The organism is Streptomyces herbicida (genome assembly GCF_032656585.1).
In the GTDB taxonomy this organism is placed as follows: Bacteria; Actinomycetota; Actinomycetes; order Streptomycetales; family Streptomycetaceae; genus Streptomyces; species Streptomyces herbicida.
This window is the reverse complement of record NZ_JAUYWJ010000006.1, coordinates 115,344-171,670: the sequence shown is the minus strand read 5'-3', so window position 1 is coordinate 171,670 and position 56,327 is coordinate 115,344. Positions and strand designations below refer to the sequence as shown.

Genomic DNA, 56,327 nt, shown 5'->3' with positions numbered 1-56,327 from the left:
TGGGCCGTCCGGGGCGCGGGCGGCAACTTCGGCATCGTCACGGCCGTGGAACTGGAGGCGTCGCAGACCGGTGACGTCGTCTTCGCCAACCTGGTCTTCGACGCGCGCGACGCGGCTGCGCTGGTGGAACAGTGGGGCGCCGTCCTTGAAACCGCGCCGCGGGAGCTGACCAGCTTCCTTACGCTCATGCCCGCCGGACCCGGCCGCCCGGCCATCGCGCATGTCGCGGCGGTGTACGCCGGTGACCAGCCGGACGCCGCCCAGCGGGTGCTGGCGCCCCTGCTGGGCCTGGGCCCACTGCTGCAGCAGGAGGCGGTCCTCGCCCCGTATCCGGTGCTGGTGCCGGTCGGGGGCGCGGCCCACCACGGGCAGGGGCTGGGCGCCACGCGTTCCGGGCTGCTCGACCAGGTCTCCGCGCGCACCGCACGGTCGGTCGCGGCGGCGCTGGCGTCGGGAGAGGTGCTGATGGAGCAGTTCCGCTCGGTGGGCGGCGCGGTCAACGACGTCGATCCGGCCGCCACCGCCTACGCCCATCGCAGCCAGAACTTCCAACTGCTGTCCGCGACCGTGCCCGAGCTGGAAGGCGCACTGGACACCCACTGGGCGCAGCTCGCCCCGGAGGTGAGCGGCATGTACCTCAGCTTCGACAGCCGCCGCTCCCCCGACGTTCTCGCCGAGGCGTTCCCCGGGCCGACCCTGGCCCGGCTGCGCAAGCTCAAGGCACGGTACGACCCGGAGAACGTCTTCGACCGCAACTTCCCGCTGCGCTGAGTGCGTCGGGAAGGTGCGGTGGCAGCGAAAGACCTCTGCGGGTTCGGATGTGTCCGGTGGGTTCCCCCGGCGGTCACACCCCGCCGTGCGCGCGGGCGCCGTCGAGCGCCGTCTGGTACGAGGTGGCCGCCACGTCCTTCAAGTGGGCGAGCCGGGGCACGTGCGCCGACTTGGTCAGCTCCGCGTGCAGGAATGTCAGGTCGGAAGCGAGGCCCACCATGCCGAGGGCCGCCTTCAGGTACGGCTCCTGGTGGTCACAGTCGTGGCGGGGGGTGCCCGGACCGTAGGCGCCGCCGCGCGCGGAGGCCACCACGACCTTCTTGCCCCGCAGCGGCCCCTCGCCGGAAGCCGGGTCGAGGATCAGCGGCGCGATCAGGACGCGGTCGAACCACGCCTTGAACGTCGACGGCACCGAGAAGTTGTACATCGGCACGCCGAGGAGGATGGTGTCGGCCGCGAGAAGCTCCTCGACCAGCGGCCACGTAACGGCCCAACTGGCCTTCTCCTCCGGCGCCTTCGCTGCCTCACGGGCCACTGCGAGGTCGCGGACCCCCTCCGTCTCCAGGCGGTGCATGACCTCGATCTGCGCGCTGTCGACGTGCGGGACGGGGTCGGCGGCCAGGTCGCGGTAGACGTACTCGCCCTCGGGGTTGGTCTTGCGCCAGGTCTCCGCGAACTCGCCCGAGATCCGGCGGGAAACCGAGCCCTGGCGGGGGCTGGAGTCTAGATGGAGGAGTGTGGGCATGGCGTAAATCCCTTGTCTGATCGGCGTGTTGGACAGGAGTCGATCTCTATTGAAATCACCGGACGGGCCCATGTCCCGTAATCTGACGTGATACTTCGTAACCGGAAGCGTTAGCGAGGATGACAGTGCTGGACGTACGGAAACTTGTGCTGCTGCGCGAGGTCGAAGCCCGGGGGTCGATCGCCGCGGCAGCGCAGTCGCTCAACTACACGCGTTCGGCGGTCTCCCAGCAGCTGTCCGCCCTGGAGGCGGAGACCGGCACCGCGCTCCTGGACCGCGGCAGCAAGCGGGCCGAACTCACCGCGGCCGGACGTCTGTTGGTGGCCAACACCGAGCGGGTCCTCGCCGCACTCGAAACGGCGGAGGCGCAGTTACTGGCCCGGGAGGACGGCCAAGTCACCGGCGAGCTGCGGGTCGGCGTGCCGCTGCACGAGGGCCCGGCGCTGCTGGTGCCGGCGCTGAACCGGCTGCGCGAGCGCCATCCGGGGCTGCGCATCACCCTGCACGGAGTCGATCCCGACGAAGGCCGGCAGACGGTCCGGCTGGGGCGGCTCGACGCCGTCCTGGCCTCCGGTTATCCGCAGGTGCCCGAGCCCAGCGTGCCGGGGCTGTACGAGGAGGAGGTCATCAGCGACCGCATCCGCCTCGCCATCGCCCCGGATCACCCCCTGGCCCGGGCCGAGGGGACGTGCGCTCTCGCCGAGTTCGCGGAGCAGCCATGGCTGCTGGACCGCACCTCCAGGCTCGGACGGTTGGCCCTGCACCTGTGTGCCGGCGCCGGTTTCGTCCCCGACATCGTCTCCGACATCGGGGACATGCAGGCCGTCTTCGGGCTGGTCTCCCTGGGCTGGGGCGTCGCGCTGGTCCCCGACCTGGTTCCGGACCGCCCGGGTCACCCGGTCACCCGGGTCGCCCTGGAAGGAATCCGGCCCATCCGCCGGGTCACTCTCGTGGTACGCGAAGGCGCCCTGGCCAGCCCCCCGATGGCCGCCCTGCTCCCGGCCGTCCGAGAGGCAGCGGACGACCTGCGCCAACCCACGCCCCGGGAACCCGACAGCCAATCCCCCGGCGTCCCGTCGACCACGGCACGCCTGCCCGGCGGCCACAGCGCCTCCGCCGCCGGGCAGGCGTGTCAGGCCGCGGCGGGCCTGTGCGGGTAGCTGCCCAGGAAGCGCACTTCAGGCCCATGGACCCGACGGCCGCCAGGGCCAGGCGCAGGGGGCGGGCATCGAGGCCGGTGGCGAGGATCCACAGCCCGTACAGGCCGGCTGCCTCCGCCGCGGCGACCGCCGCGTGGCCGGGGACGCCCGCGTCGGCGACCCCACGAGGGGCCGCGGCGGTGGCGGTGCGGGTACGGGCCCCGGGCAGCCGGGTGCGCAGCCAGTCCTCGCACTGGCCTCGCGCGCGGGTGGCCGTGCACCACGGTCACCTTCTCCAGCGGGACGCCCTCGGTTGCCACGAGCACGAAGGACACCGGTACCTCGACCTCGGCGTTGATGTGCATCTTCGCCGAGGCCGGCTGTCCCATGGTGGCGGGGACGACGCCGCGCACCGAGCTCTCCAGCGGCACCGCCGCCGCTTCGCGGCCGTCGCGGCGCGCGCTGGGTGAAGGTCCCCTCCGGTCCGATCCAGGCGTACGCCGTCGTCGCCCGTCAGCTCTCGATCACTCGGTGGAAGGCGACGGTGTCGAAGATGTCCTCCATCCGCACCGCCCTGCCGTCCCGCAGCACCCAGGAGTGCACGAACCGCTGGGTCTCGGTACGACCGCTCCGGGAGACGATGTCCCGGTGGCCGAAGACCACCACGCGGTCGCCGTCGCGGACGAACTCCGTCGGATGCAGCCGCATGCCACCGAGGACGGTGGGGACGTGCGCAAGGAACTCCTTGACGCCGGCGTGCCCGTGCTTGGTGCCGCCGAGGCCGTAGACCGCCATGCCCTCGGGGTGCACCCACTCGATGTCCGGGTCCAGCGCGTCCAGGAGCGCGCCCACGTCGCGGGCCGCGAAGGCGGCGTAGGCGGCATGGATCGGTGCCAGCGGATCGGTGCTCTCGGTCATGCCCTGTCTGCTCCTTCAGGTTTGAGGTACTCGGGGTACATGGCCGCGAGGGTGCGCCGGATGCCCTCGCGCCAGGGGACCTTGCACGGTCCGGTGAGCGAACGGCGCAGGGTCGGGTCGAACTGGTAGGTCTCGCGGGTGACTTCACTCGGTGCGAGGATCGCCGTCACCCCGGTCAGCTCCTCCAGGTAGCGGACGCAGTCGGTCATGCCGACGGACTCGTCGCCGCCCCAGTTGGTCAGGGTCACCGGGACGCTCGCCGCGTTCCACAGGTGCGGGACCTGCTCGATGAGGTCGTCGGTGTACAGCAGCGAGGTCCAGTTCTGGCCCTCCACGGGCACCGCGATCGGCTCGCCCGCGAGCATGCGCTTGAAGTAGAGCATCGGCACACCGCCGTAGCCGCCCGGCCCGTAGGCGATGTTGAGGCGGGCGATGACGGTCGGCAGGTCGAGGGTCCGGGCGAAGGCCCGGACCGTGCCCTCCGCCGCGATCTTGACCACGGGGTAGGCGGGCAGCCAGTCGGCCTTGCCGTCCAGCGGATCCGTCTCGGTGTACTTGTGGTCGAGAGTCTGGCGGGCGTACAGCGCGCCGGTGGAGACGTACAGGAACGCCTCCGCCGTGCGGCAGTGCGTCATCAGGCGTCCCGCGGCCACGGAGTTGGCCTCGACGGCGGAGTTGAAGTCGCCGTCCTCGCCGCGCCGTACGGCGGAGTGGAAGACATGAGTGAAGTCCTCCGGCAGGCCCTTGAGGGAGCCGGAGCTCGTGTCGTTCATGTCCCAGCGGAAGGTGTGGATGCCGTGGCGGTTCAGCTCCTCTTCCGCCCCGGGGGCGCCGAAGCGGCCCAGCGCCCATACCTCGTTGCCGTCGGCCAGCGCCCTGGCCACGGGTCCGGCTACCTGCCCGGTGGCACCGGTCACCAGGATCTTCTTGCCGTTCAAGGGGTTTCCCTCCCAGGGGTGGTGGCGGTCAGGCGTCGCCGAGGGCGCGGTCGAGCTCCTTGCGCAGGATCGACTGGAAGGTCGCCACGTGCGCCGGGCCCATCAGTGTGTAGTGCTCGCCGGGAACGTCGATGTAGCGGTTCTCGCCGGTGACGTGCTCGTCCCAACGGCGCAGCTCGTTGTTGAGCCAGTCCTCCTTGGTGCCGCGCAGCGGGATGGCGTAGAAGACGCTCATCGAGCGGACCTTGCCGGCGGGCGAGTAGCGGCGGCCGAGGTCGGTGAGGCTGTCGGCGAGTTCCGCCCATGCCTTGAACTTCTCGAAGGTCAGGTCGAGTTCCGCCAGCCGTCCCTCGGGCGCGTGGTCGAGGAAGTGGGCGAGCTGTTCGTCCTTCGGCAACGGGCGCAGCTGGGCAGGCAGTTCGAGGGACTGCTTCTTGTCGATGAGCTCGAGGAAGAACGCCAGGTTGGCCGCCGTCTCGATGAAGTCCAGTTCGTTCATGCGGTACTTGATGTGCGGCGGCAGGTTGAAACTGCCGACGAAGTCGACACGCTCGCCCTGTTCCTCGAGCACCTTGGCTATTTCGAAGGCGACGGCACCGCCGTACGAGTACCCCGCGACGGCGTACGGGCCGTGCGGCCGGCGGGAGCGTATGGCCGCAACGTAGGTGTCGACCATCTCGGCGAAGCTCTCGAAGGGCTTTTCGCCGGGGTTGAAGCCGCGGGCGCGCAGGGCGTAGAAGGGCCGGTCACCCACGAAGTACTTGGCGAGGTTGACGAAGACGAGGACCTCTCCCACGCCGGGGTGCACGCAGAACAGCGGGGTCTTGTCGCCGGTGGTCTGCATCGGGACGATCGGGTCGTACTCCTTCCCGCCGTCCTCGGCCCGGTCGAGGTGGGCGGCCAGCGCCCGTACGCTGGGGGCTCGCAGGACCGTGATGATCTGCAGGTCGTGTGCGCCGAGTCGCTGGGCGACCAGGGAGCGCAGGCGCAGGATGTCGAGCGAGGTGCCGCCCAGGTCGAAGAAGTTGGCGGTGGCGCTCAGCCGGTCCGGGTCGGTGTCGAACATCTCGGCGTAGATCCTGGCGAGGACCAGCTCCGTGTCACCCTCGGGGGCGGAGTAGCCGCCGAGCCGGCGCAGCACGAGGTCGTCGACCCGTGCCCGCACGTCGTCGTACGCTCCCGCCTCCAGCCGCTTGCGCATCAGCGCACGTTGGATCTTGCCCAGACTGGTCTTGGGGAAGGCCTCCTTCGGCAGCGGAAGGACGAGCGCGGGCCTGAATCCCCAGTGCATGACGACGGTGCTGCGTATCGCGCTGAGCACCCGGTACAAGGCGAGTTCGTCGCCCTCTGCGCACTCCGGGTGAAAGGCGATGACGAGCTGCTCGGTGTCGCTGCCGGGGGCGCGGGTCGGGAAGGCGGCGACATAGGAGCGGGCCACGTCGTCGAGGCCTTCGAGGAGGGTCTCGATGTCGTGACTGAAGTAGTTGACGCCATTGACGATGACGCTGTCCTTGCTGCGGCCGACCAGGGTCAGCCGACCGTCGTCGATCCGCCCGAGGTCACCGCTGCGGAACCAGCCGTCGGGAGTGAACGCGTCCTGGGTGGCCTGTTCGTTGTTGTGGTAACCAGCCGTGATCATCGGCCCGTTGAGCTGCAGTTCGCCCACTTGGCCCGCGGGCAGTTCGCCGTGCTCGTCATCGGCGACCCGGATGCTCAGCCCCTCGACGGGCCGGCCCAGGTTGGCGAACTCCTGCCCCTGGTCGGCGGCCGGAAAGTCGGTGGAGTAGATACTGCCCGCGCAGGTCTCCGACATGCCGAAGGCGGGCCACAGGGCGTCGGCGCGCAGCCCGTAGGGGGCGAAGCGGCTGAGGAAGCTCTCGCCGGTGGTCCGTACGACGGCCTCGCCGCCGCTGATGATGTGCCGCAGCCGGGACAGGTCGATCCCGTCGCCCTCCTCCTCGTCGAGCCGGTCCGCCTGCGGATTGATCAGCCCCAGCAGGAAGTTGGGGGTGAAGGTCATGGTGACGCCGAAGCGGGAGATGACGCGCAGGAAGTTCAGCGGCTCCTGGAGTACCAGGGGCGCCTCGACGTGCAATTGGGTGCTGCCCGCGGACAGCGGCAGCAGATGACATTCGAGGAGGGCGGCGACATGGTCGAAGGAGACCCAGTTGAGGCTGGTGTCCTCTGCGGTCAGCCGGTGGTAGCCGTTCTTGGCGGCCATGGACGCGAGGAGATTGGCGTGGCTGAGCATCACCGCCTTGGAGTTGCCGGTCGAACCGGAGGTCAGCACGAGGACGGCGGTGTCCTTGGGGTCGGCCTCGTGGAAGGAGTCGGCGGGCCGCTTCGCGGGCAGCTCCTCCAGGGGAACTACGGACAGGCCCTGGGCGGCGGGGAGTTCGGCGGCGAGCGTGGCGCTGGTGACGACCAGCGGATGGTCGAGAAGGGTGTCGACATGGGTGAGCTGGGCGGCCCAGCGCTCCGGGTCGCCGCCGAGTGCGGCCATCGGGCAGGGTATGAACCCGCCGAGCTGGCAGGCCCAGAACACGGTGAGGAACTCCCGTGGTTTCTCCAGCAGCAGGACGACTTTGTCCCCGGGCGCAAGACCGTGTTCGCGCAGGCCGGAGAGGACCGAGCGGGCCGCGTCGAGAAGTTCGGGATAGCTCTGCAGGGGTGCGTCGCGGTCGTCCGCGCTCCGTGGGTAGCGAAGCCCGGACCCCGCGTTGTCCCGGGCGGCGTCGCGCAGCAGGTCCACGATGGTCCGCGTCGTCACGGCTGTGGTCATGTGGGTGCTTTCCTCCTCTGCGTCGGCCACCGCACCCGGGATCACCGGGACGGCATGCCGAACCATGTACGGAATTTCGTTCACCACGAAGGTGGGGCGCACAAGCGAAAGGGGCGATGGATGCCGGGGGAATCAATCCCCGGAGCCACGACACTGGGGCTCCGAATACCCGCCGACGATAAGAACCGGTGGACCGCGTTGTCAAAGCCTTAATAGAGCGACAGGAACACCAGAAAAGAGGGAGACGCCTCTGTCAAACATGACACGACGTGAGAGCGAACACACTGGTCAGGGGGGTGTGACCATAATCTTCCGAGGTGTCGCCTTTCTGACCTGCCCCGCCTCGACTTCAGCAACTTCGCCGAAACAAAACACCACCCAATAGGCTTGCAAAATCACACGGCGGCAATTTTTCTGACGGTGTGCGTAAGCGATTGAGACAGATACGGGAAAGGCGGAATGCCGCGACGGACGGCCTCGCGGCACTGGGCGGGCTGTCACCAGCTGTTCCCACTCGCGTACAGTCCGTGGTGACGGCGCTCCGACACAGCCGAGCGCAGCCGTTGACCAGGAGAAGGAACATGGAGACCGAAGCAAGCCCCGGCCCTCTTTCCTACGTTCCCGGAACGGGGCGGCCGGTTCCCGAAGCCGAGCCTGCACTCGTGGAGCGGTGGCGTTCGGGCGGAGGGGAACTGGTCGAGCTGCTGTCCCAGGTGCGCGAACGGTTCGGCGGCGTCGCCGCGTTCCGGCTCGGGCCGGCCCCCACCATCCTCGTCACCGGCCCTCAGGCGGTCCAGCACGTTCTCGCCCGGCACCCGGAGCAGTACGTCAAGCGCTCCCACCGCGCCCGTGTGCTGATCGGCGACGGCGTGCTCGCCGCCACCGGCGCGGCGTGGAAGCGCCAACGCCGTTTGCTGCAGTCCCAGTTCACCGGCACCGGGATGCGCCGCTACGAACAGCGCATCACCGGGGCCGCCCGGACCACCGCCGGCCGCTGGAGCGAGTACGCCCGTACCGGACGGACCCTCGATGTCGGGCAAGAGATGCGCCGTTTCGCCCTGGACGCCATCTGGCGCTCTCTCACCGGGCACCCCCTCGATGACGACACCGAGCGCGAACTGGCCGCCGTGGCAGCCGTGGCGGCCGCCCTTCCGACGCTTCCCACTGGTGTCACCGACGCCCGGGACGCCGTCGCCACCGATCTCGCCCGGATCGATGCGGTCGCCCGGCATGCCATCGAGGCCGCCCGCGGCGGGGCGGCCGGCCCCGACGGCCCGGGCCTGCTGCGCGTACTGACCGACGCCGCCACCGAGCGCCCCGAGTACACCGACCGGCTGATCCGCGACGAGTTGGTCACGCTGCTCGTGGCCGGGCACGAGACCACCGCCACCACCCTGACCTGGCTCTATCTGCTCCTCGACCAGCATCCCGCCGCCCGCGATCAAGCTCTCGCCGCCGGCCACGAAGGATCGGCCCAACGCCGCCAGGCCATCCAGGCTCTGGTCCACGAGACGCTCCGGCTCTACCCGTCCGCCTGGATCCTGCCCCGCCACGCCACCGAGGACGACACCCTCGCCGGCTATGCCGTCGAAGCGGGCACCGACATCCTGGTCTGCCCCTACCTCACCCACCGCGATCCCGAACTATGGCCAGACCCGGAGCACTTCGACCCCCGGCGCTTCATCACCCCGGACGGCCGGCCCACCCACCCGGGCGCCTACTATCCGTTCGGTGTCGGTCCCCGCGCCTGCCTCGGACTGCAATTCGCGCTCCGCGAATCGACCGTCCTGCTCGAACACCTGCTGCCGGTCCACATCCCGGCCTTCTCCTCCGCCCCCACAAAGGCGGCGTACGGCATCACCGTCCGCCCCGATGGCCCAACCCCCGCAACCTTGAAGGCTGGTCGTCGAGATCCCTGATGCGCCGACCGTCCGCCGCGGTCACCGGCATCCGGCCCGCCCCTCATCGCGGCTCAGCGGGGAGCAGATCGCGATCCCCGGTCCGCTCGGGCTGTGCCGGCGGGCTGGTCCGCCGCAGGACGTTGAGGGCGATGAGGACGATGAGGACGGCGACGACCCGGAGCGCGGCTCCGAGGTCAGGCCGAGCGCACATCCATCGTTGAGGGTCTCAGGTGTGACGGTCCGACCCGTGCGATGGTGAGCCGCGGCGCCGAGTGCGGCGGGTCCGAGTGAGGCGCCGATCCGGCGTGAGCTGTTGAGCAAGCCCGAGGTCGTGCCGGTCTCATGGGGCGCGAGGCCGATGGTGACGGTGGAGACGACCGGTCCGGGGCCGAGCCCGAAGCGGACGCTCGCGACGATCGAGGGCCCGAGGATGTCGACGGTGAAGGCGCCGCCGGGGCTGATCAGACCGAACCAGCGAGCCGCGAATCACCGTGATGACTGTGAGGCCCATGGAAAGTCAACCTGCGCTATCAAGCCACCGGCACCGCTGCTTATCGAGGCCGAAATGAGCTCATGCTTTTCGGGTGGGAGCTAGTAGTGTCCCGAACCGCAGCATCCCGCGCCAGCAGATCACGCTTTCCGGAGGAGAGGCTTCCATGCGATTCAGATTCCGTTCTCTGGCACATGCAAGCACCCGTGCATTCGCGGTACTCGCACTGCTGGTGGGTTTATCCGGCGGCTTTACGGCAACCGCAACCGCCACAGAGACCGGTCAGACCGGACTGGACAACACCTGGGCATGCTCCGTGCCGTCGGGATACACCTACGACCGCGTGACCAGCCAGCTAAATACTTGCGGATCCGGATTCCATTCCTACTACCATTTGCGCGCACCTCAAGACAACATCTGGGTGTGCTACGTCCTGCCCGGTTACACCTACGACCAGGCAAGCAACCAACTGAACGTCTGCAACTCGTCGGGATTCGCCAACAGTTACCGCATGCGAATCGGCCAGGACAACATCTGGGCCTGTTCCCTCCCCAACAGCAACCTCACCTACGATCGAGTTGCAAACCAATTGAACGTGTGCAACCCCTCCGGCTTCGCAAACAGCTACCACCTTCGCAGCCCCGTGAATGGCCTTTGGGCATGCAGCATCCCTCCGGGGTGGACCTACGACCAGGTCTCCAACCAATTGAACGTCTGCAATCCTTCCGGCTTCGCAAACAGTTACCGCCTGCGGGGCTGACACCGTGAGCGCATTCCCGACGGCACGACACCGCGGGACATAGAAGCATCCGGATCCGCTCCGGGTGTCCCCCATACCGGTCCCCACGGCTCAATTGCAGCCTTGGGGACCTCGCATTTACCCCGTCGCTGCAACCCTGGGAAGCCGCCATCCCGTGGCAGCGGAGCGTCGCCGGGGTGACTCTGAAAGGTGGGCGGCAAGAGAGCTCGGACGCAGGAGGCGCCGTGGGCGGTCTGGTGGTCGTGGGCGTGGACGGGTCGGCGTCGAGTCTTGCCGCGGTGGAGGCGGCTGCGCGCGAGGCACGCTGAGGCGAGCAGCGCTCAAGGTGGTGCACGCCTTTCTCTGGCCTGCGATGCATGTGCCCCTGGGTCCGTCTCCCCTTGGTGCGGCGGAGGGCGGGATCCGGAACATGGTCGAGCGCCTGGTGACCGAGGCGGTGGAGCGCGCCAGGGCAACGGCACCGGAGGTGGAGGTGTCACACGCGGTGGTGATGGGGGAGCCGTTGACGGTGTTGGAGGCGCAGTCACGTGCCGCCGAGCTCGTGGTCGTCGGGTCCCGGGGGATGGGCGGGTTCGTCGGGCTCCTGGTGGGCTCGACGGCGGTGCATCTGGCCGCACACGGCCGGTGCCCGGTGCTGGTGGTACGACAGGAAGCCCACACCGATGGTCCCATCGTGCTGGGTGTCGACGGCTCCGCTGCGGGTGGGCAAGCGGTGGACTTCGCCTTCGCCGAGGCGGCCCTGCGGACTGCGCCATTGGTGGCACTGCACGCCTGGACCACGTGGAATGCGCCGCTGCCCGCACCGCAGGTTGCGTCGATGCCGTACGCGAACCCGCCGGGAGCGCTCGACCAGGAGGAAGAGACCCTGCTCTCGGCGGCGCTGGCCGGCCGTCAGGAGCAGTATCCGGATGTGACGGTGGAGCACAAGGTCGTACATGCTCAGACGCGAGAAACCCTGATCGACGCGAGCCGGTCCGCCCAACTGGTGGTGGTCGGGGCTCGGGGGCGCGGCGGCTTCGCCGGGTTGTTGCTGGGGTCGGTGAGTCAGGCTCTGCTGCATCACGCGCACTGTCCGGTCGCGGTGGTACGGGGAGCGGGCACCCGCCCTTGACGTGATGGGCGCCTGGATGGGTGTCACGGCCGCAGATGTGCCCGGATGAAGGCAGTGGCGGCAGGCCGGTCAGGTCGGCGTGGACGGGGTTAAGGCCAGGGGCCTTGAGATCGGTGTCGCCCGCGTAGTCGCGAGCACGAGCGCGCAGGGCGTCGACGGTGACGGACGGGTCCACACCTGCATTGGAGGTGTAGCTGTCGCCGACTCTTCCAGCAGTCCCCCGATTCCCGGCTGACGTTCAGGGCCTGGCACGACGACGCCTTCGGAGCTCTCGAACGCGGCTTGACCCACCTGGTGTTCACCGCGATTCCCGAAGAGCGCTACGTCTGCCTCCTCTCCGCCGGGCGTCCACTCGCCGCCCGTACGAGACTGTCCCTGGACGAGTACCTGAGCTGCTCGCACATCGAGGTGACCGTCGTCGAGGGGCGCCAAGGGCTGCTCGACCGGCGCCTGTCCGATCTGGCCGCGCCACGCCGCGTCAGTCCGAGCGTGCCCCACCACGCCATTGCGCCCTCGGCCGTCCCCGGCACACGGCTGGTGGCCACGCTTCCCTTGCGGCTCGTGGCACAGCACGTCGCCGATCCCGGTCTACGGTGTGGGCGAGCGCCCCGCGCCACCGAGTCCGTGACCTACCGCATGGCCTGGAACCCGCGCCTGGAGAACGACCCCGCCCAGAACTGGCTGCGCGAGCATCCGCGCCGTCACGGCCGAACTGCCCGCCATATCATTCACCGTTGAATCACATGCTTGACAATTTCCGTTTCCCCGGCGTTCACCGCACTCTCCTGTAACCCCGGAACTGCAATTGGGGTACGCCTCTCAATTTGCAGACGAGACACAACCATTCGGAAACAAGGCCCGTCTAAGACTGCGAATCAAACAATGCACGGGGAGTAACGCCCCCGGACGAGACGCTCTGCGTCCCACTTCGCCTGGGGGCCAGCAAAGAATGCACCAATCGATCCTGCCCATCACCATTTCCTGCGGCACTCCTCACAGGAACGCACACCGCCGGCCACACAGGAACAAGGTGTGAAACCGACGACCCGTCCGGCGCCGGAGGCCACACCCGCGCCGCCCGCAGATCCGCCGTCCGACCATGCGCACGAGCGCCGTCCGTGGCCCCGGCTGCCACGCCCGGCGGTAGGACCCGGACAGGCCGCGGCCCTGCTCGCGGCGGCCATCACCGTCCTCGCGTTGTGTGCCGCCGACGCCGTCGCGCGCAGCTACCCCTTCGGGCCCCGCACCCGCAACGTCAACGACCTGGGCAACCAGTACGTGCCGTTCCACGCACACCTGTGGGACCTGCTGCACGGACGGGCCGACGGCGGTCTCCTGGTCAACTGGCAATCAGGATTCGGCGCCAGCTTCCTGCCCGACGTCGGTACGTACCTGAGCAGCCCGTTCGCGCTGCTCGTCGCGGTGTTCCCGAGAGACGAGATCGACCTCGCGGTCTACGTGATCACGGTGCTGAAGACGGCGTCCGCCGGTGCGGCCATGGCCTGGCTGCTGCTCGCCCTTCGCCCCGGCCGCTGGTGGACGGCGGGACTGCTCGGCGCCTCCTACGCGCTGTGCGGCTGGAGCGTGGCGATGGGCGCGTACAACCTCATGTGGCTCGACGGACTCATCGCCCTGCCTCTGCTGTGCCTGGTCGGCGAGTGGGCGCTGAGCGGACGGCGGCCGGTCCTCGGGGTGCTGGTCGTGGCGGTCGCCTGGATCGCCAACTTCTACACCGCGTACATGGCCACCCTCGGCGCCGGTCTGGTGCTGCTGCTCCGGCTGTGGCTCTGTGACCTCCCGCGCCGGCGACGGCTCACGGCAGTCGGCCGGGCAGGCCTGACCGTCGCCCTCGGCGTCGGTCTCGCCGCGCCGCTGGTGACGGTCGTGTACTTCGGGACCAAGCACGCATATCGCGGCCGGGTCAGGCAGTTCGTGCCGGTGCCGGCCGAGGACCTACTGGCCCGCCTGCTGCCGACGACGTACAGCTTCAGCAGCCCGGCCGTGTACGTGGGCACCACTGCGCTGCTGCTCGCCCTCGCCGTGCCCTTCCACCGAGCGGTTCCGCGGCGGGTGCGCACGGGGTGGACGCTGCTGGTGGCGGTGGTGACGGTGTCGATGCAGTGGGGGCCGACCCATCTGGTCTGGCACGCCTTCACCACCCCGCAGGGCAGCGCGTACCGCCAGACCTTCGTGCTGTGCGGGCTGCTGGTGATCGCCGCGTGGACCTCGCTCTCGTACGGCCCGCCCGACCGGCTCGCGCTGGGAGCGGCGGCCGGACTGCTCGCGCTCATCATGGCCGCCGCGAGCGCAAGCAAACTGACGCACCGCGCCTTCACGCTGCCGCTCGCGCTGCTCGCCGCCCTGGCCGCGCTGGCCGGACTGGCCCTGCTGGGCCGCACGGACGGCAGGCGCCGCACCGCCCTCGCCACGCTCGCCGTGGTCCTGCTCCTCGGCGGGCAGCTGGGCGAGGCCGCCGCCACCTCCGCCGTGGCGACGCGGCTGCGGCTGGCGCACATGGACGACTACGCCCCCTGGGGCGCACGCCAGCAGCGGCAGACGGAGGCGATCGCCGACGCCGACGACTGGCCCCGGTACCGCACCGAACCGGGCCGGGAGCAGACCGTCGGCAACGACCCGCTGGAGGTGGGCGGCCAGGGCGCCCAGTACTACAGCAGCCTCACCTCCGACGTCCTCAGCCGCACGCTCACCGCCCTCGGTGACGGCTGGACGTCGCGCGGCCGCAACCTGCAGAGCCTGGACAACGCCGTCACGGACGCGATCTTCTCCGTCGGCGCGCGGCTGCACTCCCCGCCGGACCCGCACCAGAACTGGTTCCCGCAGGACGGCCGCCGGACGACCGTGTCCCGGCAGGAGGTGCCGCCCCTGGTCACGGTGCGGCCGCCCGGCGCCCACGGCCGCACGGATGTCTCCGACTTCGGCCCGTCTCCGTACCGCAACCAGGAGCTGCTGCTGGGCAGCCGGGTCTACACCGTGCCCCGCCTCACCGTGCGCACCAGCGCCGGGAAGACACCGGACCGCAGCGACGACGCACGGCCCGGCCTGCGCCTCGGCGCCCTGCCCGCCGGTACCGCCGCACGGCAGCCGACGATCACGGCCCGCTGTCCGGCCGGCAACGAGGTGTACCTGTGGGCGCCGTACTTCTCGGGCTCCGCGCGCCTCGCCGGCGACTCGGCCCACGGCCTGACCGGGCGATTCCGGTCGGACCATCCCGTCACCAAGATCGCAGCCATGCAGCGGCTCGGCACGGTCCCCCCTTCCGGACGCCTGCGGATCGACCTGTCCCCCGACCGGACGGGCCTCGTCCCGGACGGCGCGGTCGGCTGCCTGGACACCGCCCGGCTGCGCACCGCCGTCGCACGGCTCAGGACCACCGGCGCCACCGAAGTGACCGTCTCCGACGGCACCATCCGGGCCCAACTGCCCGCAGGCAGCAAGGGAACCGCCGTCGTAGCGGCTCCCCGGATCGCCGGCTGGCGCTGCGCCACGGGCGACGCGACCGCCGTACCCGCCCGGGCGTACTACGGGCTGATCGCCGTGCCCCTCGACGGCTCCTCGACCAGCCTCACCTGTACGTTCCACCCACCCGGCCTGCGGCTGGGCGCGGTGGTCGGAGGTGCCTCGCTGCTGACCCTCACCCTGCTGGGCGCCTTCGCCGCCGTCCGCCGACGGCGTGCCGGGGCACCTGCGACGACCACACGACCTTGCGACTTCACGAGCGCGTGACCGGCGCTCCGAGACCGACCCAGGGGGAGAACCATGCTCATCTCGATCGTCGCACCCTGCTACAACGAAGAAGACGTCATCGAGCGCTTCCACGACGAGGTCCAGAAGGTCGCGGAGGAACTGCTGCCGCTCGGCCACGACATGGAGTTCGTGTACGTCGACGACGGCAGCCGCGACCGCACCCTCGCCGCCCTGAAGCGGCTCGCCGACCGCGACGCGCGCGTGCGGTACGTCTCCTTCAGCCGCAACTTCGGCAAGGAGGCGGCGCTGCTCGCCGGTCTGCGGCACGCCTCGGGAGACTCCGTGGTCGTCATGGACTCGGACCTCCAGCATCCGCCGGAACTGATCAAACGCATGGTGGACCTGCGTGGACAGGGCTACGACCAGGTCATCGCCCGGCGCACCAGGAACGGCGACCCGATCACCCGCACCGTCACGGCGCGCCTGTACTACCGGCTCATCAACCGTCTCGTCGACGTGGAACTCATGGACGGCGTCGGCGACTTCCGGCTGCTGTCGCGTCGCGTGGTGGACGCCGTCCTGGGCCTCACGGAGTACAACCGCTTCTCCAAGGGCCTGTTCGCGTGGGTGGGGTTCCCCAGCACCACCTTCGAGTACGAGAACGCCGCGCGCGAACACGGCCGCAGCTCGTGGACCTTCCGCGGTCTGCTCAACTACGGACTCGACGGACTGCTGTCCTTCAACAACCGACCGCTGCGCGCCGCCCTCTACCTCGGTATGGGACTTCTGTTGTGTGCGGGGCTGTACACCGCGTGGATCGTGGGCGCGGCGCTCGTCAACGGTGTGGAGACGCCTGGCTACGTCACGATCATCACCGCCGTCACCGCCTTGGCGGGCGTTCAGATGATCATGCTCGGGGTCATCGGTGAGTACACGGGCCGGATCTACTACGAGGTCAAGGGGCGGCCGCACTTCCTGGTGAAGGCGACCAACGTGGAACGAGCGAAGGACCTCATTCCGTGATGCGCATCGCTACGCCGCGCCCCGTGCCGAGGCAGATACTCACCTTCGCCGTGGTCGGCCTGATCAACACGGCCACGTACTACGGCCTTTACTTGCTCTTTCTCAATGCCTTGCCTTATCTCGGTGCCCATGTCCTTGCATTCCTGCTCAGCATGACCGGGTCCTTCTTCCTGAATGCGCGCTTCACGTACCGGACGCGGCCGACCCTGCGGAAATTCCTGATGTTTCCCCTGACGAACGCAGCCAATTTCCTGATCACCACGGCGGGTGTGTATGTGATCGTCGGCGTCCTGCACGCCGGAAGCCGGTTCGCTCCCCTCCTCGCGTCCATGGCGGCGATTCCGGTGACCTTCGTCGTCTCCCGGTGGATCATGCTCACCGGGCCGGACACAGCCGGATAGAACTCCTTCGCTCCTTCACTCCCGGCTCAGGTCGTGGACGTGCCCTCGGCGGTCGTCGCGTCCTCGTGGGCCACGCCATGCGTCATGGCAAGGACGGGCGCCATGACTGCGTGGTTGCGGCGATCACCAGCGCCGTACCCAGTACGACAACCGCTCCGGCGCACAGCGCCCAGACCGTCGCGGCAGGGGTCCGTCCATCGTGCGCGTGCTCGACGAGGCCCACCCTCGCAGCACCGATGACAGTCACCGCGGCCGTGAGCGGCACATGTGCCAGCACCATTGCGCTGTGGCCGCGCGGACGGTCCGGGGTAAGCGGTGGCCGGCGAAGTCGAAGTACGTCCACCAGGCTCCGAAGCCGACGACGATGGCGACAAGACCGACGGCAAGGGTGAGCGCGCAGGCCGGCACATCGACCAGCCCGTCGACAACGCCCGTCACGGTTTCTCCGAGCCCGACCGGCCGACGCAGCGGCTGGCCGAGCACCGGGTGGCGGTCGTCGAGGCCGCGCGCCGCATCACGGCTCCGGACGCAGCCACCTCCCGGACTCGCGCACAGCTGCCCGACGTCATCGTGGGGGGCGCGGAGCGCCGACTCGCCCTCGCCCCACGCCGACCGGCTCGGCGGGCAGCTCACTCCCGTACGGCGGATACTCCTGCGTAGGGACCTGTGAGAACCAGGAGACCGAACAGGGAGCGCCATGTCTGGGCAGTTCGAAGCAGAGGTCGAGATCGACCGCCCCATCGAGCAAGTGTTTGAATTTCTCGCCGATGGCGAGAACGACCCGAAGTTCAGCCCTCGCGTGCTGGCGATCAAGAAGACCACGGGCGGGCCGACAGCCGTCGGCACGGTCTATCGGAGCATCGTCAAGGACGCCGGCATGAAGACCCGGCGCGAGTTCCAGATCACCACTTACGCCCCGCCCACGCGGATCCGCTGGAAAGAGACGTCGAAAAACCTGATCACAGGTGCGGAGGGCGGCTACGACCTCACACCACTCCCCGACGGGCACACCCAGCTGAGGGTCTACAACGTTCTGGAGGGCCACGGCGTCGGCAAACTTCTCGAAGGACTCGCTCTTGGCGCGGCCCGCAAGGACGCCGACGCATTCGCCCAGCGGATCAAGACGGCCGTCGAAACCGGCTGACCCCGCAGCCCCTGCCGCCCCCGGCGCGCCGGCGATCCGATCGCTTGCGCAGCGTCAGCATCAGGCGGACTCTGGACCTGATGAGGCAGGCCGGTGAGGGCGTCATGAGCTACGCGGAAAAGGCGACCAGGGACGCCGACTTCCGCGGCCCGCTGGACGTGACAACGGCTGCCACATTCGTGGTCGACAGCCAGGACATCGTGATCGGCTGGAGCCCCGCGGCGCAGGAGCTCCTCGGATACCCGCCGTCCGAGATCGTCGGGCGTCCCTTGACCACGTTCCTGGTGACGGCAGCCGAAACCGGGACCGGACCGTCATCCGCCCGCGAGCAGCCATCGGCGGAGCGGCCCGCGGACGTTCCGGTCCTGCCCTTGCGGCAGCGAGGCGTGCAGACGGCCGTCCACCGCGACGGCCACCTGCTGCAACTCGTCACCAGGGACTGCCACCTGTCCGGTACCGGGTCCGCACGGCGGCTCGTGGTGGCGGCCGACTGCGGCCGACTCGGCGACTGGGAGTCCCGGCTGGCCATGCTGGACGGGCTGGCCACCCAGTCGCCGCTGGCTTTCGCCATCTACGACACCCAGCTGCGTCTCGTCTGGTGCAACGCCGCCTCCGAGATGGAGCTCGGCCGGACGAGCGCGGAGGTCCGGGGCAGGCCGGCCGACGAGCTGTACCCCGGTGGGAGGTTCGTGACACCGGGCTACCCGGAGACCCTGGACGCGGTCATGCGCAGGGTGCTGGACACCGGAGAGCCCATCATCGACCTGCACTTCCGTGGACAGCAGCCCAGTGACCCCGGGAGGGAACACCTGTGGTCCTGTTCGTACTACCGGCTGCAGGACCAGAACGGCCATGTGCTCGGGGTGTGCGAGGACGCGTTCGACATCTCCGACCGCCACGAGGCGCAGCGTCAGCTCAATCTGCTGGTGGAGGCCGGCCGTCGCGTCGGCACGACGCTGGACGTGATCGCCACGACGGACGAGCTGGCCGCGGTGGCGGTTCCCGAGTTCGCCGACCTCGTCGAGGTGGACCTCGCTCCGGCCGTGCTGAGCGGCGAGGTGCCGGACATCGGGGGTCCGGCGGGCAGCGAGCTGATCCGCGCCTCCTTCCGCTCGGCCTCCCCCGGGGACACGGCGGCCCCGGCGGGCGCCACGGCGCACTCCGCGGGAGCGCCGCGCCGCGAGCCTCATCCGGTGGAATACGCGGACGACTCGCCCCAGCACCGCAGCCTCGCCTCGGGCGGGCTCGTGCTCGAGGACGACACACTCGTCGTGCCGCTGCGCGCAGGTGGCAGCTCCTTCGGCCTCGTCACCTTCGTGCGCCGCGGGGGGTCGGGGATCTTCGACAAGGCTGCCGTCGCGGTGGCGGACGAACTGGCCGCCCGGGCCGCGGTGTCCATCGACAACGCCCGCCGCTACACGCGCGAACGCGCCGCGGCCCTTGCGCTGCAGCGCCAGCTCCTGCCGCAGTACCTGCCGCCCAACTCGGCGGTCGAAGTGGCCCATCGCTATCTGCCGACGGACGCTCTGAGCGGCGTCGGCGGCGACTGGTTCGACGTCATCCCGCTCTCCGGAGCACGCGTCGGGCTGGTGGTCGGAGACGTGGTGGGACATGGGCTCCATGCGGCGGCCACCATGGGGCGGCTGCGTACGACCGTACGTGCCCTCGCCCCCATGGACATTCCCCCCGACGAGCTGCTGAAGCGGCTGGACGACCTCGTGGGGCAGTCGGCGGAGGCCGGCACGGACCCTCTCGGAGCGGTCGCCGATGACGATGTCGCGGCCGGGGCCACCTGCCTCTACGCGGTCTACGATCCCGTGTCGCGACGCTGCACCATGGCTCGCGCAGGCCATCTGCCGCCCGCGGTCGTGGAACCCGATGGACGAGTCGGCTTCCCGGACCTGCCGGCCGGTCCGCCCCTGGGCCTTGGCGGGCTTCCCTTCGAGTCCCTCGAGATCGAACTGCCGGCGGGCAGTCTGCTGGCCCTCTTCACCGATGGACTGGTCGAGTTGCGCAACCGGGACATCGACAAGGGCCTGGAGACCCTCCGGAAGGTTCTCAGCGAAGACGCGAGTTCTCTGGAGGATCTCTGCGACCGTGTCATCACCGAGCTCCTCCCCGACAGCACGACCACCGATGACACGGCCCTCCTGCTGGTCCGCACCCGCGAGCTCGACAGCCGCGGGGTCGCCGTCTGGAATCTGCCCGCTGAGCCGACGGCCGCCGGCCGCGCGCGGGAACTGGTCGCCGGCCGGCTCACGGACTGGGGCCTCGAGGAGCTCGTGTTCTCCACCGAGCTGATCGTCAGCGAGTTGGTCACGAACGCCATCAGGTACGCCGAAGGCCCGTTGCACCTACGGCTCATCCGTGACCGCACCCTTGTGTGCGAGGTCGCGGACGCCGGCCACACCGCCCCCCACCTGCGCCACAGCGCGGACGACGACGAAGGCGGCCGCGGGCTGTTCATCGTCGCCCAGCTCGTACTGCGGTGGGGAACCCGATACACCCACGAGGGCAAGACCATCTGGGCGGAACAGGCACTGCCCACGGACTGACAGAGGTCTTCCGCGCCCCGGGAGGGGCCCGTGCGGGCTCAGGAACAGAATTCCGCGATGGTGTCGGCGAGAATGCCGGTCAGGCGCTCCAGCGAGGCCAGATCGACGTACTCGGTGGCCGCATGGGCACCCGCGCCGTCGACGCCGAAGAGCAGGCAGGGGATGCCCGCGCGGGCGAGGAGGGCGCAGTCGGTCCAGAACGGTTCGGCGCGCGCCACGGGCGGGTGCCCGAGCGACTTTTCGGCGTGGCGGGCCAGGGTGCGGACGACCGGATGCCGGGGTTCGGCCTCGAAGGGCTCGCGGTACAGCCCACGGGTCAGCCGGTACTGGAAGTCCGGTACCATGGTGACGAGTTGGTCGAGTACGGCGGTCAGCTCCCCTTCGACACTGTCGGCGCTCTCGCCGGGCACGGTGCGGCGTTCGAGGGTGATGCGGCAGTGCGCCGGGTAGGTGGAGGGCTCCTCGCCGCCACGGATCACGGAGGCGTGCACGGTGCCGGTACCCAGGAGCGGGTGGGCCGGGCCCAGTGCGAGGCGCCGCCCCAACTCCTCCAGCGCGACCAGGAAGTGGCCGGACTTGGCGATGGCGTCGATGCCCAGTTCGGGGCGTGATCCGTGGGCGGCGCGCCCCACGATCTCCACGTCGAACCACGCAAAGCCCTTGTGGGCCAAGGTGAGTTCGAGATGGCTCGGCTCGGTGACGATCGCCGCGTCGGCAGTGAAGGACCCCAGTACCTCCTCGGTGCCGGAGCTGGCGTGCTCCTCGTCGGCGACGCAGGCGACGATGACGTCGCCGCGCAGGGAACCCTCGGCGGTGGCGCGTGCGGCGGCGACCATCATGGCGGCAATGCCGCTCTTCATGTCGAAGGTACCGCGGCCGAACATCTTGCCGTCGCGGATCTCTGGGTCGAGGGGGTCCCCGTCGTAGCCGGCGAGGCCGACCGTGTCGAGGTGGCCGTTGAGCATGAGTGACCGGCCGCCTCCGACACCGCGGGCGATCGCTACGAGCGAGGGACGCCCCGGACGGTCTTCCAGGCGGTGCACCTCGAAACCGTGGGCGGCAAGCCATGCGCCGCAGAAGTCGGCGACGGCGGTCTCGCCGGCCCCGCCGGTCACGAGGTCGGGGTTGACGGAGTCAAGGGCCGTCAGCCGGGCGAGGAGACGAACGGGGTCGAGGTCCAGGAGCTCGGAAGCCGTTGGGGTTGCGGGTGGTTGGGGCAGCATGGGGAGCCTTCCGGCGCGTTGACGCGCCCTTGGAGGGCGCGGCGGGGGGCGGGTTTCGACGGCGGATGCGTGATGTGAGCACCGTGCCCCAGGCCGATCACGTCGGTCCAGCGAAGGTTTCCGAGGATGAGTCATCGGAAATTCCGAACGCTCGCGGGGCTCCTGGCCTTGTCCGTGCCGTTCAGGCGCCGGTCCGGGCCGTACGTTCCGTCACCGCGCCCTGGAGAGCATGACGGGCGGCGATGATCGCGGGGTGCCGGCTGCGGCCCTGGCGTACGGCGGTGAAGATGCGGCGGGTGCGTTGGCCGCGCGGGAGCTTCTGCAGGGTGAGCGTCGGCGATTGCCCGTTCCACACGAGGTCGGGCAGCAGGGCGACGGCGTGGCCCTGTTCGACGAGGCGGAGCTGGAGCAGCAGATCAGTGGTCTCGAACCGCACGTCGGGCTCGAAGCCGGCGTTGCGGCACAGGGTCATGGCCCAGTGGCGGGCGGCCGTGCCCTCGGGCTCCATGGCCCAGGGCCGATCGGCGAGCGCGCGCAGCGACGCCGTGGGGCCGCTCCTGTCCCCGGACGGCTTTTCGGGCAGGGCAAGGTGAAGGGGGTCGTCCAGCAGATCCTCCTGCTCGACGCCCGACGGCCGGGGGTTGGGATTGCCCGGGTACTCCTCAGCGACGACCCGGTCGAAGTCGCGGGCCTGGAGGGCGGGCAGGGCCGCTTCCGGAGGCATCTGTGTCACATGCACCCGCAGGCCCGGGTGCCGGTCGCGCAGCAGGCTGAGCGCAGGTGGCACCAAGGTGAGGGCAGCGGTCTGGAAGGAGGCGATGCGCAGCATGCCGGTGAGGTCGGTCAGGGAGGTGGCGATGTCCGCCTCGGCGCGTTCCAGCCGCTCCAGCACCGCCTCGGTGTGCGAGACCAGTATCTCCGCCTGCTCGGTGAGCCTTACCCGCCGGCCCACCGGCTCCAGCAGCGGGACACCCGCCTCCGCCTCCAGCTGGGAGAGCTGCTGGGAAACGGAGGACGGGCTGTACGACAGGGCCGTGGCCACGGCAGCGAGGGTGCCGCGGTGCTTGAGCTCGCGCAGCAGGCGCAGTCGGTGCAGGTCGAACATCGGCAGTTCGCTCGCTTCCCGCGGAGGCTTCATTCATCGGTCTCACTAATGAATATAGGTCCGAAAGTTTCGCTGGACCGACGATGGGAGAGGGCCGCAGGCTGAGGGCGTGCTTGAGAACGCTTCTTCGACGAGGGCGCTGCCCTGGTACGCCCGGCCCGCTGCCCGGTCCTGGACCTGCGCACCCGCTCCTGCCGGGGTGCGGGACTTCCACGCCGCCCTGCCCGGCTACTCCCCCACCCCGCTGACGGAACTTCCCTCCCTGGCCACCGAGTTGGCCGTCGGCCGGGTTTTCGTCAAGGACGAGTCGTCCCGGCTGGGCCTGCCGGCCTTCAAGGCGCTGGGCGCGTCCTGGGCGGTACACCGCGCGCTGGCGGAGCAGGCTGCCCGCAACCCGGGAGCGGCGCCCGCCACGCTGGTCAGTGCCACCGACGGCAACCACGGTCGCGCCGTGGCCCGGTCGGCGCGGCTGCTGGGCCGGCGCGCGCACATATTCGTTCCCCGAGGTGTCCATCCGGCGGCCGTCGCGGCCATCGCCTCCGAGGGGGCGGACATCACCCGGGTTCCGGGCTCGTACGACGACGCCGTACGGCAGGCGGCCGAGGTTGCGGCAGCCGCTGCGGACGCGGTCCTGATCCAGGACACCGCCTGGCCGGGCTATGAGACGATCCCGGGCTGGATCGTCGAGGGCTACTCCACGCTGTGCGCCGAAATCGACGAGCAGCTCGCCGCCGCGGGAGCCTCGGCGCCGGGGCTCGTCGCCGTCCCGGTGGGCGTCGGGTCTCTGGCCCAGGCCGTGATCACCCACTACCGCAGCCGTCCCTCCGCACCGGGTCCGGCCCTGCTCTCGGTCGAACCGGAGGCCGCGGCCTGCGTCATCGAGAGTCTCCGTCGCGGTGCACCCGTCAGCGTCCTCACCGGTCACACCGCCATGGCGGGGCTGAACTGCGGCACCCCCTCCAGCATCGCCTGGCCCTATCTGCACGGCGGGCTCGACGCCGCGGTCGCCGTCACCGACACCGCGGGTGCCTGCGCCGCCGGTGACCTCGCGGAGCTCGGTGTCTCCTCGGGCCCGTGCGGGGCCGCCGCTCTCGCCGGTGTCCGTGCGGTGCTCACCGAAAAGGGCGCCGCAGAGCGCCGTGCGGCACTCGGGCTCGGCCCAGCCTCGGTGGTCGTACTGCTCAGCACCGAGGGCACGGCCGCCAACGCGCACGCCACCGTCGATCAGTAACCGCCCCGTGCTGATACGGCACTGCCCACCCCTTATGACTCATGGGAGACCGACCATGACCGGCACCCCCGACACCATCACCGTCAACGGCGACCGTCTGTGGCAGTCCCTCATGGACCTCGCCGAGATCGGTGCCTACGACGACGAACGCACCGGGCTGCGCGGCGTCGACCGACTGGCCCTCACCGACGCCGACGCGGCCGGCCGCCGCCAGGTCATTGCTTGGATGGAGCAGGCGGGACTGACCGTCCGCGTCGACGGGATGGGCAACATCTACGGCCGCCGCGAAGGCACCGACCCCGACGCGCCCCCCGTCCTGACGGGCTCGCACATCGACAGCGTGGCCACCGCCGGTGCCTTCGACGGCTGTCTCGGCGTCCTGGGCGGCATCGAGGTCGTACGGACCCTGAACGAGCGGGGTATCAGCACCCGCCGCCCCATCGAGGTCGGAATCTTCACCGAGGAGGAGGGCGTCCGCTTCGGCACCGACATGCTCGGCAGCGCCGTTGCCGCCGGCCGACTGACCCTGGAGTACGCCCATGCCCTGACCGACCGCGACGGCCACACCCTCCGCGGCGAACTCGCCCGCACCGGCTTCGACGGCCCGGCCGACGTGCGCCTCGCCCCGCCGCACGCCTATGTGGAGTGCCACATCGAACAGGGCCCCGTGCTCGCCGGGCACAACGTCCCTGTCGGTGTCGTCACCGGGGTGCAGGGGATCTCCTGGCAGGAGATCACCATCCACGGCCGCGCCGCACATGCCGGCACCACTCCAACCCACCTGCGGTCCGACGCCGGTCTCGCTGCCGCGCAGATCATCGTCCACCTGCGGGCCATGGTCGACTCCGGCTCGTACGGCGACCTGCACGCCACCGTCGGCCATCTGGTCGTGCACCCGGACCTGACCAACATCGTCCCGGCCCGCGCGGAGATGACCGTCGACCTGCGCAACCCCGACGACGCCCAGATGGCCCGTGCCGAGCAGGACTTGGCCGCGTTCCTGCACGACTTGGAGGGCAGTGGGCCGGGTCTGTCCCTGACCACCCGGCGGATGGCCAAGACCTCCCATGTCCCCTTCGACGAGGAGGTGCAGAAAGTCATCGCCCAAGCCGCCGACGACCACGGCTTGCCGCACATCTCCCTGATCTCGGGGGCCGGCCACGACGCCCAGGAGATCGCCGCGCTCTGCCCCACCGCCATGGTCTTCGTGCGGGGCGAGTACGACGGCATCAGCCACAACCCTCGCGAATACTCCACCCCCGAGGCCTGCGCCAACGGGGTCGACGTTCTCGCGACGACCCTCCTGCGTCTCGCCGACCAGGACTGACCGGGTGCGGCACTGTCACCGTGGGCGACCGGCCCACTCCGCGCCCGAGGGGAACGTCGGGGTCTCGCCGGCCACGGGCATCAGGCAGGGATGCCGCTCCCCGCACGAGAGGTCTGCAGCAAGGTGCGCGCGGCGTCCTTGGCCTGGCGGGCCGGCTCGGGGGAACCATGGATCGCCGCCGTGGTCATCGCGCCCTCGGCGAGAAGAACGAGGTGGTCGGTGAGCCAGTTGGGAGCTTCCGCGGCAGCCACCAAGTCGGCGACGTACTGCCGGAACGCCTGCTTGTGAGCCTTCGCGATGTCGGCCACGGCGGGGGACGTCGCCCCCATCTCCCCAAAGGAGTTGATGAAACCGCAGCCACGGAAGTCCGGCTCGCTGAACCAGCTGTACAACCAGTCGAACACCGCCAGGATGCGCTGCGTCGGCGATTCCGTGGTCTCCACATACTGGGCCAGATCACTCAACCAACGAGTGTCCCGCCGTCGCAGATAGGCCTCGACCAGAGAGTCCTTGGAGGGAAAGAGCTGGTAGAGACGCTTCAGTGGGACGGCGGACGCGGACCGTATCGCGTCCATCCCCACAGCCCGGATGCCCTGGCCGTAGAACAGCTCTTCGGCTGCGTCGAGAACTCGCTTCTCGGCCTCTTCGCGTTCCACTTCAGTCACATCCTCCGGGGGAACTATCGTTCTCCTACGATACCGCGCGCGTAGCCGGGCCGGACGTGTCCTGCTCCGTGCTGCCCGGCAGCGCGGCCTCGGTGGAGGCGAGAGGGAAGCCGGCGCGGGCCTGCCATCCGTCCCGTCCCGTGCGCGTCTCGGACCACTGCGCCAGGCACTCGACGATGCCCAGCCCCCGGCCGTGTTCGTCACAGGAGCCGAAGCGCTTGGAACGGACGGGGGTGGGACCGGCTCCACAGTCGGCGACCTGTATCCGCACGCTCCGCTCCTCCAGCGTGAGGCCGACGGTCATGTCGGCGTGCCCGTGCTGGGCCGCATTGGCCGCAAGCTCACCGATGATCAACAGGATGGAGTCCCGGTCGTCCTCGGCGACGCCCCAGTGCATCAGCAGAGCCGTCGCGAAGCGGCGGGCCACGCAGACCCAGCGGTCTTCGGCCGGGAGAGCGATCATGCCCTGTCGGGCAATCCGAGGGTGAAGGAGAAGTGGCACAGAAGCTTGCGAGAGGATCATGGGAATGCCCCGCGGAACTACAGGCCCCTGAGCGGGGCCGGCTCACGTCGTGCGACTGCTACGGGTGCCCCTGGACGTCGACGCCAGGGTCCCGGCCGGGCCGCAGAGAATCATCGTTCTAGCAAGCTGCTGAACAACGACTCTCCGCGCCGCAGCCACCGGGTGGCCGACCTGGACCGTCGGCCGACCTCGGCAACGAGACTCTACAGACCCAGGTCACTCAAGCCCGGGTGCCCATCGGGTCGGCGCCCCAGGGGCCAGTGGAACAAGCGCTCCGACTCCTTGATGGGCAGTTCGTTGATGCAGGCGTAACGGTGGTGCATCAGCCCGTCATCACCGAATTCCCAGTTTTCGTTGCCGTAGGCGCGAAACCAGTTGCCCGAGTCGTCGTGGTACTCGTAGGCGAACCGCACCGCGATGCGACTGCCGTCGAAGGCCCACAACTCCTTGATGAGCCGGTAGTCGAGCTCCCGATTCCACTTGCGGGTGAGGAAGGAGACGATCTCGTCGTAGCCGGTGGCGAACTCCGCGCGGTTTCGCCAGTGAGAGTCCGCGGTGTAGGCGAGGGCGACCTTTTCCGGGTCGCGGGAGTTCCAGCCGTCCTCCGCCAGCCGGACCTTCTCCACCGCGGAGTCACGGGTGAACGGGGGGAACGGACGGCGCGGTTCGTGTGTCATGTCATTTCCTTTGGTCAGGCTCAGGTTCACGCCATGAGCAACTGCCACTTCCGCGGCGGCGCCCCAGTCGGACGACGGATCCACCGCCTGGCGAGAACGTACGCTCTCCGCTTCCAGCACACTAGCGAGAACGATGGTTCTCCCGCAAGGGCGGAGCGGTCGGAGGTCGTCGGCGAGACCACCATGGGCAGCGGGTTCAGTCCGCGCAGTGAACGAGACCGGCCGCCCTCTTGGCCGCCAGGATCCGCCGTAGGCTCGCCTCGACATGCGCCCGGAGTGCGGGATCGTCGTGTTCGGCGTTCAGGACCGCGGATGTCATCGCGGGGATGTGGTCGGCATTCACGGTGAGCACGAGGTCCCCACCAGCCCGGAGGAAGGCCAGAGCGCGCCGGGTCGGAGGCATGGACTGCACCGCGGCCGCGTTCCCCAGGTCGTCCGAGATGACGACCCCGTCGAATCCGAGGTCCTTGCGCAGCGCACCTTCGATGACGTCCGGCGAGAAGACCGCCTGATGCGCTGGATCGATACGGGTGTACGTCGCCAGGGAGACCATGACGAACCGGGCACCGGCCGCTATGCCCTCTCGAAAGACGCTGAGGTCTCGGGAATCGCGGCCCACTACGGTATCCGTGACCTGCGGACTCGTGTCGGTGTTGCCGCGGACGCCGCCCAGACCGGGGAAGTGCTTGAGGGTGGTCAGCACGCCCGCCTGCCGGAATCCCTTGATGAACGCGGCACTGTGACCGGAAACGGTTTCAGCGGTGTTCCCGAACTGGCGGTCGTAGCGACCGATGGGGCCATTGGCCCGCCCCATGTCCGAGGAGACGACGTCGGCGACCGGGGCCAGGTCGAGGTTGATGCCTGCTCCGTGCAGTTCGGCCGCCCATTCTGCCGCCTTCCGGCGCAGTCGCTGCTCGCTCCAGCTGCCCTGGTCCAGAGCAGTCGGGAGGTCGGTGAAGCCGGGCCCGCGCAGCGGCTGCACCTGGCCGCCTTCCTGGTCGGTCGAGACCAGAGGGGCGATGCGGTTCTCTCCGACGGTCTGGCCGAGCAGACCCACACGCTCCGTCACGGCCTTGATCGCCGACGCGCCGGCGTCATTCGGTCCCATGAGGATCACCGAGCCGACGTGATGGTTACCCAGGGCGCCCAGGCTCTCCGCCATGGTTCCTTCTCTGCCCGGCCTGACACGCACCCCCGCCACGAACAACTGCCCCACCTTCTGGGCGGGTGTCATCCGCGAGCTGATGCGGTCGAGGCAGGTCGTCGTCGAGGGCCTGGGGGCCGCGGAGGAAGGCCTGGTGCCCTGTTCGGCCTGCGTGGTGCCCTGTCGGGGCGACGCCCCGGTCATGTTCGGAGCGGGGTCGGCTGCCGAGTCGGTCCCGATGCCGCAGCCTGAGAGGAACGCTGCGCAGGCAGCTGCCAGAACGATGAGCCGAGAACCTGTGGACCGAGTCCTTCGACCGTGCCGGCGAATGGGAGCCGTTGCCCGTCCCATGGTGTCACCCCTCCAGTGGTTGAACCCGGGAGTCAACCCGGGCGCCGCTTTCGGTGGGTGAGTGGCACGGGAAGCGCGAAGAGTTCGCAGGGCCTTGCGTGACATGAGCCACAAGGACAAGGCCCGGCTGGTGGCAGTGAGCCGTGGTCAGGCTGCCACGGCTTCTCGGTCACTCTCGGCGGGCGCTGCCTCGCCCAGGCCGCCGTGCCGACCGAGCGGGCTGTAGACAAGTCCCAGGTGCAGGCCGTAGACCCAGTGCCAGAGGAACACACCCACGATGTACTTCCAGCCGAAGCCCAGGCTGAGAAAGCCCGGGTGCAGGCCGCGAGCGGGCGCGAAGACGAACGGCGTCATGAAGCTGATGCTGATGCACGCCAGAAGAGTGCCGAACAACAGGCCCTTGACCAGATTGCCGCGCACGGTGTTCTGCCACCGCAGCAGGGGGTGCAACGCGCAAGCGAAGAGCACGGCGAACACAATGCCGTCGACGTAGTGCGACAGCCCTCCCACAAGGAACTTCTCCAGAGGGGTGCCGAAGGGGATGAAGACCCAGCCTTGTGAGGTGTTCCAGTCGAGCCTCATCATCCCCAGCCCACCGAGCCAGAAGCCGAAGACCGTCGCGAGATGGGTGGCCACCAGACCCGCGAGCACGGCCGCCGCGACTCTGTGCTGCGTGGCCCATCGCCGCCACCAGGAAGGGTGCTCCGCTGCGTAGGACATGTGACTCCTATGGAAGACGTGTGCCTGATCTGCGCGGCTCACAGAAGACCTTTTCAACTGCCTTCTGTCCGCCCAGTGAACTTCACTTCAATCCGCGGACCGCAGTTTGTAGTTACTCAGTTGTTGTGTCAACCCCCGAGAGAGGTTCAGTGGGTGAGCACTCAACTCAGCCGGGCGAACTGTCCGTGCACACTGTGAACACAATTCGCCCATGACCTAGCCACAACCGCGGGACTGTGACACCGTGCGCGGTACGGAACACGCCCCCACCTGCGGTACCTCATAGTTCGTCCGCGCATCCTCCAGCATGAGGAGGGACTGCATGACCTCCCTCGGCCAACACCCCGGCCAGGACTCGGAGCACGTCGCCGCGCTGTACCTGAGCAGCCTCGACCACACGTCGTTGTACTCCGACACGGAACTGCGTGAGGCGATCGCCGAGACGTTGACCGCCCTGGACGACCCGGCCGACTTGGCTCCGGTCTACGAGGAATGCCTCTGGGGGCCGGGGGCCGTGGGGGACGATGTGCGGCGAGCCCGTCGCCGTTGGGCCCGGCAGATGGCGGACGACCTCGCGAGGCCCGCGGTCGGATCCGCAGCCCTGGAACCTTCTCCGGATCCCGACCGCTCGGTCCGTTGACTCTTCGGGATGCTTGTCACATCCCTCAGCACCTTCATCCTCTTGGCAACTGACCGACCCTTGTGGAAAGTTGACCGGCATCAGCCCAGCCCGCCGGTCGCGGAACGGAAGACGCCTTTCCTCCTCTCCCCCGGCAGGATCAAGGGTGAGCGCGAGCCTCCGTGGCTCGGCGGCGTAGATCAACGGCTACTCATCCCCGGGACCGGCCATGGGCACACGGGCGATGCGCTACCTTTGGAGAACGTTGGTTCTCCCCGAAGGGTTCCGGCCATGAAACATGGAGCAGATCTCGGCATCCTCCGCACATTCCTGTGCGTCTATCGATGTGGAGGCGTGGCCAAAGCCGCGGGCCTGCTCGGCCTGTCCCAGCCCGCCGTCTCACGTCACCTGAAGACGCTGGAAGGCATCATGGGGCGGCCGCTCTTCGACCGGCTGGGGCGAGGGGTCGCCCCGACCCAGGCGGGAGTCCTCCTCGCCACTCAGATCGCCGCTCACCTCGACGCGCTGGAAGGCGCGATGGACGCGCTACCTTCTCCCAGCGCCACTGCTCCTGTACTGCTGGGTGCCCCGAGTGACCTGCTCTCCGTCCATGTACTGCCCAAGCTGACCCCGCTGCTGGCACGCGGTGTCGACGTGCACTGCCGCATCGGCCTGTCTCCCGAGCTCGCCCAGACACTCCTGCACGACGAGCTGGATCTCGTCGTAGTGACGAAGATCGAGCAGGCTCCCACCAAGCAACTCCACCTGAGGCATCTGTGCGAGGAGGAGTTCGTACTGGTCGGCCGGGCCGGAGAAGCCCCGTACGCGCCGGAGAACGACACTCGTCGCTTCATCGGCTACTCCCCTGCCATGCCGATGGCCCGGCGCTATTTCCGCACGTGCTGGGGCATACAGCCACCGACACCGGCTCTGACGGTCGCCGATCTTCGCACCGTGGTGGCTGCCGTCGCGGCGGGGACCGGTCTGAGCGTCGTACCCCGCTATCTCGCGCAGGAGGCCCTGGACGACGGCAGGCTGAGTCTGCTGCACACGCCGGTCACTCCCGTCAGCAACTCGATATACCTGGCCACGCGACGCGGACGGGAGCATCTGCCCCAGATCAAGGCCGCGTTCGAGTTGCTCTGCCCGGCGGCCTGACCGCGCGGAAGCGAAGCCGACCGGCGCGGCGCCACGGCGGACGGCTTGCCACCCGAGCCCGAGAATTTACGTTCTCTCACTGCTCGAGGTGGCGCGGTCAATCGCTCTCGGGTTGGTCGGCAGCGAGGTGAAGATGTGCGGCGTGAGCGACGTGTTCCGACGGAGCGTCGGCCGCGCCGCCCGGCAGGTGCGGACGGCGCGGCCTTGGGTGGGTCGTCCGGCGATACCGGACGGGGCTAGGAGTCAGCGGCCGCCAGTGCCGTAGCGGCAGGCGCGATGCCGGTCGTCCTGCCCCGGCCGGCCAACGGCACCAGGGAGATGGCCACGGCACCCAGCACGGCGGCCACGGCGAAGGTGGTGAAACCCAGACCTGCATTGCCACCAGCCACAACAGCGCCACCGAGCGTCGGCCCCACCACCGCTCCGGTGCGGCCCACTCCGGTCACCCAGCCAAGGCCCGTAGCCCGCTCACTGGGGGCGTACGTCCTGGCAGTGGCGGCATACACCATCACCTGGGCGCTGAAGAGCCAGATGCCCGTGACGAAGACGATCGTGTAGGCGGCCGCGAGCGGCAGGTGCGCCTTGAGCAGGAAGGTTCCGCAGGCGGTCAGCAGGAACCAGATCGCGGAGACCTTCACGGGGCCGAACCGGTCGGCCGTGCGCCCCGCCACGAGCATGCCGACGATCCCGCCCGCGTTGATGAGCATCAGGAAGGTCACCGACGAGGACAGGGAGTAGCCCGAGGCGCGCATGAGCTCCGGCAGCCAGGTGGAAACGCCGTACACCAGCAGCAGTCCGGCGAAGGAGGCGATCCACAGCAGGGGTGTCGCCCAGCGGGTCCCGGGAGCGAAGAGGCTGGTCACTGCGGACAGGCGCCCCCTGGCACCGGCCTTGGGCGCCAGGGCTTCCTCCGGGCGGGGAAGCCCGTACTTGGCGGCGACGGCGCCCGCAGCCTGCCGCTGTCCTCGCGCGAAGAGCACGCCGGGCGATTCCGGCAGCCACTTGACCACAAATGGAACCGCGATCAGGGCGGGCAGGACCCCGGCCCAGAACACCCAGCGCCAGCCGTGTTCGGGGGCGACGGCAAGGCCGATGCCCGTGGCCGTCATGCCGCCGGCGTGGTACGACGTCATCATCACGCCCGTCGCCAGGGCAGCCCGGCGCGGGGGCGCGAACTCGGCGACGATCGCGAGGCCGATGGGCATGAGCCCGCCGAGCCCGAGTCCCGAGACGAACCGGCCGGCGCCGAAGGTGGCGACACCCGGCGCCGTCGCGCACACCGCACTGCCGAGCGAGAAGAGGACGATACTGCCGACCACCAGCGGTTTGCGCCCCAGCAAGTCCGTGAGGGTACCGGCGGCAAGAGCGCCCAGGAGCATGCCGAACGTGGTCCAGCTGCCGACGGTCCCGGCCAGGGCCGGAGAGAAGCCCAGGCCGGGGTCGTCGAGCAGGTGGGGCATCACGGCGCCGTAGATGTTGACGTCCATACCGTCGAAGAAGACGGCCAGCCAGCACAGGGCGATGACGCCGGCGACCAATGTGAAGGAGCGGTCTTTTCGGGGAGCGAGGGGGACGGGCATGGCTCTCTCGTTTCACGGGAGTGCGGGTGCGGGACGGGTCGAGTGGTTGATCCGACGGCGGGGGTCCATATCCGGAACACCCCAGACTTGTCCGCCTGGTGAACTGTGGTTCATAATTGCGATGGCTGTGAGTGTCCGACCGCGCCCCGCGCTTGTCAACGGGTTCGGGTGAACCGGTTGACTGATGTGTGAGGTGAATCCCATGCCCGAGGAATCCGTGCGTCCCCTGGAACGTGGTCTTGCCGTGCTGCGGAGTCTGGCCGCACCTGGTCACTCGCAGCAGATGCGAGCCAGTGACCTGGTGCACGCCACAGGTTTGGCGCGCTCCACCGTCGACCGCATCGTCGCCACCCTGGCCCACCTCGGCTACATCCGGCAGCAGGGGGCGGAACTGCATCTGACGCCCCAGCTGATGAAGTTGGGCAACGCCTATCTGGCGGCCGCCGCCCCTGCCCGGGAGATCACTCAGCAGGTGGCCGCGCTCGCGGACGAGCTGGACGAGTCGGTTTCCCTGGCGGCACTCGACGGTGACGCAGTGCGTTTCATCGCGCAGTCACCCCGGCGTCGCGCAATGTCCGTGGCCTTCCAGGTCGGTGACCTGCTCCCGGCGGAACGCTGTGCCGCCGGAGCGGTGTTCGCAGCCGACTGGGACGACGAGCAGTGGTCGGTCTGGCGTCGCAGCGCCGCTTCGGATCCCCATGGCACGGCATTCCCCCGGCTGCGGCCGCGGCCGGTCACGGAGGAGGACTTCGCCCGGCGGGCCGAGCAGGCCCGTACGCGCGGATGGGCCCTGGACGATCAACTGGTGGAGCCGGGGCTGGTGGCCATCGCGGTGCCTGTCGCAGGCGACGGCCGTACCCGATACGCGCTCAGCCTGGTGAGCCATGTCAGCAGGCACTCGGCACAGGAACTGGCCGACATCGCGCTGCCCCGGCTCCAGCGGGAGAGCGAGGTCCTCGCCGGCCTGTTCCGCCGGGACGCGACCCGGCCGGCGGCCGGGCGGGAGCACACGGTGCCATGGTCGGCCCATGCCGTCGGCGAAGCCAAGAACGAACTGGGTTCCGGCTTCCTGCAGTCACTCGCGCGCGGCCTCGCGGTCCTGGAGGCGCTCGAAGCCGCAAGCGGTGACGGCCTTCCCGTGTCCGCCGTCGCACAGATCACGGGCCTGCCACGCACGACCGTCAGGCGCTGCCTGGTCGCGCTGGAGCAGGAGGGCTACGCCGAGCACAGCGACGGCCTCTACCGTCTCCTCCCGCGCGTCCTCGAACTCGGACACTCACGCATTGCCGCCATGCCGTTCGGCGACCTGCTGACCCCGCATCTGCGCGCCCTGGTCGACCGCGTCCAGGAGTCGGCTTCCGTCACGGTTCTCGACGACACCAGCATTCTGTACGTGGCGCGCGTGCCGACCGTACGGATCATGACGGTCCATATCGCCCTCGGCACGCGGTTTCCCGCGTATGCCACAGCCATGGGCCGTGTCCTGCTGTCGGGCCTTCCCGATGCCGAACGGGAAAGGATCATCGCCGCCTCGCAGCCACGCGCCTTCACCGAGCACACAGTCACCTCGCTCGCGCGCCTGCGCGCCCTCATCGCCGCGGCCGCGGAGCAAGGTCATGCGGCCATCGACGAGGAGTTGGAGGAGGGACTGCGTTCGGTGGCGGTACCCATCAAGGACACGGACGGCAACGTCATCGCCGCACTCAACGTCGCCGAGCACTCCGGCTCCACCCCCCTCCAGGAGAGCAGTGACCGGCTCCTGCCCGCACTGAGGGACACGGCCCGGGCCATCGAGAACGACCTGCACATCGTGACGCGATTCAGCGCCCTGCGCATTCCCTGAGACCGCGGTGCAGGGACACCGGTCGGACATGTGCACGCGCGAGGTATTCACAATTGTTGTGAGTACTATCCGGTAACGCATCGGCACGTCATTCCGGGAAGAAAGAGGGCCCTGTGGCCGAGAACGAGGACGACATCGCCAACCTCAAGCCGTTCTACGCAGCCCGGCTGGCCGAAGACCTGGAGCGCAACGCCCAGGAGCAGGAGCGCCTCACCAGCGAGATGGCCGCCTTGCAGGGCAGGCTGGAGACACTGCGCCACAACCAGGTCCTCCTGCGCAACATGCAGCAGGCTCTCGGCGACACGCAGACATCGGACGAGGTCCCGGCGCCGTCCGACTCCCACGCCTCCGTGCCGCATCAGGCCGACCGCAATGCCCCCACCCTGCGCAATCTCGTGGTCGGCTACCTCAGCCAGGAGGGTGAGCCGCGTTCGGCCCTCGCTGTCACCGCCGCCCTGGCGGAAGAGCACAAGGACCGCGGCATCAAGATCACCGTGGTCCGCAGCACACTCGAGGCCATGGTTGCCAGGGGACAGGTCCGACGCAGCAAGCAGGGCAAGTCCGTCTTCTACACGGCGACCGCCGACTCGGCGGCGGACACGCGGCAAGCCGTCACCGTCTGATTGCCGCCGCAGCGCACCCTGGGATGGCCGGCGGCTGTCACCGAGGTCGCTGCACGGCCGGCATGGCGTGCGGGTACACGAACACGGGTGGGGCGAACGGGGGAACCGGGGGCCTCACCGCACACCTGGTGTCCCTGTGAAGCCGGCGCACCGGCCACTGCCGCGGTCATGACGCGACGCCTTACGCCAGTCCCGCGCCCTCGCCGCCGTATGCCCCGTGCAGTCCCTCGTCGGGCATGTTCACGTGAGAACCGGGCAGTCCTCGGTCACGCCCAGGTGAACGCCGTCCGGCCCACACGTTCGCAAGGCACACTAGCCCAGCCGCCGCGAGCACATGTCCTGTGACGCGGCTCAAGCCCCTTGCATTTCCTGATGATTGACGATCGCTGACGTCATGGCTCACCCCGTGCCCCATGGGCTTGGCTGGGAGTCGGTCGCGCAGCTGCGCCACAGCGCGTGCGCCCTGTGGCGCGCAGGAGAGAACGCTGCGTACGAACCGTATGTACCGACGCTGCGTACGAACCGTATGTACCGGTGAGCGGCCGTGTTGCCGTCCTGCCGACCTGCGGTCGCAAGTTCACTGCACAGGAGAAACACATGTCCAGCTTGCGGAGCCGGATCACCGGCGGGCAGCAGGCTCCAGCCAACCCCGACGGCCCTGCGGCCGCTCACCACACCGCGGTGCGTACGGTGACCGCCGCTCACCGGGCCTTCGAGTCGTGGTCGGCCCGGCCTCCCGCGGAACGCAGCGCGATCCTGCTGCAGGCAGCCCAGTTGCTGATCATGCGGACCGGTCAGATCGTGGACACGATGGCCGCGGAACTCCGAGCCGCGGGGCAGTGGTCCATGTTCAACGCGAAGACGGCGGCTCAGATCCTGATCGACGCATCGGCGGCGGTCGCACAGCCGAGCGGCCAGGTCTTGCCCACTCCCACATTCGGGGCCGTCTCCCTGCAGATCCGGGTGCCCCTGGGAGTGATCGGGGCCATCACGCCCCCGTATGCCCCGCTCGTCCTGGGAGCCCGCGCCATGGCTCTGCCACTGGCCCTGGGCAACACCGTCGTTCTCAAGCCCAGTCAGGACACGCCCCTGACCGGCGGCCTGCTGTTACGCGAAGTACTCACTGAGGCAGGCCTTCCCGATGGTGTGCTAGGTATCACCACCCCTGACCGCGACGACGACACCGACATGGTCTCCGCGCTCGTCGCCGACCCACGGGTACGTGCCGTTCACTTCACGGGCTCAACCGCCGCGGGCCGCGAGGTGGCTGTGGAGGCGGCCCGGCACCTCAAGCCGTCCGTCCTCGAGCTCGGCGGAAAGAACTCCCTGCTCGTCCTGGGCGACGCCAGCGTGGACTACGCGGTGGACGCCGCGCTGGTCAGCTCGTTCCTGAACGCCGGACAAGGCTGCTGGAGCACCGAGCGCATCATCGTCGACCGCACTCTGGCCGATGACTTCCTGTCCCGATTCGCCGACAGAGTCGCGGCCCTGCCCCTCGGCGGGCCCACCTGGCCGGCCGAAGCCAACGGCACCATGGCCGACTCCCGCACCGCACAACGCGTCGCGGCGCTGGTGGCCGATGCCCTCGCCAAGGGCGCCACCGCGGTGACCGGCACAGGCACGGTCCAGGCGGACGGTATCTCCATGGCACCGGTCGTACTCACCGATGTCACTGCGCACATGGACATCTGGACCCAGGAAGTGTCCGGCCCTGTCGTGGCGGTCCACACGGTCGACAACGCGCAGGAAGCCGTCGCTCTTGCCGCCACACCACCGCACGGGTTGACCGCGGGCATCATCACCGATGACTGGGCGGTCGGCCTGAGCATCGCACGAAGGCTGCCGGCAAGCGCCGTTCATGTGAACAACCGCGGCGTCTCCGCCGAGCTCACTGCCCCCTTCGGAAGCATCACGGACTCCGGCCTCGGCCGCTTCGCCGACCGGGCAGTCATCGACTTCTTCACCGACACACGATGGGTCACCGCGGGCGTCGAAGGACGACCCGAATTCCCCCTGTGACCTGCGCCCTTCCTCTTCCCGCTGTGAGGCGCGCCGCACTGCGGGACAACGTTGCCACAGAAAGGATTTCCCGTGCGAACAGTCATCGTGGGGGCCGGGTCCGCCGGCCTCATCTGTGCCTGGAGGCTCAGCGCGGACCCACGTCATGAGGTCGTTCTCGTGGACGCGGGCATCGACCCCGGCCCTGACGTACCGCCGGAGTTGCGGACGGACATCCTCCTGCCGCCCGAGTACTACTGGCAGTACACCGACCAGGACTCGGGGAACTTCCTGCCCCGGGGCAAGGTCTTCGGCGGTTGCTCAGCGGTCAACGCGGCAGCCGCGGTACGTGGTCACCCGTGGTGCTTCGACGCCTGGGGATCCGAGCTGTGGTCCTTCGACGCCTGCCTGCCGGCCTTTCGCGCACTGGAGGCCGACCGGCAGTTCGGGCACGAGGACCATCACGGCTCCGACGGTCCCGTACCAATCACCCGATACGAGCAGAGCACGTTCGACCTCGCGTTCCAGGACGCCTACCGGCGCCACGGCTACCACCCGGTGGCCGACCACAACGCCCCCGGAGCCCTGGGGTTCGGCCCCTTCCCCACCAACCGAGTCGACGGTGTGCGAATGAGCACCCTGGTCACCGTGCTGCCAGAGGTCCGTACCCGGTCCCATGTGGAACTGCGCGCGAGCAGCGAGGTCCTGCGGGTTCTGATCAGCGACGGCACGGCCCGTGGAGTGGTCCTGCGCGACTCTCATGGAGAACACACCGTCGAGGCCGACCAGGTCATCCTGTCCGCGGGAACGTTCGGCACCCCGGAGATCCTGTTCCACTCGGGCGTCGGTCCGGCCGACGACCTGCACGAGGCTGGCCTGCCGGTCGTCGCCCACGCCCCGCAGCTGGGCACGAACCTGGTCGACCATCCCCTCTTCCAGATGAACGTGGAGGTCACCAACGCCTCCGAACTGCCCATGCCGGGCGGACAAGGCACCTTGCTCACCTACGAGTTGCCGGGCGAACACCACCCGCAGGGCCAGATATTCGCCTATCACGCCCCCTTCTTCGACCCCACCGCCGGGCCCAACACCGTCGCGGTTGCCGCCTCGCTCCAAACGCCCGAAAGCCGGGGCCACCTCACGCTGGGGCGTCACAGGGCCCGGGTCCACGTGAACTTCCTGTCGACGCCTCTCGACCGTGCTCGGGCGGCCAGTGTCGTCGCCACGGCCGGCGACATCATCGACGACCTGGCCGCTCAGGGACGGGTGAAGCTTCCCGACAGTCCGTGGTGGCGCAGCGAGGACCTCGAACACGTCTGTCGCGCACACGTCCTGCCCTACCACCACCCGGTGGGTACCTGCCGGATGGGCCGCGACGCAGACAGCGTCGTGGACGAACACCTACGGGTCAGGGGTGTTGACCAGCTGATGGTGGCCGACGCCTCCATCATGCCGACCATTCCACGCGCCCACACCAACCTCGCCACGATGATGATCGGCTACCGGGCGGCCGACTTCGCGGCCGAGGAGTAGGCGCACCCCAAGGAGTCGCCTGAGCGGGCTCAGCGGCGGGCCACCGCGTGCGCCCCCGCCTGCGCGAACCTCTCGTCCAGCGCACCGGACGGAGCGCCCGCGACGCCGATGCCGGCGATCGGTGCGTTCCCGTCGGTGACGGGGACACCGCCCGCCAGGAACAGGGTGCCGGGGATGTCCTTCAGGTTCGGGGTCTGCTGAACACGTTCGGCCAGTTGGGAGGTGGGGGCGTTCCAGGAGACCGCGGTGAACGCCTTGCGCTCGGCGGACTCGTAGGACTGCGGGCCCGCGCCGTCACCGCGCAGGGTGACGATCGTGTTGCCGTTGCGGTCCACGACGGCGACCGTGACCCGCTGGTTCTCCTTCTCCGCGGCGTCGAGCGCCGCCTGCGCGGCCTTGGCGGCGGCGTCGATCGTCAGATGGGTGGAGGTGGTGGTGACCCGGGCCGGGACGGAGGCCGAAGCGGCAACGGCGTCCGTCGTGCCGGACGCCGAGGCGTTCGCGGACACCGCGCCGAAGGCCGACACGGCGACGGCGGCGAGCACGGCACCACCAGTGGCGACGCGGGCACGGAGCGAGAACTTCTTGTACACGGGTTTCATGGCCTCCATCGGTCGGTCGACTCCTCGGGTGGGCGGGCGGCCCGGTTGCCGCCCGCGTGGCTCGCGGCGGCGTGCCCTCCTCGACAGCGCCCCGGACATCGAGGTGGTCGGTGAGGCCGGCAGCGGCGAGGAGGCACTGGCGCTGGCCTCGAAACTCACCCCGGACGTGGTGCTGATGGATCTGCAGCTGGGCGAGGGCGTCGACGGAGTGGAGACCACCCGCCGCCTCACCTCCGACCCCGGCGCCTCCCTCCACGTCCTGGTCCTGGCCACCTACGACACCGACGCGGACATCACCCGCCCCATCGAGGCCGGCGCCACGGGCTACCTGCTCAAGGCCGAGCGCCCCGATGAGCTCTTCGCCGCGATTCACGCGGCCGCCGAAGGTCGCACCGCCGCCTTTCCGCGCCGGTCGCCGACCGCGTCATGGCCAACCTGCGCCGACCCCGGCCCGCCCTCACCGACCGGGAACGCGACATCCTCGCCCAGCTCGGCCGCGGCATCGGCAACCGGGACATCGCCCGTGCCCTGTACATCAGCGAGGCAACGGTCAAGACCCACCTGCGTCGCATCTACGACAAACTCGGTGTCGACACCCGCGCGGGTGCGGTGGCGGCCGCGAAGGAACGCCGACTGCTGCCCTGAGTGCGCTGGAGGTGGGCGAGTGGAACACTCGACTTCAGTGCGTCAGGCTGTACCCATGCGGTCGCTCTTCCGCTCATCTGGCCCATCGGAGGCGGGCGGTCATGGCCGGGTCCTCTTCAGACTGGGGCAGTGGGCGCCGTTCATGATCGTACTGTTCTCACTGGTCATCGAGCTCTCGCCCGGGCATGTCGTGGTGACCGGCCCCATCCTCGCCGCGACACCGGCTCTGGCTTCGCTGACGTGGGGACCGAAGGGCATCATTTCGGCAGCGGTCGGCGCCTGCGCCGTCACCCTGATCACGGCCGGCCTTCACCACAGCTGGGGTGGCCAGGTCTACAGCAACCTTCTGTCTCTGTTCATGGTGTCGGTGGCCAGTGTCGCCGTGAGTAACGCCATGCGTACGCGCAGGCAGATCGAGCTCGCCCAGGTTCGCCGGGTTGCCGAGGCCACACAACGAGTCCTCCTGAGAGGTGTGCCGGCCCGGTTGGGTCCGGTGCGGATGGCCAGCATGTACCTCGCGGCGGAGACAGGGGCGCAGATCGGCGGTGATCTGTACGAGGCCACGCAGACGCGGTACGGGGTGCGGATGATCGTGGGTGACGTCCGCGGCAAGGGCCTGCCCGCGGTGCGCCTGGCCGCGGCCGTGCTGGGCGCGTTCCGGGAGGCCGCGCACTACGAGGCCGATCTGGTGGAGGTGGTGAACCACTGCGCGGCAGCGATCGAACGGGAGAGCACCGGACCTGCGGCGGTCTCTCAGGACGATGCGGAAGATCAGGCCGAGGATTTCGTCACCGCCGTCGTGGCAGAGGTGACCGACAGCTTCGAGATCCAGGTGGTGAATCGCGGCCATCCGCCCCCGCTGGTGGTGCGCAACGGCAAGGTCGAGGAGCTGAAGACCTCCACGGAGCTGCCGCCTCTGGGCCTGGAAGAGTTCATGACCGATTCTCCTCCCGAGGTCGAGATCTTCCCGTTCGCGCCCGGTGACCGGATGCTGCTGCACACCGACGGCGTGATCGAGGCCCGAAGCCCTGACAAAGCGTTCTTCGCCCTGCCCGAGGCCCTGGAAGCGGCGCACCCGTGCGGCCCGTCGGAACTCCTGGACCGCATCCACCGGGCACTGGTCGACCACACGGGGGGCTACCTGGCCGATGATGCGGCGATGCTCCTCGTGGAGCGGCTCGACGACGACGGACGATGAACGGCACATGGCTCGACGCCCGGGCGGTCCGTACTGACGAGACCCTCCACCCTCGCCACCGCGGACGCGTCCTGCCCCCGGTCACCGGGGCAGGAGGAGCCTTGCGCCCCATGGGCACTGTGCCGGCCGGTGGTCGCCGACCGTCACTTCTGCCGCAGGCAGGTCCCAGCGCCCCGGCGAACCGAGTCAGAACTCGAGTTCATGCTCGATCGCCGCCAGCTCTTCGGCGGTGCCCTGGACCTTCGGGCCCTTGAACCAGTTGCGCGCCGAGACCAGCCACCACACTCCGGCGAAGCCCACGACGATGAGGACGGCGATCGGCGTGTAGTTGAAGTTCTTGCCGGTGACAGGGCTGGCCGTGGGCAGCATGAACAGGACGGTGATGATCAGCGTCCAGGCGACGGCGATGATGCCGACGGGCCGGCTCCAGCGGCCGAGGTGCCAGGGCCCGCGCTCGAAGTTGTCGCCTTGGAGCAGCCGCAGGAAGACAGGCATGACATAGGCGATGTACAGGCCGATGACGGCGATCGAGGTGACGGCCGCGTAGGCGGTGGCATTCCAGAGATAGGGCAGGCCGAGCACGAAGGCGCCGCCGGCCGCCAGCCAGACGGCGTTGGTGGGGGTCTTGGTCCGCTTGTTGATGCGGTGCCACACCTGCGAGCCGGGCAGTGCGCCGTCCCGGGAGAAGGCGTAGATCATCCGGGAGTTCGCGGTGACCGAGGACATGCCGCAGAAGAACTGGGCGCCGATCGCGATGAGCAGCAGCAGCTTGCCACCGGTCTCGCCGAGTGCGTCGATGAAGATCTGCGCCGGGGGGACGCCGGTCGAGCTGGTCAGGGCGCCGTCGTAGTTCTGGATGGCGAAGGTGATGCCGAGCAGGAGGACCCAGCCGGCGACGAGGGAGACCAGGATCGACATCACGATGCCGCGCGGTCCGGCCTCGGCGGCGTTGTGGGTCTCCTCGGTCATGTGCGCCGAGGCGTCGTAGCCGGTGAAGGTGTACTGGGCGAGCAGCAGGCCGAGGAGTCCGACGTAGAAGCTGGAGCCCCAGCCGGTGCCGTTGACGAAGTGAGTGAAGACGAAGTCCGCCGACTGGTGCTTCGAGGGGAAGATCACGAGCGCGCCGACGATGATCAGTACGCCGAGGATGTGCCACCACACACTGACGTTGCCGAGGAAGGAGACGAGCTTGACGCCGAAGGTGTTCAACGCGCCGTGGACGGCCAGCACGATCCCGAAGAGCAGGATGGTGTGCTCGGGTGTGGCGGAGAAGCCGAACTGCAGGTCGAGCAGCGCGTTGAGGAAGAAGGCCGCGCCGAAGTCGATGCCCGCGGTCACCGCCACCTGGCCGAGGAAGTTGAACCAGCCGGTGAACCAGGACCAGGCCGCCCCATGGGACGGAGCGAGCTTGGCCGCCCAGTAGTACAGGCCGCCCGCCGTCGGGTAGCTGGAGCAGACCTCGGCCATGGCCAGGCCCACGAAGAGGGTCATGACGCCGACCAGCGGCCAGCCCCAAGTGATCATCGCCGGGCCGCCGGTAACCATGCCGAAGCCGTACAGCGTCAGACATCCGGAGAGGACGGAGATGATGGTGAACGAAATGGCGAAGTTCGAGAACGCCGACATCGAACGCGCCAGTTCCTGGGCGTAGCCGAGTTCGTGAAGGCGTTGAGCGTCTCCGGACAGAGCCTTCTCGCGCTCCGGCTCCGTCACTGACTTGTCGGTGGGCATACGGGCCTCCTCGGGCTCTGGTGGCCGCCGGTGGATCCGACGTACCGCTCCCCGCCTCAATTAAAGGTTTGGTGCGATACCTTTGCCGTCGACGCCGCCGAGCGCAAGAGTCTGGCGTTAAACGCCGGTTACGAAACGGCCTCGACGCCGTCGTCGCGACCCGGGCCTCCGGGAAGCCCGGGCACAACACGGAGAGGCGGACGCCGCCCGTGATGCCGTGGGCCGCACCCAGCCAATCAAGGCCGACCGGTACCCGTTTACGTCTCCCGGCCGTCGCCCATCGAAACCACTTGTGGATCAATGGCCTGCGTGACTACCTTAAGGACTTACGGTGTCCAGGCAGGACCGACGGGAGCCTTCCGGGCAAGCGGTTGCGCGCGGATCTGACGGCTCGTCAATCCGCCCAGGGCTGCCAGTCGCCCTCGTCGTCCCGCCGCCACAGGCTGATGTCCCGGTCGCGCAGGGCCGTACGCAATTCGTGCGGGGCCAGCCAGGAGTGCAGCGGAACGAGGCCGGCCGTGTGGAGCCGGCCCGCAAGCAGTTGCTCCACGGCGATACCCGCGAGCAGTGAGGGGATACGACCGCCGTCCCGCTCGGACGTCATCCCCAGCCGCCGGGTGATCGGCCGCCCGTCGCGCTCACCGCTCACAGTGACCGTGAAGCCGCCCGCCTCGTCGCCGACGCGGCCCACGAGCCACGACAGCCCCCGCACCATCGGGGTCCAGCGCCGGGCGGAGCGGGGCCGCCCGGTGCGGGCGCGCAGCGCGGCGAAGAGCCCCAACGCCCGGTTGACGGCGGTGAATTCGGTACCGGCCTTGAAGGCGATCGTGCCGGCACCGCAGAGGTCGGCCAGGACGTCCAGGTCGGCCATCTCGTACACCTGGTGGACCAGACGTCGGCCGACCGGCGGCGGGAACAGCGTCCACTCGGGCTCGGACCATCCGTGGACCACCGTGGGTATGCCCCCGCGGGGCGCGGTGAACGGGAGTCCGGCACCGTGCATCATCGCCTCGAACATCGCCGGGCCGCGGTGCTGCCGGGTGTCGGGGGCGGCGCAGCACAGGATGCCGTCGACACGGTCCATGTCGCGTGCGAGGTCGTGGACGATCAGCGCCTGCAGGCCGGGGACGACGGACGCCCCTGTCAGGACGGGAGCCGTCGCGGAGCGGGCCACCGTGGTCGCCGCACGCAGGAAGGCGCGGTCCTCGCAGATGTCGACGTAGGGGACTCCCGCGGACACCGCCGCCCGAAGCGGCCCGAGCGGCTGGGTGCCGGGGCCGTCGAGGGCTTGGAACGGGCCCGCGCAGTGCACGACCGCGGCCGCGTCACCGAGGAGGTCGACCAGGCGCTCCTCGGCGTCCCGGTCGCCGGCGACCCAGTGGACCCGGTCGGACGGGAAGGGGGGATCCGGCGGTCTGCGGGAGACCACGGTGACGCGGACGGCGGGTTGGCGCAGCAGATCAGCGACGACGTACCGGCCGTAATAACCGCTGCCCCCGACCACGACGATGTTCGGTTCTCCCATGCGATGGCATGCTACCGACACATACGACAATGCAGTCGTGTTCATATCACGTCAGACTTCTCCCATTCCCCGAGAGCGGCTGCACCGGCGGGTCTTCGCGGCGGCCGGCACCTACAACATCGTCTGGGGCTGTTATGCGGCCGTCGACCCGCAATGGCTGTTCCGGGTCGCCGACATGCCCCCGCAGAACCATCCACAGATCTTCATGACGCTGGGCATGGTGCTCGGCCTGTACGGGCTGCTCTACCTGGACGTGGCCCTCCGCCCCGCCGAGGGCCTCCCCATTGCGGCGGTCGGGTTGGCCGGCAAGCTCCTCGGACCGCTCGGCTGGCTGTGGCTGGCCCTCACGGGCCAGTGGCCCCTGGCCTCCGGCGTCATCCTCCTGACCAACGATCTGATCTGGTGGATCCCCTTCGCGCTGTACCTCCACGACTGCCTGCCCCAGTGGCGGGCCCGGTACGTGGCCGAGCGGCCGAAAGCCTCAACTCCGCACGGCTGATTGAGACAAGACGGAGCGGCCTGCGTATCGCTGCACAAGGACAGGTGGCCGACGTGGCACGCCACAGACGTCGACCGAGGAGGACTGCCCATGGCATTCGACGACGCCGAGCCGCGCCGAGCCCTCGCCTCCGCGGATGACCCGGCGCAGGACATCCGGGCTTCCTTCCAGGCGGTTCTGGAAGCGCTGGACGCCGCACGCGCCGACCTTCATGCGATGGAGCGGGAGCAACACCACAGCACAACGGCCCAAGGCGGCGACCTCGCCGGGCACCCGCCCGGGGCCGTGGAAGCCGCTGTGGTCGAGCCGTTGTGGGCACGCGGCAGGGGTCCGGAGGCAGCTTCGCCACGGGAGGCGGCGGTGCCGTCCACCGTGGCGAACGGGGGCCCCAGGTACGAGGAGCCGTCGCCGTTCTTCACTCCCCGGGCTCGTCCACAGCGAGACATGCGCCCCCGAACCGACTCGGCCGCGGGTGGCACCCCCTCCACCACACCGCAACGCTGGGCTCCGCCCGCGGCCCGGTCCGGCGCCCCGGCTCCCGCGGAGCCCATGCCCCCGGCCCCGCAGAAGGAAGGCCGCAAGCACCGACGGTCCATCGATCCGCGGCACGCCCGCGTCGCCGGAGTCTTCGGACTGGGCGCCGTGAGCGGTGTGCTCCTTGCCTCTTCCCTGCTCGTCAACGAGCACACCGCGCCGACGGAGCCACCCGCGTCCCTGGGACAACCGGACCAGCCGCAGCCCGGCAGCAACGCCGCGCTGCCCGAGATTCCCGGCACGGGGATTCTGCGTCCGGGCGACAGCGGCCACGGCGTGTACGAGTTGCAGGTACGTCTGCTCCAGATCCCGCAGATCTACGACCGCGGCGCGATCAACGGCCAGTACGACACCAAGGTCCGCCAGGCTGTCGCCCGCTTCCAGCAGCGGTACGGCATCCGCGGGGACGAGGTCGGCGTCTACGGCGACAACACCCGCCAGGCCCTGATGCTGCGCACGAAGTAGGCGCCGGACACGGCACGGCAGATCCCTGCGGCCGTGTCGGGCCATGCCGCGGACGCGGCGGCTGTGCGGCCATCTCATTACCGCGCTGCCTCCACCGGGGTGAAAGCAACCACCCCGAAGGACGCGGTGAGGTCCGTCGGACCGCCCGGCGGAAGCGCCCGGCCGCATCATGGCCTGTCACGAGAGTGCGGTACCGCAGTGGGTGAGTGAGCGGGTGGAGGGCGCGGTGGACATGCTTGCGACCAGTGGCGGCGTGAGCGGGACCACCGCCGACACCCTCATGTACGTCTGGTTCTTCCTGGTCGCCCTGTCCACCGTCTACGTCGCATTCGACGCGTTCACCAAGAACCCCGAACTTACGGTCATGAAGTGGGGCTGGGTCCTGGTGACCCTCTACATCGGACCGATCGGCGCCGCGCTCTATGTGCTCTCCTGCAAGGAACCCCGGCCGGGGACCCACGAGAGGTTCGTGGCTCCGCTGTGGAAGCAGGCCTTCGGGTCGACCATCCACTGCGTGGCCGGCGACGCCACGGGCATCGTGATGGCGGCCGTCATCACCTCGGTGATCGGTCTTCCTGCCTGGGCCGACAGCCTGACCGAGTACATCGTGGGCTTCGGCTTCGGACTGCTCGTCTTCCAGGCCCTTTTCATGCGCGACATGCTCGGTGGCAGCTATCTGCGAGCCGTCCGCTCGACGGTGTTCGCGGAATGGCTGTCGATGAACTGCGTCATGGGCGCCATGGTGGCCGTGATCGTCATCATCCGGAGCCATGTGCCGGGCACCCACGACGCCGCCGGTGTGCGCTTCTGGACGACGTTCTCCCTGGCCGTCCTGGCCGGTCTGGCGTTCGCCTATCCGGTCAACGTCTGGCTGGTGAGCAATCACCTGAAGCACGGGATGGGGACGGTACGTGTGCTCGGTGAGGGCGGCGAACCGATCCACGAACCAGCGGCCGAAGCCGTCCCCGCCGGCACCGAAATGAACATGCCTCACACCGAGGTGACCCAAGAGCAGAAGGCCGCGATGGCGACGCTGACCCTCGTCTTCCTCGCATCCGGTGTACTCCTGGCTGCAATCTTCGGGAACCTCGGCTGACGGTTCGGACGGGACAGGCAACATCGGCGACGTGTTCGCCCGCCCTCGCGGTCGCCCAGTTCGGGTAGTAGACCTCCCGCGCGGAGGCGCTCAGGGACAACCCGCGCGAGGTCAGCCGACCGGCGAGTGCGTCGTGGGCCGGGAGCATGGCGGGATGGCCCTGCTCCGGCTTGGTGAGGGAGATGAACGCCTCGCGGTGCGCGGCCTCCAGGCGTACTCCGATGTCGCCCCAGGGCTCCACGACCGCCTCGGTCGGAACGCACACCTCGACCGGGGCATCGGAGTCCTCGCTCACCAGGCCGTGGTACACCGCGAACACCGGGCCGGAGATGCCCGCGCCGACCGCGTTCAGGTGGGAGAAGAGCCTCTCGGACGCCTCGGCGAGATAGCCGCGCAGCGCGTGCGCCGAAACATGGCGCTGGACGTGGAGCACCTTCTGTTCGGGGACGTTCCGCTCGGAAATCTCGTACAAGGTCGACCTCTCTCCTGTGAGAACGCGACGCGCATGGGCCACCAGTGCTCGGCGCGTGCTGTGCTCCGCTCCTGCCGGCGCCAGTACGCGTCGAGATGGCCTGCCGACTCCTCACCGCTCGGTTGGAGCACCGCCGTGATGTCCGACAGCGGCATGCCCACGGCCCGGAGCAGGACGATGCGGCGGGCGCGCTCCACCTGGTCGGGGCCGTAGTAGCGGAATCCCGCCGGCCGGGTCGACGCGGACCGGTGGCAGCAGCCTCCGGTCTCCGTACAAGCGAAGGGCTTTCCGGCTGAGCCGGGTTGGGGCGGCTGGCTCGCCGATCGTGATCAAGTCGCTCACCCCGTCACTGTGAACCCTCCCCCAGGGGCACAGGCAAGTCGTGAGTGGAGCTCCGCGCCGGATCGGCGGACCGGAGCGGGAGCACCCGGTCAAGCCGGCTCGGCAGCCACCAGTTGGCCCGGCCGAGGAGCGTCATCGTCGCCGGTACCAGCACCATGCGTACGATCGTGGCGTCGATGAAGATCGCGGTGGCCAGGCCGAGCCCGAACATTTTGGTCGAGGGGTCCTCGGCAACAGCGAAGGACAGGAACACCGCCACCATGATGAGGGCGGCCGACGTGATGATCCGGGCCGTCCCCGAGACGCCCTGCACGATCGCCGTGTTGTTGTCGCCGGTGCGCAGATACTCCTCGCGCACCCGCGACAGGAGGAACACCTCGTAGTCCATCGACAGGCCGAACAGGATGGCGAACAGGAACATCGGGATGAACGACACGATGGGAACCGTCGTCTGCAGGCCGATCAGTGCACCGCCCCAGCCCCACTGGAACACCGCGACCAGGACGCCGTAGGCCGCTCCGATGCTCAGCAGGTTCAGTAGCACCGCCTTGAGCGGTACGAGTATCGAGCGGAAGACCAGCATCAGCAGCAGGAACGACAGCGCCAGCACGGCGGCGACGAACACCGGCAGGCGCCGGCTGGTCCGTTGGCCCACATCGGACAGGCTCGCCGCGGCGCCGCCGACATGGGCCTCGGCCGGGCCCCGCCCGACCACGGTGGGCAGCACGTCGCTGCGCAGGCGGGCGACCGTGTCGGCCGTGGCCCGCTCCTGGGGGCCGGTGGTCGGGAACGCCACCAGCGTCGCGATACCCGTGGACTCATCGACCTGCGCCGGCGCGATGGACGCGATGCCGGGGTCCGCCGCGACCGCTGCCACGAGCCGGTCCAGCACCCTCGGTTCACCGGCGGGGTCCGCGGCAATGATGAGGGGGCCGTTGGTGCCCGGTCCGAAGCCCTCGGCGACGAGATCGTACGCACGGCGCTCGGTACGGCTGTGCGGCAACGAGCCGTCGTCGGGCAGGCCCACGCGCAGGCCGAGCACGGGCAGCGTCGCGGTGAGCAGGAGCCCGGCCGCGCCGACCGCGTACGGCACCGGGTGCCGGTTGACGTGCCCGATCCAGCGTCGCCACCCGGAGCCGGCGTCCGAGGCCTTGACCGGCCACCCCCCGCGTCGCCCCGCTCGGATCAGCCGACGCAGCCCTCCGGTCCGGGCCAGGCGCGAGCCTGCGGCTCCCAGGAAGGCCGGCAGCAGCGTCACCGACGCGACCACCATGGTCAGGACGACGATCGAGACCGCGAGCCCGCCCACCGTCATGAACGGCACGTTCGCGACCGCCATGCCGAGGATCGACACGACGACGGTGCCGCCCGCGAAGACCACGGGGCGCCCGGCGGTGGCGACCGCGCGCCCGGCTGCCTCGTGGGGTTCGAGCCCGCCCGCGAGGTACTCCCGGTGCCGGGCGAGCACGAAGAGCGCGTAGTCGATGCCCACCCCCAGCCCGACCATGCTGCCCAGGACCGGTGCGAAGGTGGGGATCTCCGTCACGCCCGCGAGTACCGTCATGGTGGCGACACCGACGGTCAGCCCGAAGACCGCCATGCCGATCGGCAGCGCGGCGGCGACGAGCGAGCCGAACGCCAGGAAGAGGATCGCGGCCGCGGCGAGGATGCCGATCAGCTCGCCGGCACCGCCGTCGGGGTCGGAGAAGACGTAGAAGAGGTTCCCGCCCATCTCGATGCGCAGCGGCAGTTCGCCGCGCAGCCGGTCGCCGAGGTCGACGAGAGCGTGGAGGTCCCTGGTCGACAGCCGGCTCTGGTCGGGGTACTGCACCCGGACGACGGCGATCCGCCCATCGGCCGAGACCAGGCCGCCGCGGACGGCCGTGTCGCCGCCCGCGTCGAGCGCCCCCACCGGGTCGCTCGTGCCGAGCACATGCGACAGTCGCCCCACCTCGGCCCGCAGCCGCGCGAGCGCGGTGCGCGCGCTGCCGTGGTCGAAGAACGTCGCCCCGCTGTCGAGGGGGGTGACGACCACCTGGGCGGTCATCCCCTCCTGTCCGGTGCCGGCCCGTTCGATCAGCTCAGCGGCCCGTTGGGAGTCCAGCCCCGGAGCGGTCATCGAGTCCGCGGTACGCCCGCCGAAGGCGATCGCGGCCACGACCGCAAGCGCGGCGGCGATCAGCCATGCCGCCATCACCTGCCACGGATGACGGGCGGCGCCCGCGCCCAGACGGGACAGGGCTTTCGAATGCATCGGTCCTCCAACCACCTTGCGGGCCGCCTCGGTACGGCCACCGATGCCGAGGTTCGCCGCAGTCGCGCTCGCGGACATCGGCTCGCAAGCCGGGGATCGATCCGTCCCCGGGCGGAGCGACGACCCGTTCTTTCGGCCGATGCGCGGTGCGGCCCGGTCCCTAGGCTGAGAACCGTGCTGCGAGACGACCTGCGAACTCTGTGGAACGAACCACGGCCGCCCGACCCGCCCGGCCGGGTGTGGCGGGACTGGGCGCTGCTTGCCGTCGGGCTGGCGAGTGTGGTGCTGGAGGCCACGCTGCGGGCGGACGTCGTCTGGCGGCCCGTGGCCGTCGTGTTCGCCGTCTGGCTGTGCGTACTGCCCATGTGGCGCCGGACCCACCCGCTGGCGACGGTCGCGCTCGCGTTCGCGGCGATGATCGCACTCCAGGTGGCCTCGTTGGTGGCCGCCCCACGGGAGCCCGTCGGCCTGTACACCGGCCTGGTCGTACTCGTGCTGGTGTATGCGCTGCCCCGGTGGGGATCGGGACGGGAGATCGTACTGGGCGGCACGCTGATCCTCGTGGCCTTCGCACTGTCGGCCGCCACGGACGAAACCCCGCCCGTCGAGCAGGTCGTGGGCTTCGGCTTCCTGACCCTGCCCGCGTTGATCGGGGCGTCCGTACGATTCCGTGCGACCGCTCGCGAGCGGCAACTGGAGCGGGTACGCTCCCGCGAACGCGAGCAGCTCGCCCGGGAATTGCACGACACGGTGGCCCACCACGTCTCGGCCATGGTGATCCGCGCCCAGGCCGGCCGAGTGGTCGCGGGCACGGACCCGGCCGCTGCCGTCGAGGCGCTGGAGGGGGTCGAGGAGGAGGGGGCGCGCACCCTGGAGGAAATGCGAGCCATGGTCGCTGCGCTGCGTGACCGCGGGGCCGGGGCCGAGCTGGCGCCGCCGGCCGGTGTCGCCGACCTAGAGCGTCTCGTACGCGCCCCGGGTGGCCGACTCCGGGTCGACCTGGGGCTCGACGGCGAGTTGGACACACTGCCCCCGGCGGTGGACGCGGCCGTCTACCGCATCGTGCAGGAGTCGGTGACCAACGCCATGCGCCATGCCGTCAACGCCACCGAGGTCGTCGTCCGGGTCACCGGTGACCCTCAGAAGGTACGGGTGACGGTGCGCGACGACGGCGCACGGGCCGGCCGGGGCCGCGACGGGTACGGCCTGGCCGGGTTGCGTGAGCGCGCCGCCCTGCTCGGCGGACGGCTGCAGGCCGGCCCGGGCGCCGACCAGGGCTGGCACGTCGAAGCCGAACTGCCAAGGGGGAGGGCGGACAGCGGTGGCCATCCGCGTGCTCGTCGCTGACGACCAGACGATCATCCGCACCGGCCTGCGGATCATGCTGAACGCCCAGCCCGGCATCGAGGTCGTCGGCGAGGCGGCCGACGGGCGAGAGGCGGTACACCTGGCCCGTGAACTGCGGCCGGACGTCTGCCTGTTCGACATCCGCATGCCCCTGCTCGACGGGCTGGAGGCCACCCGGCTGATCGCCGGTCCAGGTGTCGCCGACCCGCTGGTCGTGGTCGTGATCACCACCTTCGACCTCGACGAATACGTCTACGGCGCGCTGCGTGCGGGGGCACGCGGATTCCTGCTCAAGGACACCGGGCCGGAGCTGCTGGCACAGGCCGTACGCTCGGCCGCCGACGGCGAGGCACTCATCGCACCGAGTGTCACCGTGCGCCTGTTGCAGGCCTTCGCGGACCTACCCGCCGGGCGGCCCGCTGCCCAGCCGATCTCCCCTGTCACCGCCCGCGAGGAGGAGGTCCTCCTCGCCGTCGCCCGGGGCCTGACCAACACCGAGATCGCCGATGCCCTGCACATCAGCCTGAGCACGGTGAAGACACACCTGGCAAGCCTGATGGCCAAGCTCGGCGCCCGGAACCGGGTGGAGATCGCGATGTGGGCCTACGAGACCCGCAGGATCATCCCGGGAACGTGAGGCCCGCGGACGTATCGTGCGGGCTGTGACGGTCATATGCGCTGGATGACACTCGGATCAGGACGAGACCGGGGTCCATCGGCGGCGGAACGCGGCCGGGCGGTCACCCTCGGGTCCCCGCCCGGCCGTGTCCGCCGTCTCCCCTGGTTCAGCGGTCCGCGTTCGAGGCCGCGTCCTGGTCGGCCGCGGCGGCGGCAGACTCGGCCGCGTCGACCTTCTGCTGCATCTGCGAGTAGCCCGACGGCGTGGCCGCGGGAGCCTTCGGCGAAGCCCCGTCGTGACCGGAGCAGCCGACGGCCAGAGCGGCCAGCAGGACGACCACTGCCGCAGAGTCCTTTGCCCGCATCAACTCGCTGCCCTGCCGCCGTTGTTGTCCTGGCACCACGTCCTGACGTCGGCGAGGTCCTGCTGCCGCTGCTTGAGCATCGGCACCAACGCCTTACGGGTCTTCAGCCGGTCCTCGAGAAACGTGGCGATCTCGGTGTGGCCGGCCTTCTTGGCGTTGTCCACGCGACGCTCCAGCCGCGCCACCGAACCCCGGGTACCGACCCCGGCGTCCAGCCGGTTCAGCGCCCGCTCGATGCGCCGGTCGATCTTCGGCACCCGCTTGCACAGCGCCTTCGCTCCGTCGCCGGTCGGCGCCGGTGCGGGGGAGCTGTCGGCCGCGGCCGCGCCGGTGCCGCCCGCGAGGAGCGCGGCCGTGGCCAGTCCGGCCAGCAGGGTGCGGCGCCTTCGCCGGATGTCCATCACATGCCTCCGTTCCCGGACGGACCCCTCGGCCGCCCGTCCCGCGGCAGGCTAGGAGCCCTCTTTGGGGAAACTCTGTGACCGGTATGTCCCGGCCGTCCCGATCAACCAGTCACGGCGGTCGGGCAGTTCACCCGCCGCGGCCGGCAGCCGCACCTCGAAGCGTGCCCCTGTGCCGCCCGGAGCGCCGCTGACGGTCACGGTGCCCCGGTGCAGCGCGGTCTGCTGGGCCACCAGCGTGAGGCCGAGCCCGGAGCCGGAGCTGGCCCGGCCGCGCCGGAACCGTTCGAAGATCAGCTCACGGTCCGGCTCCGGCACCCCGGGACCGCCGTCGTCCACCGTGAGCACGATCCACTCCCCCGCACGCCGCATTCCGACCGTCACACTCACCGGCCCTCGCGCGTCGGCTCCGTGTGCCACCGCGTTGGCCAGCAGATTGTCCAGCAGCAGCCGCAGTCCGGGTTCCCAGCCACGCACGGTGATGCCCGCCGGTGTGTCCAGCACGATCTGCGCGCCGGGCGCACGGCGCCTGGCGTCGGCGACGGCCGCCTCCGCGATCTCCGTCAGATCGGCGGTGCGGAACGCCTCCGCCTCCACCAGGTCCCCGCGCCCGAGGTCGCGCAACATCCCCAGCAGGCCCAGCAGCCGGCCGTGTTCACGGCGTAGATCGGCGACGACTTCCGTGCGGTCCGCTACGGGCAGCTGGGGGTGGTCGGCAAGGATGTCGAGGTTGGTGCCCATGCTCATCAGCGGAGTGCGCAGTTCGTGGGCGGCGGCCGAGGAGAAGGAGCGGGCCGTGTCGAGCGCCTCGCCGGTGCGGGCGGCCTGCTCGTCGTAGCGGGCCAGCACCGTGCGCACGGTGGCGGCCAGCTCGTCGACCTCGGTGACTCCGGACCGCTCCAGTGGCGGGCGGGCACGGTCGGTACGCGGGTCCAGTCCCGCGGTGCTGCGGGTCAGCCTGCGCAGCGGCGCGGCAGCACTCGCGGACACGCCCCAGGCCAGCAGGCCCGACAGGGGGGCCGCGAGCAGGGTGGTGACCAGTACCCGGCGCCGGACCAGCCGCTGCTGGCCCCGGTCGGCGGTGTCCGGCGCGAACACCCACAGCGTTCCGGAGGCGAGCGGCGTGCGTACCCGGCGGCCCAGCACCCGCCAGCTGTCGCCGTCGGCGTGCACGGTGACCGGTGCGCCGGTGCGCGCGGGCAGTCGCACATCGGGCCCGGGCTGGGGCCCGCCGCTGAAGGTGCCGTCCGGTCCCACCACCCGCAGGCCCACGTCGAGCGCCGCGGTGTAGAGGGCACGTTCACGTGTGTCGGCCGCCTTGGGCCGGTCGGCCGCCCCGGCCCGCAGCAGCGCCTTGGCATCCGGCACGACGGCCGCCGCCCGCTCCCTTAGGTGATCGTCCTCGGCCCGGTGCAGATCGCGGGCGACCAGCTGGAGCAGCAGCCACCCGGAGGCCAGCACCAGCAGCGGCACCGTGCAGCCGACCGCAAGTCCGATCCGGGCCGACAGCCTCACGGCTCCTCCCGCAGCACGAAGCCGACCCCGCGCACGGTCTGGATGAGCCGCGGTGCGCCGTCGGCCTCCAGCTTGCGCCGCAGATAGCTGACGAAGGTGTCGACGGCATCGCTGCGCACGTCGAAGTCGTAGCCCCACACCCGCTCCAGCAGCTGGTCACGGGTGAGGACGAGCCCCGTGTTGCGGGCCAGTACCTCCAGCAACTCGAATTCGCGCCGTGTGAGGTCCAGCGGCCGTCCGCCCCGCCGTACGGTGCGGGCGGCGGGGTCGATCAGCAGGTCCGCCACCCGCAACGCCTGTTCCGGGACGGCGGGCGGCCGTCGGCGCAGCAGCGCACGCAACCGCAGCACCAGTTCCTGCAGGGCGAACGGCTTGACCAGGTAGTCGTCGCCCCCGGCCTGCAGCCCGGCTATCCGGTCGGCCGTCTCGTCGAGCGCGGAGAGCATGAGCACCGGCAGATCCCGGCCGTCGGCGCGCAGCCGCGCGCACACCTCGATGCCGCTCATGCCGGGCATCGACACATCGAGGACCAGCACGTCGGGGGGACCATCCGCTACGGCAGCGAGCGCACCGAGCCCGTCGGGCGCGGTGCGGACGGCGAAGCCGCTCAGCCGCAGGCCGCGCTCCAGCGATCTCAAAATGGCCGCGTCGTCGTCCACGACCAGGACCGTCCCCGGGGGTGTCGCCCCGCCCATGCGCGCCTCCCTCGCCCGCTGTCAGCGCCCGCCCGGCGAGGCTTCTCCCGTCCGCCGACAGCGCGGGGTCAGCGTACTGGCGCTTCTCGTGTTCGCCGACAGCCTCGGCGGGAGTTCGGATGCTGCAGCCCCCTGCGCGCTGATCAGGGCCTACCCACAGCTGACGAAGAGCGTTTCCCGAACGGATCCTGATCGTGTCCCACCGACCAGGTGGCCCGGCGAGAGCTGATCGCCGACGGGGCGTAGCGGGGTCCCCGATTGTGAGAGCACCCATCGCCGGCCCACTCGAGCGGTGAGGCTGTCGAGGCGCACGTCCCAGCAGCCACCTCGCCGCGTGAGGGAGATCGCGGACAGAGGCGGCACAGCGAGATACCAGAAAGCTCGCGCCGGTACGGCCAGAGCATGAATGAGGGCGGCCCGGACCACGGCTGCTTCGGTGACGGCCACAGCACGGCCCGTGCCCGGCGCCACGCCGCTCAGCCAGTCCGCCGTACGGCGGCAGAGCTGTCGTACGGACTCACCGTCGTGTGGTGCGGCATCCGGGTCCGTGAACCAGGCGGTCAAGCCGTGGGGGTCCGTTGCGGCGACGTCATCGACGGTACGGCCGCCCCACTTGCCGAGGTCGAAGTCGCGCAGTGCCGGCTCGGACGCCGCGGTCAGGCCGAGGGCGTCGGCGGTCTGCAAGCAGCGCAGCGAGGGCCCTCGCAGGGCCAGACCGTGGGGAGGCAGCGCTGCTCCGGCGGCGCCTGCCTCACGCAGGCCGCGCTCGTTCAGGGGAGCGTCACCGAGGAGTGCATCCAGGGTGGCGTCACCGCCGGGCGCACACAGAAACGTCAGGCGGATCGTCATAGGACGGACCTCCTCCTTGGCCCGGCACGGTTGGTCCAGGACGCTCAGGGCGTGTCCCAGGACCGACCACTCATGTGCTCCAGCGTCGGTGGAAGCCGCCCGGTGCAACATCCGGCGGGTGTCCGGAACCGACCCGCCAACCGGCTGGCACTCCCCCGCCACCCGGCCGAACCGAGTCGGCACGCGCCACCGGACTTGAACGGAACTACCTGCTCATCGAGTGCACCACCTGCTCAGCTTCACCGCGCAGCAACTGCGCGTCGCACAGGACCCAGGGGCCCGTGCCCAGGCGCCGCGCGTCACGCCAGGGTGACGTGCATGCCCCCTCGGGTCAGGGCATCGAGGGTCTCGGTGAACAGGTCGTACGGCCGGCCGTCCGGCGTCAGGATCCGGGAAAGGTGTTCGCGCGCGGTCGCGGCGTCGCGCCACAGCAGGGTTGCGGGGGCGGTGTAGCCGAAGTTGCCGCGCAGG

The 56,327-nt window shown here is 69.9% G+C and carries 48 protein-coding genes and 4 pseudogenes (2 of these 52 cut by a window edge); 27 read left to right on the top strand and 25 right to left on the bottom strand.

From position 1 onward, the window contains the following. Positions 1 to 771, top strand: partial view of an FAD-binding oxidoreductase gene (locus tag Q8A52_RS15190; RefSeq protein ID WP_316752156.1) — the 3' portion only. 552 nt of this gene lie to the left of the window's left edge; the window shows 771 of its 1,323 coding nt (coding positions 553-1,323); its start codon lies beyond the left edge, outside the window; the stop codon is at positions 769 to 771. A 73-nt stretch (positions 772 to 844) separates the two neighbouring features. On the opposite strand, the gene Q8A52_RS15185 is transcribed toward Q8A52_RS15190, so the two are convergent. Continuing rightward, complete coding sequence (locus Q8A52_RS15185; RefSeq protein WP_316752154.1) at positions 845 to 1,516, bottom strand: FMN-dependent NADH-azoreductase; 672 nt, start codon at positions 1,514 to 1,516, stop codon at positions 845 to 847. A 119-nt stretch (positions 1,517 to 1,635) separates the two neighbouring features. Here Q8A52_RS15185 and Q8A52_RS15180 point away from each other — a divergent pair, with 119 nt between their 5' ends. Next, positions 1,636 to 2,676, top strand: a complete 1,041-nt coding sequence (locus Q8A52_RS15180) for a LysR family transcriptional regulator (RefSeq protein ID WP_316752152.1) — start codon at positions 1,636 to 1,638, stop codon at positions 2,674 to 2,676. A gap of 82 nt (positions 2,677 to 2,758) precedes the next feature. Here the strand turns inward: Q8A52_RS15180 and Q8A52_RS49055 are convergent. The 4 genes and pseudogenes from Q8A52_RS49055 to Q8A52_RS15165 all read right to left on the bottom strand — a co-directional run. Beyond that, positions 2,759 to 3,086 (bottom strand): annotated as a pseudogene (locus Q8A52_RS49055) (prephenate dehydratase domain-containing protein); the annotation flags it as partial. A gap of 82 nt (positions 3,087 to 3,168) precedes the next feature. Continuing rightward, positions 3,169 to 3,573, bottom strand: coding sequence for a nuclear transport factor 2 family protein (locus tag Q8A52_RS15175; protein WP_316752149.1), 405 nt, complete (start codon positions 3,571 to 3,573; stop codon positions 3,169 to 3,171). Further along, positions 3,570 to 4,511 carry an NAD-dependent epimerase/dehydratase family protein gene (locus Q8A52_RS15170; RefSeq protein WP_316752146.1) on the bottom strand — a complete coding sequence of 314 codons (942 nt, stop codon included), beginning with the start codon at positions 4,509 to 4,511 and terminating at the stop codon, positions 3,570 to 3,572. Before Q8A52_RS15170 ends, Q8A52_RS15175 begins: the two co-directional genes overlap by 4 nt. Positions 4,512 to 4,539: 28 nt before the next feature. Next, entirely contained in the window at positions 4,540 to 7,293 is a 2,754-nt protein-coding gene (locus Q8A52_RS15165) for a non-ribosomal peptide synthetase (RefSeq protein ID WP_316752145.1), read from the bottom strand. Positions 7,294 to 7,874: 581 nt separating this feature from the next. Here Q8A52_RS15165 and Q8A52_RS15160 point away from each other — a divergent pair. Then, the gene (locus tag Q8A52_RS15160; RefSeq protein ID WP_316752143.1) at positions 7,875 to 9,212 is read left to right on the top strand and encodes a cytochrome P450; all 1,338 of its coding nucleotides are present in this window, start codon (positions 7,875 to 7,877) and stop codon (positions 9,210 to 9,212) included. A gap of 43 nt (positions 9,213 to 9,255) precedes the next feature. Here the strand turns inward: Q8A52_RS15160 and Q8A52_RS15155 are convergent, their stop codons facing one another. Continuing rightward, positions 9,256 to 9,405, bottom strand: a complete 150-nt coding sequence (locus tag Q8A52_RS15155) for a hypothetical protein (RefSeq protein ID WP_316752141.1) — start codon at positions 9,403 to 9,405, stop codon at positions 9,256 to 9,258. A 445-nt stretch (positions 9,406 to 9,850) separates the two neighbouring features. On the opposite strand from Q8A52_RS15155, the gene Q8A52_RS15150 reads away from it, so the two are divergent. From Q8A52_RS15150 to Q8A52_RS15110, 9 genes and pseudogenes are all read left to right on the top strand, one after another. Further along, positions 9,851 to 10,444 (top strand): hypothetical protein, encoded by a 594-nt coding sequence (locus Q8A52_RS15150; protein WP_316752140.1) that lies wholly within the window; start codon positions 9,851 to 9,853, stop codon positions 10,442 to 10,444. Positions 10,445 to 10,668: 224 nt separating this feature from the next. Continuing rightward, positions 10,669 to 11,555: pseudogene (locus Q8A52_RS15145) on the top strand (universal stress protein). A gap of 177 nt (positions 11,556 to 11,732) precedes the next feature. Next, positions 11,733 to 12,293 carry a LysR substrate-binding domain-containing protein gene (locus Q8A52_RS15140; RefSeq protein ID WP_316752552.1) on the top strand — a complete coding sequence of 187 codons (561 nt, stop codon included), beginning with the start codon at positions 11,733 to 11,735 and terminating at the stop codon, positions 12,291 to 12,293. A 390-nt stretch (positions 12,294 to 12,683) separates the two neighbouring features. Beyond that, positions 12,684 to 15,299, top strand: a complete 2,616-nt coding sequence (locus Q8A52_RS15135; protein WP_316752549.1) for a YfhO family protein — start codon at positions 12,684 to 12,686, stop codon at positions 15,297 to 15,299. A 33-nt stretch (positions 15,300 to 15,332) separates the two neighbouring features. Next, positions 15,333 to 16,283 (top strand): glycosyltransferase family 2 protein, encoded by a 951-nt coding sequence (locus tag Q8A52_RS15130; protein ID WP_316752139.1) that lies wholly within the window; start codon positions 15,333 to 15,335, stop codon positions 16,281 to 16,283. Continuing rightward, positions 16,283 to 16,684 carry a GtrA family protein gene (locus tag Q8A52_RS15125; protein WP_316752547.1) on the top strand — a complete coding sequence of 134 codons (402 nt, stop codon included), beginning with the start codon at positions 16,283 to 16,285 and terminating at the stop codon, positions 16,682 to 16,684. The genes Q8A52_RS15130 and Q8A52_RS15125 overlap by 1 nt, the downstream gene beginning before the upstream one ends. A 315-nt stretch (positions 16,685 to 16,999) precedes the next feature. Beyond that, positions 17,000 to 17,344: a hypothetical protein gene (locus tag Q8A52_RS15120; protein ID WP_316752137.1), complete on the top strand. Its 345-nt coding sequence runs from the start codon at positions 17,000 to 17,002 to the stop codon at positions 17,342 to 17,344. A 37-nt stretch (positions 17,345 to 17,381) separates the two neighbouring features. Then, positions 17,382 to 17,828: an SRPBCC family protein gene (locus tag Q8A52_RS15115; protein ID WP_316752135.1), complete on the top strand. Its 447-nt coding sequence runs from the start codon at positions 17,382 to 17,384 to the stop codon at positions 17,826 to 17,828. Positions 17,829 to 17,932: 104 nt separating this feature from the next. Continuing rightward, on the top strand, positions 17,933 to 20,383 hold the full coding sequence (locus tag Q8A52_RS15110; RefSeq protein ID WP_316752132.1) for a SpoIIE family protein phosphatase: 2,451 nt from the start codon (positions 17,933 to 17,935) through the stop codon (positions 20,381 to 20,383). Between the two features lie 38 nt (positions 20,384 to 20,421). Here the strand turns inward: Q8A52_RS15110 and Q8A52_RS15105 are convergent, their stop codons facing one another. Together Q8A52_RS15105 and Q8A52_RS15100 are read right to left on the bottom strand one after the other, a co-directional pair. Then, positions 20,422 to 21,606, bottom strand: coding sequence for a M20/M25/M40 family metallo-hydrolase (locus Q8A52_RS15105; RefSeq protein ID WP_316752130.1), 1,185 nt, complete (start codon positions 21,604 to 21,606; stop codon positions 20,422 to 20,424). Positions 21,607 to 21,787: 181 nt separating this feature from the next. Continuing rightward, positions 21,788 to 22,711 carry a LysR substrate-binding domain-containing protein gene (locus Q8A52_RS15100; RefSeq protein WP_316752544.1) on the bottom strand — a complete coding sequence of 308 codons (924 nt, stop codon included), beginning with the start codon at positions 22,709 to 22,711 and terminating at the stop codon, positions 21,788 to 21,790. Between the two features lie 109 nt (positions 22,712 to 22,820). Here Q8A52_RS15100 and Q8A52_RS15095 point away from each other — a divergent pair, with 109 nt between their 5' ends. Both Q8A52_RS15095 and Q8A52_RS15090 read left to right on the top strand, forming a co-directional pair. Continuing rightward, positions 22,821 to 23,942 (top strand): diaminopropionate ammonia-lyase, encoded by a 1,122-nt coding sequence (locus tag Q8A52_RS15095; protein ID WP_316752128.1) that lies wholly within the window; start codon positions 22,821 to 22,823, stop codon positions 23,940 to 23,942. Between the two features lie 55 nt (positions 23,943 to 23,997). Next, positions 23,998 to 25,269: a Zn-dependent hydrolase gene (locus tag Q8A52_RS15090; protein ID WP_316752126.1), complete on the top strand. Its 1,272-nt coding sequence runs from the start codon at positions 23,998 to 24,000 to the stop codon at positions 25,267 to 25,269. Between the two features lie 80 nt (positions 25,270 to 25,349). Here the strand turns inward: Q8A52_RS15090 and Q8A52_RS15085 are convergent, their stop codons facing one another. The 5 genes from Q8A52_RS15085 to Q8A52_RS15065 form a co-directional block, all read right to left on the bottom strand. Then, positions 25,350 to 25,925, bottom strand: coding sequence for a TetR/AcrR family transcriptional regulator (locus tag Q8A52_RS15085; protein WP_316752124.1), 576 nt, complete (start codon positions 25,923 to 25,925; stop codon positions 25,350 to 25,352). Positions 25,926 to 25,959: 34 nt separating this feature from the next. Then, positions 25,960 to 26,397, bottom strand: a complete 438-nt coding sequence (locus Q8A52_RS15080; RefSeq protein ID WP_316752121.1) for an ATP-binding protein — start codon at positions 26,395 to 26,397, stop codon at positions 25,960 to 25,962. 263 nt (positions 26,398 to 26,660) lie between these two features. Further along, entirely contained in the window at positions 26,661 to 27,134 is a 474-nt protein-coding gene (locus Q8A52_RS15075) for a nuclear transport factor 2 family protein (protein WP_316752118.1), read from the bottom strand. A gap of 196 nt (positions 27,135 to 27,330) precedes the next feature. Beyond that, entirely contained in the window at positions 27,331 to 28,482 is a 1,152-nt protein-coding gene (locus Q8A52_RS15070; RefSeq protein ID WP_316752115.1) for a glycoside hydrolase family 3 N-terminal domain-containing protein, read from the bottom strand. Between the two features lie 294 nt (positions 28,483 to 28,776). Beyond that, positions 28,777 to 29,280, bottom strand: coding sequence for a hypothetical protein (locus Q8A52_RS15065; protein WP_316752113.1), 504 nt, complete (start codon positions 29,278 to 29,280; stop codon positions 28,777 to 28,779). A 391-nt stretch (positions 29,281 to 29,671) separates the two neighbouring features. Here Q8A52_RS15065 and Q8A52_RS15060 point away from each other — a divergent pair, with 391 nt between their 5' ends. Both Q8A52_RS15060 and Q8A52_RS15055 read left to right on the top strand, forming a co-directional pair. After that, on the top strand, positions 29,672 to 29,989 hold the full coding sequence (locus Q8A52_RS15060) for a hypothetical protein (protein ID WP_316752110.1): 318 nt from the start codon (positions 29,672 to 29,674) through the stop codon (positions 29,987 to 29,989). Positions 29,990 to 30,259: 270 nt separating this feature from the next. Beyond that, complete coding sequence (locus Q8A52_RS15055) at positions 30,260 to 31,126, top strand: LysR family transcriptional regulator (protein WP_316752108.1); 867 nt, start codon at positions 30,260 to 30,262, stop codon at positions 31,124 to 31,126. Between the two features lie 236 nt (positions 31,127 to 31,362). Here the strand turns inward: Q8A52_RS15055 and Q8A52_RS15050 are convergent, their stop codons facing one another. Beyond that, on the bottom strand, positions 31,363 to 32,706 hold the full coding sequence (locus tag Q8A52_RS15050; protein ID WP_316752106.1) for an MFS transporter: 1,344 nt from the start codon (positions 32,704 to 32,706) through the stop codon (positions 31,363 to 31,365). A gap of 202 nt (positions 32,707 to 32,908) precedes the next feature. On the opposite strand from Q8A52_RS15050, the gene Q8A52_RS15045 reads away from it, so the two are divergent. The 4 genes from Q8A52_RS15045 to Q8A52_RS15030 all read left to right on the top strand — a co-directional run bounded on the left by Q8A52_RS15045 (position 32,909) and on the right by Q8A52_RS15030 (position 38,703). Beyond that, positions 32,909 to 34,549: an IclR family transcriptional regulator domain-containing protein gene (locus Q8A52_RS15045; RefSeq protein ID WP_316752104.1), complete on the top strand. Its 1,641-nt coding sequence runs from the start codon at positions 32,909 to 32,911 to the stop codon at positions 34,547 to 34,549. Between the two features lie 113 nt (positions 34,550 to 34,662). After that, positions 34,663 to 35,172 carry a hypothetical protein gene (locus tag Q8A52_RS15040; protein WP_316752103.1) on the top strand — a complete coding sequence of 170 codons (510 nt, stop codon included), beginning with the start codon at positions 34,663 to 34,665 and terminating at the stop codon, positions 35,170 to 35,172. Between the two features lie 597 nt (positions 35,173 to 35,769). After that, entirely contained in the window at positions 35,770 to 37,191 is a 1,422-nt protein-coding gene (locus tag Q8A52_RS15035) for an aldehyde dehydrogenase family protein (protein WP_316752101.1), read from the top strand. Between the two features lie 72 nt (positions 37,192 to 37,263). After that, positions 37,264 to 38,703, top strand: coding sequence for a GMC family oxidoreductase (locus Q8A52_RS15030; protein WP_316752099.1), 1,440 nt, complete (start codon positions 37,264 to 37,266; stop codon positions 38,701 to 38,703). Between the two features lie 29 nt (positions 38,704 to 38,732). On the opposite strand, the gene Q8A52_RS15025 is transcribed toward Q8A52_RS15030, so the two are convergent. Continuing rightward, entirely contained in the window at positions 38,733 to 39,314 is a 582-nt protein-coding gene (locus Q8A52_RS15025) for a GlcG/HbpS family heme-binding protein (protein ID WP_408649201.1), read from the bottom strand. 64 nt (positions 39,315 to 39,378) lie between these two features. Between Q8A52_RS15025 and Q8A52_RS15020 the strand changes: the two are divergent. Beyond that, positions 39,379 to 39,950: pseudogene (locus tag Q8A52_RS15020) on the top strand (response regulator); the annotation flags it as partial. Positions 39,951 to 40,005: 55 nt separating this feature from the next. Beyond that, on the top strand, positions 40,006 to 41,148 hold the full coding sequence (locus Q8A52_RS15015) for a PP2C family protein-serine/threonine phosphatase (RefSeq protein ID WP_316752096.1): 1,143 nt from the start codon (positions 40,006 to 40,008) through the stop codon (positions 41,146 to 41,148). Between the two features lie 186 nt (positions 41,149 to 41,334). Here the strand turns inward: Q8A52_RS15015 and Q8A52_RS15010 are convergent, their stop codons facing one another. Both Q8A52_RS15010 and Q8A52_RS15005 read right to left on the bottom strand, forming a co-directional pair. Beyond that, complete coding sequence (locus Q8A52_RS15010; protein ID WP_316752094.1) at positions 41,335 to 42,879, bottom strand: amino acid permease; 1,545 nt, start codon at positions 42,877 to 42,879, stop codon at positions 41,335 to 41,337. Positions 42,880 to 43,273: 394 nt separating this feature from the next. Next, a complete protein-coding gene (locus tag Q8A52_RS15005; protein ID WP_316752092.1) occupies positions 43,274 to 44,404 on the bottom strand; it encodes an NAD-dependent epimerase/dehydratase family protein in 1,131 nt (376 codons plus the stop codon). 37 nt (positions 44,405 to 44,441) lie between these two features. On the opposite strand from Q8A52_RS15005, the gene Q8A52_RS15000 reads away from it, so the two are divergent. The 3 genes from Q8A52_RS15000 to Q8A52_RS14990 all read left to right on the top strand — a co-directional run bounded on the left by Q8A52_RS15000 (position 44,442) and on the right by Q8A52_RS14990 (position 46,998). Continuing rightward, positions 44,442 to 44,903, top strand: a complete 462-nt coding sequence (locus Q8A52_RS15000) for a hypothetical protein (RefSeq protein WP_316752089.1) — start codon at positions 44,442 to 44,444, stop codon at positions 44,901 to 44,903. Between the two features lie 90 nt (positions 44,904 to 44,993). Continuing rightward, positions 44,994 to 45,902 (top strand): peptidoglycan-binding protein, encoded by a 909-nt coding sequence (locus tag Q8A52_RS14995; protein WP_316752087.1) that lies wholly within the window; start codon positions 44,994 to 44,996, stop codon positions 45,900 to 45,902. A 232-nt stretch (positions 45,903 to 46,134) separates the two neighbouring features. Further along, the gene (locus Q8A52_RS14990) at positions 46,135 to 46,998 is read left to right on the top strand and encodes a DUF4396 domain-containing protein (RefSeq protein WP_316752541.1); all 864 of its coding nucleotides are present in this window, start codon (positions 46,135 to 46,137) and stop codon (positions 46,996 to 46,998) included. Between the two features lie 348 nt (positions 46,999 to 47,346). Here the strand turns inward: Q8A52_RS14990 and Q8A52_RS49050 are convergent. Further along, a pseudogene (locus Q8A52_RS49050) lies at positions 47,347 to 47,688 on the bottom strand (MerR family transcriptional regulator); the annotation flags it as partial. A 128-nt stretch (positions 47,689 to 47,816) separates the two neighbouring features. Further along, entirely contained in the window at positions 47,817 to 50,066 is a 2,250-nt protein-coding gene (locus Q8A52_RS14985) for an MMPL family transporter (RefSeq protein ID WP_316752084.1), read from the bottom strand. Positions 50,067 to 50,240: 174 nt separating this feature from the next. Between Q8A52_RS14985 and Q8A52_RS14980 the strand changes: the two genes are divergently transcribed. Both Q8A52_RS14980 and Q8A52_RS14975 read left to right on the top strand, forming a co-directional pair. Further along, a complete protein-coding gene (locus tag Q8A52_RS14980; RefSeq protein WP_316752082.1) occupies positions 50,241 to 51,413 on the top strand; it encodes a sensor histidine kinase in 1,173 nt (390 codons plus the stop codon). Beyond that, on the top strand, positions 51,388 to 52,050 hold the full coding sequence (locus Q8A52_RS14975) for a response regulator transcription factor (RefSeq protein WP_316752080.1): 663 nt from the start codon (positions 51,388 to 51,390) through the stop codon (positions 52,048 to 52,050). The genes Q8A52_RS14980 and Q8A52_RS14975 overlap by 26 nt, the downstream gene beginning before the upstream one ends. A 148-nt stretch (positions 52,051 to 52,198) precedes the next feature. Here the strand turns inward: Q8A52_RS14975 and Q8A52_RS14970 are convergent, their stop codons facing one another. The 6 genes from Q8A52_RS14970 to Q8A52_RS14945 form a co-directional block, all read right to left on the bottom strand. Next, on the bottom strand, positions 52,199 to 52,396 hold the full coding sequence (locus Q8A52_RS14970) for a hypothetical protein (RefSeq protein ID WP_316752078.1): 198 nt from the start codon (positions 52,394 to 52,396) through the stop codon (positions 52,199 to 52,201). After that, positions 52,396 to 52,797: a hypothetical protein gene (locus tag Q8A52_RS14965; RefSeq protein WP_316752076.1), complete on the bottom strand. Its 402-nt coding sequence runs from the start codon at positions 52,795 to 52,797 to the stop codon at positions 52,396 to 52,398. The genes Q8A52_RS14970 and Q8A52_RS14965 overlap by 1 nt, the downstream gene beginning before the upstream one ends. Before the next feature lie 51 nt (positions 52,798 to 52,848). Next, positions 52,849 to 54,312: a HAMP domain-containing sensor histidine kinase gene (locus tag Q8A52_RS14960; protein ID WP_316752075.1), complete on the bottom strand. Its 1,464-nt coding sequence runs from the start codon at positions 54,310 to 54,312 to the stop codon at positions 52,849 to 52,851. After that, entirely contained in the window at positions 54,309 to 55,007 is a 699-nt protein-coding gene (locus Q8A52_RS14955; protein ID WP_316752073.1) for a response regulator transcription factor, read from the bottom strand. Before Q8A52_RS14955 ends, Q8A52_RS14960 begins: the two co-directional genes overlap by 4 nt. A 150-nt stretch (positions 55,008 to 55,157) precedes the next feature. Beyond that, entirely contained in the window at positions 55,158 to 55,856 is a 699-nt protein-coding gene (locus Q8A52_RS14950) for a histidine phosphatase family protein (protein WP_316752071.1), read from the bottom strand. A gap of 299 nt (positions 55,857 to 56,155) precedes the next feature. Further along, a protein-coding gene (locus Q8A52_RS14945; protein ID WP_316752069.1) for a barstar family protein crosses the window boundary here: on the bottom strand, positions 56,156 to 56,327 show its 3' end. It continues 926 nt past the right edge of the window; only the last 172 of its 1,098 coding nucleotides appear in the window; the start codon falls outside the window, past its right edge; the stop codon is at positions 56,156 to 56,158.

What these genes read in the sequence shown, in the direction of transcription:
- Q8A52_RS15185 (WP_316752154.1), bottom strand. Translation starts at nt 1,516, where the DNA reads ATGCCCACACTCCTCCATCTAGACTCCAGCCCCCGCCAGGGCTCGGTT.
- Q8A52_RS15180 (WP_316752152.1), top strand. Translation starts at nt 1,636, where the DNA reads ATGACAGTGCTGGACGTACGGAAACTTGTGCTGCTGCGCGAGGTCGAA.
- Q8A52_RS15175 (WP_316752149.1), bottom strand. Translation starts at nt 3,573, where the DNA reads ATGACCGAGAGCACCGATCCGCTGGCACCGATCCATGCCGCCTACGCC.
- Q8A52_RS15165 (WP_316752145.1), bottom strand. Translation starts at nt 7,293, where the DNA reads ATGACCACAGCCGTGACGACGCGGACCATCGTGGACCTGCTGCGCGAC.
- Q8A52_RS15160 (WP_316752143.1), top strand. Translation starts at nt 7,875, where the DNA reads ATGGAGACCGAAGCAAGCCCCGGCCCTCTTTCCTACGTTCCCGGAACG.
- Q8A52_RS15155 (WP_316752141.1), bottom strand. Translation starts at nt 9,405, where the DNA reads ATGTGCGCTCGGCCTGACCTCGGAGCCGCGCTCCGGGTCGTCGCCGTC.
- Q8A52_RS15150 (WP_316752140.1), top strand. Translation starts at nt 9,851, where the DNA reads ATGCGATTCAGATTCCGTTCTCTGGCACATGCAAGCACCCGTGCATTC.
- Q8A52_RS15130 (WP_316752139.1), top strand. Translation starts at nt 15,333, where the DNA reads ATGCTCATCTCGATCGTCGCACCCTGCTACAACGAAGAAGACGTCATC.
- Q8A52_RS15125 (WP_316752547.1), top strand. Translation starts at nt 16,283, where the DNA reads ATGCGCATCGCTACGCCGCGCCCCGTGCCGAGGCAGATACTCACCTTC.
- Q8A52_RS15115 (WP_316752135.1), top strand. Translation starts at nt 17,382, where the DNA reads ATGTCTGGGCAGTTCGAAGCAGAGGTCGAGATCGACCGCCCCATCGAG.
- Q8A52_RS15110 (WP_316752132.1), top strand. Translation starts at nt 17,933, where the DNA reads ATGAGCTACGCGGAAAAGGCGACCAGGGACGCCGACTTCCGCGGCCCG.
- Q8A52_RS15105 (WP_316752130.1), bottom strand. Translation starts at nt 21,606, where the DNA reads ATGCTGCCCCAACCACCCGCAACCCCAACGGCTTCCGAGCTCCTGGAC.
- Q8A52_RS15100 (WP_316752544.1), bottom strand. Translation starts at nt 22,711, where the DNA reads ATGTTCGACCTGCACCGACTGCGCCTGCTGCGCGAGCTCAAGCACCGC.
- Q8A52_RS15090 (WP_316752126.1), top strand. Translation starts at nt 23,998, where the DNA reads ATGACCGGCACCCCCGACACCATCACCGTCAACGGCGACCGTCTGTGG.
- Q8A52_RS15080 (WP_316752121.1), bottom strand. Translation starts at nt 26,397, where the DNA reads ATGATCGCTCTCCCGGCCGAAGACCGCTGGGTCTGCGTGGCCCGCCGC.
- Q8A52_RS15075 (WP_316752118.1), bottom strand. Translation starts at nt 27,134, where the DNA reads ATGACACACGAACCGCGCCGTCCGTTCCCCCCGTTCACCCGTGACTCC.
- Q8A52_RS15070 (WP_316752115.1), bottom strand. Translation starts at nt 28,482, where the DNA reads ATGACCGGGGCGTCGCCCCGACAGGGCACCACGCAGGCCGAACAGGGC.
- Q8A52_RS15060 (WP_316752110.1), top strand. Translation starts at nt 29,672, where the DNA reads ATGACCTCCCTCGGCCAACACCCCGGCCAGGACTCGGAGCACGTCGCC.
- Q8A52_RS15055 (WP_316752108.1), top strand. Translation starts at nt 30,260, where the DNA reads ATGAAACATGGAGCAGATCTCGGCATCCTCCGCACATTCCTGTGCGTC.
- Q8A52_RS15050 (WP_316752106.1), bottom strand. Translation starts at nt 32,706, where the DNA reads ATGCCCGTCCCCCTCGCTCCCCGAAAAGACCGCTCCTTCACATTGGTC.
- Q8A52_RS15045 (WP_316752104.1), top strand. Translation starts at nt 32,909, where the DNA reads ATGCCCGAGGAATCCGTGCGTCCCCTGGAACGTGGTCTTGCCGTGCTG.
- Q8A52_RS15035 (WP_316752101.1), top strand. Translation starts at nt 35,770, where the DNA reads ATGTCCAGCTTGCGGAGCCGGATCACCGGCGGGCAGCAGGCTCCAGCC.
- Q8A52_RS15025 (WP_408649201.1), bottom strand. Translation starts at nt 39,314, where the DNA reads ATGGAGGCCATGAAACCCGTGTACAAGAAGTTCTCGCTCCGTGCCCGC.
- Q8A52_RS15015 (WP_316752096.1), top strand. Translation starts at nt 40,006, where the DNA reads ATGCGGTCGCTCTTCCGCTCATCTGGCCCATCGGAGGCGGGCGGTCAT.
- Q8A52_RS15010 (WP_316752094.1), bottom strand. Translation starts at nt 42,879, where the DNA reads ATGCCCACCGACAAGTCAGTGACGGAGCCGGAGCGCGAGAAGGCTCTG.
- Q8A52_RS15005 (WP_316752092.1), bottom strand. Translation starts at nt 44,404, where the DNA reads ATGGGAGAACCGAACATCGTCGTGGTCGGGGGCAGCGGTTATTACGGC.
- Q8A52_RS14995 (WP_316752087.1), top strand. Translation starts at nt 44,994, where the DNA reads ATGGCATTCGACGACGCCGAGCCGCGCCGAGCCCTCGCCTCCGCGGAT.
- Q8A52_RS14990 (WP_316752541.1), top strand. Translation starts at nt 46,135, where the DNA reads ATGCTTGCGACCAGTGGCGGCGTGAGCGGGACCACCGCCGACACCCTC.
- Q8A52_RS14985 (WP_316752084.1), bottom strand. Translation starts at nt 50,066, where the DNA reads ATGCATTCGAAAGCCCTGTCCCGTCTGGGCGCGGGCGCCGCCCGTCAT.
- Q8A52_RS14970 (WP_316752078.1), bottom strand. Translation starts at nt 52,396, where the DNA reads ATGCGGGCAAAGGACTCTGCGGCAGTGGTCGTCCTGCTGGCCGCTCTG.
- Q8A52_RS14965 (WP_316752076.1), bottom strand. Translation starts at nt 52,797, where the DNA reads ATGGACATCCGGCGAAGGCGCCGCACCCTGCTGGCCGGACTGGCCACG.
- Q8A52_RS14955 (WP_316752073.1), bottom strand. Translation starts at nt 55,007, where the DNA reads ATGGGCGGGGCGACACCCCCGGGGACGGTCCTGGTCGTGGACGACGAC.
- Q8A52_RS14950 (WP_316752071.1), bottom strand. Translation starts at nt 55,856, where the DNA reads ATGACGATCCGCCTGACGTTTCTGTGTGCGCCCGGCGGTGACGCCACC.